The organism is Streptomyces sp. NPDC042100 (assembly GCF_055582325.1).
In genome coordinates this window covers 165,726-216,657 of the sequence record NZ_JBVJDK010000015.1, presented here as the reverse complement: position 1 = coordinate 216,657, position 50,932 = coordinate 165,726, and the positions used below count along the sequence as shown (strand labels likewise).

32 protein-coding genes and 3 pseudogenes are annotated in these 50,932 nt (G+C 72.8%); 15 read left to right on the top strand and 20 right to left on the bottom strand.

The window, feature by feature from the left end:
* Nucleotides 1-5,144: pseudogene (locus ACZ6J5_RS29980) on the top strand (ricin-type beta-trefoil lectin domain protein); the annotation flags it as partial.
* A 271-nt stretch (nt 5,145-5,415) separates the two neighbouring features.
* On the top strand, nt 5,416-5,754 hold the full coding sequence (locus ACZ6J5_RS29975; RefSeq protein WP_469396680.1) for an Imm53 family immunity protein: 339 nt from the start codon (nt 5,416-5,418) through the stop codon (nt 5,752-5,754).
* Between the two features lie 76 nt (nt 5,755-5,830).
* Here ACZ6J5_RS29975 and ACZ6J5_RS29970 read toward each other — a convergent pair whose 3' ends face one another.
* Together ACZ6J5_RS29970 and ACZ6J5_RS29965 are read right to left on the bottom strand one after the other, a co-directional pair.
* A complete protein-coding gene (locus ACZ6J5_RS29970; RefSeq protein WP_469396693.1) occupies nt 5,831-6,265 on the bottom strand; it encodes a discoidin domain-containing protein in 435 nt (144 codons plus the stop codon).
* Nucleotides 6,248-6,985 (bottom strand): annotated as a pseudogene (locus ACZ6J5_RS29965) (Tat pathway signal sequence domain protein); the annotation flags it as partial. The gene ACZ6J5_RS29970 and the pseudogene ACZ6J5_RS29965, both read right to left, overlap by 18 nt.
* 396 nt (nt 6,986-7,381) lie before the next feature.
* Between ACZ6J5_RS29965 and ACZ6J5_RS29960 the strand changes: the two are divergent.
* A complete protein-coding gene (locus ACZ6J5_RS29960; RefSeq protein ID WP_469396678.1) occupies nt 7,382-8,131 on the top strand; it encodes a DUF4232 domain-containing protein in 750 nt (249 codons plus the stop codon).
* Between the two features lie 27 nt (nt 8,132-8,158).
* On the opposite strand, the gene lanL is transcribed toward ACZ6J5_RS29960, so the two are convergent.
* Both lanL and ACZ6J5_RS29950 read right to left on the bottom strand, forming a co-directional pair.
* Entirely contained in the window at nt 8,159-10,699 is a 2,541-nt protein-coding gene (lanL, locus tag ACZ6J5_RS29955) for a class IV lanthionine synthetase LanL (protein WP_469396676.1), read from the bottom strand.
* Between the two features lie 80 nt (nt 10,700-10,779).
* Entirely contained in the window at nt 10,780-10,962 is a 183-nt protein-coding gene (locus ACZ6J5_RS29950) for an SflA family class IV lanthipeptide (protein WP_469396675.1), read from the bottom strand.
* A gap of 504 nt (nt 10,963-11,466) precedes the next feature.
* On the opposite strand from ACZ6J5_RS29950, the gene ACZ6J5_RS29945 reads away from it, so the two are divergent.
* The 3 genes from ACZ6J5_RS29945 to ACZ6J5_RS29935 are packed head-to-tail and all read left to right on the top strand — an operon-like array spanning nt 11,467 to nt 13,704.
* The gene (locus ACZ6J5_RS29945; protein WP_469396674.1) at nt 11,467-11,883 is read left to right on the top strand and encodes a hypothetical protein; all 417 of its coding nucleotides are present in this window, start codon (nt 11,467-11,469) and stop codon (nt 11,881-11,883) included.
* A 25-nt stretch (nt 11,884-11,908) separates the two neighbouring features.
* Entirely contained in the window at nt 11,909-13,219 is a 1,311-nt protein-coding gene (locus tag ACZ6J5_RS29940; protein WP_469396672.1) for a M20 family metallopeptidase, read from the top strand.
* A gap of 41 nt (nt 13,220-13,260) precedes the next feature.
* Nucleotides 13,261-13,704 (top strand): hypothetical protein, encoded by a 444-nt coding sequence (locus tag ACZ6J5_RS29935; RefSeq protein WP_469396670.1) that lies wholly within the window; start codon nt 13,261-13,263, stop codon nt 13,702-13,704.
* Between the two features lie 231 nt (nt 13,705-13,935).
* Here ACZ6J5_RS29935 and ACZ6J5_RS29930 read toward each other — a convergent pair whose 3' ends face one another.
* Together ACZ6J5_RS29930 and ACZ6J5_RS29925 are read right to left on the bottom strand one after the other, a co-directional pair.
* Nucleotides 13,936-15,681, bottom strand: coding sequence for a methyltransferase (locus tag ACZ6J5_RS29930; protein WP_469396668.1), 1,746 nt, complete (start codon nt 15,679-15,681; stop codon nt 13,936-13,938).
* 107 nt (nt 15,682-15,788) lie between these two features.
* The gene (locus ACZ6J5_RS29925; protein ID WP_469396666.1) at nt 15,789-17,000 is read right to left on the bottom strand and encodes a 4-hydroxybenzoate 3-monooxygenase; all 1,212 of its coding nucleotides are present in this window, start codon (nt 16,998-17,000) and stop codon (nt 15,789-15,791) included.
* Nucleotides 17,001-17,064: 64 nt separating this feature from the next.
* Between ACZ6J5_RS29925 and ACZ6J5_RS29920 the strand changes: the two genes are divergently transcribed.
* Both ACZ6J5_RS29920 and ACZ6J5_RS29915 read left to right on the top strand, forming a co-directional pair.
* Nucleotides 17,065-17,196 (top strand): hypothetical protein, encoded by a 132-nt coding sequence (locus tag ACZ6J5_RS29920; protein WP_469396664.1) that lies wholly within the window; start codon nt 17,065-17,067, stop codon nt 17,194-17,196.
* Nucleotides 17,193-17,909 carry a DUF5995 family protein gene (locus ACZ6J5_RS29915; protein WP_469396662.1) on the top strand — a complete coding sequence of 239 codons (717 nt, stop codon included), beginning with the start codon at nt 17,193-17,195 and terminating at the stop codon, nt 17,907-17,909. The genes ACZ6J5_RS29920 and ACZ6J5_RS29915 overlap by 4 nt, the downstream gene beginning before the upstream one ends.
* 165 nt (nt 17,910-18,074) lie before the next feature.
* Here ACZ6J5_RS29915 and ACZ6J5_RS29910 read toward each other — a convergent pair whose 3' ends face one another.
* Nucleotides 18,075-18,845, bottom strand: a complete 771-nt coding sequence (locus tag ACZ6J5_RS29910; RefSeq protein ID WP_469396661.1) for a hypothetical protein — start codon at nt 18,843-18,845, stop codon at nt 18,075-18,077.
* A gap of 3 nt (nt 18,846-18,848) precedes the next feature.
* Nucleotides 18,849-20,600: an eCIS core domain-containing protein gene (locus tag ACZ6J5_RS29905; protein ID WP_469396660.1), complete on the bottom strand. Its 1,752-nt coding sequence runs from the start codon at nt 20,598-20,600 to the stop codon at nt 18,849-18,851.
* 396 nt (nt 20,601-20,996) lie between these two features.
* Here ACZ6J5_RS29905 and ACZ6J5_RS29900 point away from each other — a divergent pair.
* From ACZ6J5_RS29900 to ACZ6J5_RS29880, 5 genes and pseudogenes are all read left to right on the top strand, one after another.
* Nucleotides 20,997-21,160, top strand: a pseudogene (locus ACZ6J5_RS29900) (IS5/IS1182 family transposase); the annotation flags it as partial.
* 107 nt (nt 21,161-21,267) lie between these two features.
* Nucleotides 21,268-22,932, top strand: coding sequence for a helix-turn-helix domain-containing protein (locus tag ACZ6J5_RS29895; protein ID WP_469396659.1), 1,665 nt, complete (start codon nt 21,268-21,270; stop codon nt 22,930-22,932).
* Nucleotides 22,932-23,537, top strand: coding sequence for a hypothetical protein (locus ACZ6J5_RS29890; RefSeq protein ID WP_469396657.1), 606 nt, complete (start codon nt 22,932-22,934; stop codon nt 23,535-23,537). Before ACZ6J5_RS29895 ends, ACZ6J5_RS29890 begins: the two co-directional genes overlap by 1 nt.
* A gap of 280 nt (nt 23,538-23,817) precedes the next feature.
* Entirely contained in the window at nt 23,818-25,335 is a 1,518-nt protein-coding gene (locus tag ACZ6J5_RS29885; protein WP_469396655.1) for a chitinase, read from the top strand.
* 139 nt (nt 25,336-25,474) lie between these two features.
* The gene (locus ACZ6J5_RS29880; RefSeq protein ID WP_469396653.1) at nt 25,475-26,125 is read left to right on the top strand and encodes a hypothetical protein; all 651 of its coding nucleotides are present in this window, start codon (nt 25,475-25,477) and stop codon (nt 26,123-26,125) included.
* A gap of 7 nt (nt 26,126-26,132) precedes the next feature.
* On the opposite strand, the gene ACZ6J5_RS29875 is transcribed toward ACZ6J5_RS29880, so the two are convergent.
* The 8 genes from ACZ6J5_RS29875 to ACZ6J5_RS29840 form a co-directional block, all read right to left on the bottom strand.
* Nucleotides 26,133-27,275 carry a Rieske 2Fe-2S domain-containing protein gene (locus ACZ6J5_RS29875; RefSeq protein ID WP_469396651.1) on the bottom strand — a complete coding sequence of 381 codons (1,143 nt, stop codon included), beginning with the start codon at nt 27,273-27,275 and terminating at the stop codon, nt 26,133-26,135.
* Nucleotides 27,272-28,327 (bottom strand): MDR family NADP-dependent oxidoreductase, encoded by a 1,056-nt coding sequence (locus ACZ6J5_RS29870; RefSeq protein WP_469396650.1) that lies wholly within the window; start codon nt 28,325-28,327, stop codon nt 27,272-27,274. Before ACZ6J5_RS29870 ends, ACZ6J5_RS29875 begins: the two co-directional genes overlap by 4 nt.
* Nucleotides 28,324-29,967 (bottom strand): phytoene desaturase family protein, encoded by a 1,644-nt coding sequence (locus tag ACZ6J5_RS29865; protein WP_469396691.1) that lies wholly within the window; start codon nt 29,965-29,967, stop codon nt 28,324-28,326. Before ACZ6J5_RS29865 ends, ACZ6J5_RS29870 begins: the two co-directional genes overlap by 4 nt.
* Nucleotides 29,968-29,978: 11 nt before the next feature.
* Nucleotides 29,979-31,664 (bottom strand): phytoene desaturase family protein, encoded by a 1,686-nt coding sequence (locus ACZ6J5_RS29860; protein ID WP_469396648.1) that lies wholly within the window; start codon nt 31,662-31,664, stop codon nt 29,979-29,981.
* Nucleotides 31,651-40,974 (bottom strand): amino acid adenylation domain-containing protein, encoded by a 9,324-nt coding sequence (locus ACZ6J5_RS29855; RefSeq protein WP_469396646.1) that lies wholly within the window; start codon nt 40,972-40,974, stop codon nt 31,651-31,653. The genes ACZ6J5_RS29860 and ACZ6J5_RS29855 overlap by 14 nt, the downstream gene beginning before the upstream one ends.
* A gap of 141 nt (nt 40,975-41,115) precedes the next feature.
* Nucleotides 41,116-42,021 (bottom strand): sterol desaturase family protein, encoded by a 906-nt coding sequence (locus ACZ6J5_RS29850; RefSeq protein WP_469396644.1) that lies wholly within the window; start codon nt 42,019-42,021, stop codon nt 41,116-41,118.
* A gap of 317 nt (nt 42,022-42,338) precedes the next feature.
* The gene (locus ACZ6J5_RS29845) at nt 42,339-42,662 is read right to left on the bottom strand and encodes a hypothetical protein (RefSeq protein ID WP_469396643.1); all 324 of its coding nucleotides are present in this window, start codon (nt 42,660-42,662) and stop codon (nt 42,339-42,341) included.
* Entirely contained in the window at nt 42,659-43,219 is a 561-nt protein-coding gene (locus tag ACZ6J5_RS29840; RefSeq protein WP_469396641.1) for an RNA polymerase sigma factor, read from the bottom strand. The genes ACZ6J5_RS29845 and ACZ6J5_RS29840 overlap by 4 nt, the downstream gene beginning before the upstream one ends.
* 387 nt (nt 43,220-43,606) lie before the next feature.
* Between ACZ6J5_RS29840 and ACZ6J5_RS29835 the strand changes: the two genes are divergently transcribed.
* Complete coding sequence (locus ACZ6J5_RS29835; protein ID WP_469396639.1) at nt 43,607-45,229, top strand: FAD-dependent oxidoreductase; 1,623 nt, start codon at nt 43,607-43,609, stop codon at nt 45,227-45,229.
* A 44-nt stretch (nt 45,230-45,273) separates the two neighbouring features.
* On the opposite strand, the gene ACZ6J5_RS29830 is transcribed toward ACZ6J5_RS29835, so the two are convergent.
* A complete protein-coding gene (locus ACZ6J5_RS29830) occupies nt 45,274-46,332 on the bottom strand; it encodes a YncE family protein (protein WP_469396637.1) in 1,059 nt (352 codons plus the stop codon).
* Between the two features lie 211 nt (nt 46,333-46,543).
* Between ACZ6J5_RS29830 and ACZ6J5_RS29825 the strand changes: the two genes are divergently transcribed.
* The gene (locus ACZ6J5_RS29825) at nt 46,544-47,533 is read left to right on the top strand and encodes a LysR family transcriptional regulator (protein ID WP_469396636.1); all 990 of its coding nucleotides are present in this window, start codon (nt 46,544-46,546) and stop codon (nt 47,531-47,533) included.
* Here ACZ6J5_RS29825 and ACZ6J5_RS29820 read toward each other — a convergent pair.
* The 3 genes from ACZ6J5_RS29820 to ACZ6J5_RS29810 all read right to left on the bottom strand — a co-directional run bounded on the left by ACZ6J5_RS29820 (nt 47,506) and on the right by ACZ6J5_RS29810 (nt 50,756).
* Nucleotides 47,506-48,372: a hypothetical protein gene (locus tag ACZ6J5_RS29820; RefSeq protein WP_469396634.1), complete on the bottom strand. Its 867-nt coding sequence runs from the start codon at nt 48,370-48,372 to the stop codon at nt 47,506-47,508. The genes ACZ6J5_RS29825 and ACZ6J5_RS29820 overlap by 28 nt on opposite strands.
* A gap of 84 nt (nt 48,373-48,456) precedes the next feature.
* Nucleotides 48,457-50,352 (bottom strand): GMC family oxidoreductase, encoded by a 1,896-nt coding sequence (locus ACZ6J5_RS29815; RefSeq protein ID WP_469396632.1) that lies wholly within the window; start codon nt 50,350-50,352, stop codon nt 48,457-48,459.
* A complete protein-coding gene (locus tag ACZ6J5_RS29810; protein ID WP_469396630.1) occupies nt 50,349-50,756 on the bottom strand; it encodes a hypothetical protein in 408 nt (135 codons plus the stop codon). The genes ACZ6J5_RS29815 and ACZ6J5_RS29810 overlap by 4 nt, the downstream gene beginning before the upstream one ends.
* Nucleotides 50,757-50,932: the final 176 nt, after the last annotated feature.

Here is a 50,932-nt window from a genome sequence, read left to right as displayed (position 1 = left end):
ACAAGTACGTCGTGGAATCCATCGAGGAGCTCCCGAACGTCCCCGGCGCCTACGCGACGAAGACGGCCTACCAGTACAAGAACCCGGCCTGGAAGCTCGCCGAGTCCGAGTTCACGAAGAAGTCGACGCGGACGTACTCGCAGTTCGCGGGCGCGGAGCAGACGACCGTCATCACGGGCGCCGAGGACCCTGCCATCGGCAGCAAGCAGTCCAAGGCCGTCACGCGCTACTTCCGTGGCATGGGCGACACCGTGCCCATGAAGGACGTCCACGGCAATGTGATCAAGGCCGCGGACGGTTCGACGGTCTACGACCGTGAGGCGTTCGCGGGCCGTGTCTCGGAGGAGCTCAGCTACACCAACCCGACCGACGCGGACACCGACTGGCTGTCCCGCAGCGTCACCATCCCCGAGGCCACCGAGCTGGCCAAGCGGAACCGCGACGACGGCCTCGACCCGCTGAAGGCCTGGCGCGTCACCGAGCCCGAGGAGGTCGTCTTCACCAAGTCGTCCGGCACCGGCGACGACACGCGCACCGTGCGCGAGGTGCGGACGAACACGACGTACGAATCCGCCTACGGTCTTCCCGTCCTGGTGGAGTCGCTCGGCGACACCGGCAAGACCGGCGACGAGTCCTGCACCAAGAACGACTACCTGCACCACACCGGCAAGAACATCATCGGGCTGTCCAAGCAGGTCCTGGTCTCTCCGACCACCTGTGCCGCGGCGAACTGGACCGACCTCGGTTCGCTGAACAGCGCCTACCGCACGGCCTATGACACCGCCGGCTACGGTGCCGCGCTCGCCGACACCACGCGCGGGCTCGCCACGGGCTCGTGGTCGCTGAAGGGTGACGGTTCCGGCTTCCAGAGCAACGGCACGACCGGCTTCGACGCCATCGGGCGTGTCACCAGCGTGACGGACCCGGACGGCAAGGTCAGCACGACCACCTTCGATCCGCCCACCGGTCAGGTCTTCAAGGTCACCGAGACCAACGCGCTCTCCCACAGCCAGACGCAGGAACTGGAGCCGGGCCGCGCGACCACTCTGAAGACCACCGACGCCAACGGTCTCGTGAGCGAGGCCAGGTTCGACCCGCTGGGCAGGCTTTCCGAGGCGTGGGCCCCGGGCCGTACCCCCGGCGCGGGCGCCGTGCCGGACTTCCGGGCCGAGTACACCATCCCGAAGCCGCAGCCCGACCCGGAGGACGCGACTCGCGAGATCCGCAAGCCCCCGTTCGTCACGACGTACGCGCGTGGGTACGAGGACCGGGTCGAGACCTCGGTGACGCTGTACGACGGCCTCGGCCGCGAGCGGCAGTCGCTGGAGGAGGCCGACAACGACGCCGGCTGGCTCGTCACCGACACGCTGTACAACAGCTCCGGCGAGGTCTGGCAGACCAACAACGCCTACCTGACCCGGGACGCCAAGCCCGGCGAGCTCTTCACCCCGCTCGCCGACACCGCCATCCCCAACATCACCCGCTACACGTACGACGGCCTCGGCCGCGTGCTCGCCGAGACCCCGTACATGAAGTACGTGGACCCGGTCACCAAGGAGACCTCCTCCAAGGCCTACCCGGAGCGAGCCACCACGTACGAGTACGGCCAGGACTGGTCGAAGGTGATCCACCCGCAGGGCGACACGTCCTACCGGGTCTACACCGACGCCGTCGGCCGAAGCGTCCGTACGGACACGATCAACCCGGCGGCGCCCGGCGGCTTCACGTCGACGCGCTACGAGTACAACGCCCTGGGCCAGGTGGTGAAGGCGACAGCCTCGGCCGACCCGACGCACCCGTGGTCGTGGACCTACGACCACCGCGGCCTGATCGAGTCCGCGACCGACCCGGACACCGGAACGACGCGGCACGTCTACGACGACCAGGACCGCCTCGTCACCGCCACCACGGCGCGCGGCACCGTCTGGAACAGCTACGACGAGCTGTCCCGGCCGAAGCAGCAGCGTCTGGGCGGCGCGACTGGCACGGTCCTGGCCGACTTCGCGTACGACACCGCTCCCGGCGGCAAGGGAATGCCCGCCTCCGCCACGCGCTACACGGACGGTCTGGCGTACACCGAGAAGGTCAACGGCTACACGAAGGACTACCAGCCGACCTCGACGACCCTCTCGCTGCCGCAGTCGATTGTCGACACGTGGGGCTTCGCCAAGGACTACACGTACGACTACTCCTACGCGGACACCGGAGCCCTGGAGGAGGCGCAGCTTCCGGCCGTCGGCAAGCTGGCGGCCGAGAAGCTGGTCGTCCGCTACAACAAGGACGGCAACCCGCTCTCGATCTCCGGCAAGGACTGGTACGGCTCGGAGACCGTGTACTCCCCGTACGGCCAGGTCCTGCGCTCGACCCTGGGCTCCCAGCCCTACCGGGTGTGGGCGCAGAACTCGTACGACGAGGGCAGCGGTGAGCTGAAGGAGCAGGCGGTCTACCGGGAGCAGAACACCGCTTCCCTGGTCGGCGGCAACCTGGTCTCCAACCGGGCGTACACCTACGACCCGGCCGGCAACGTCACCTCGATCCAGGAGAAGTCCGTCGGGATCGAGGAGCGCCAGTGCTTCTCCTACGACCCGCTGGGCCAGCTGAAGTCCGCCTGGACCGCCAAGGACCAGACGGCGTGCTCTACTCCGAAGAACACCGACGGCACGCTGAACGTCGCCGCCGGGAAGGACAACTCCGGCTACTGGCAGGAGTACGAGTACGACCTCCTCGGCAACCGCACCAAGCTGACCGAGAAGGACCTCACCGGCGACGCCGCGAAGGACGCCACCAGCACGTACGCGTACGGCAAGGGTGCCGCCAAGGACCAGCCGCACACGCTGACCAAGGTGACGAAGCAGTACACCACCCCGGCCGGCGCGCAGGTGACGGCCGAGGCACAGCGTCTGTACGAGCTGACCGGCGAGACCAAGTCGATCACCTCGGTCCAGAACGGTGACAAGCAGGATCTGACCTGGACGTACGACGGTCAGGTGGACCGGATCACCGGTCAGGGCTCCGGTGGCAAGTCCCCGTACGTGGGTCTGGGCCAGAAGTGCCTCGACCTGAAGTCGGGTCTGGCCACGGCGGGCAACGCGCTCCAGCTGTACGCCTGCAACGGCACCGTCGCGCAGAACTGGCACTTCGACCCGGCCCCCGGCCAGGCGGACGCCAACCTCGGCACCCTGGAGGTCTACGACACCTGGTGCGTCCAGCCCGCCGCCAACACCGCGGGTTCGGCCGTCCAGCTCCAGAAGTGCAACGGCACCACCGCGCAGCAGCTCAAGCGCAACGCGACCGGTCAGCTGACCCACGTCGCCTCCGGCCTGTGCCTCGCGGTGCAGGGCGCGGCGAACGTCAACGGCACCGCCGTCGTGCTCGCCACCTGTGACGCGGCCCAGGCCGCCCAGCAGTGGCTGCCGCAGAACGACACCCGCCACATCTACGGCCCCGACGGCGAACGCCTGCTCACCATCCAGGGCAAGCAGGCCACGCTGAACCTCGGCGAGGCGCAGGTCACCGTCCAGCAGGGCGGCATCCTGGTCCGCTCCGAGCGCAACTACTCCGCCCCCGGCGGCGGCGTACTGCGCTACGCCAACGGCACCGGAGGCGACGCTCTGGTCGCCCTCACCGCCGACCACCAGGGCAGCATCTACACCGAGGTCGCCCTGTACAGCGGCATGGCGGTCCGGGTGCGCAAGCAGGACCCGTTCGGCAACCAGCGCGGCGCCGACACGGCCGGCGCCAACCTCCAGACCCACCTGGGATTCCTGGGGAAGACGCGGGACGACGCATCCGGCTTCCAGCCGCTCGGCGCCCGTCTCTACGACCCGGTCGTCGGACGCTTCCTGTCCGCCGACCCGCTGATCGACCTGAACGACCCGCTGCAGGCGAACGGGTACACATACGCGCACAACAACCCGGCGACGTACTCCGACCCGGAGGGCCTGGACATCGTCCTGACCGCTTCCGAGCGGGCCGCTGCCCTCGCGGGTGCGGGTCTGTCGGCGGCGCAGGTCGCCCAGGCCGAGGCGATGCAGGGCAAGTCCCTGAGCTCGGTGATCCTCTCGGCGGCCTGGAGCGCGCTGAAGGACTTCATCGGCATCAGCGACGCCATGGCCTGCTTCGGCGGTGACATGTGGTCCTGCGGCAGCCTGATCATCGGGGCCATCCCGTGGACCAAGCTGGGAAAGATCCCGTCCGTCCTCAAGGCGGTCAACCGCACCATCGAGGCCATCCAGGCATTCAAGAAGGCGAAGGCGGCCGCGGAAGCGGTGATCAAGGCCGCCAAGGCGGCGGAGGCGGCCGCGCTACGGGCCAAGAAGCTGGCCATCGAGAAGGCGAAGAAGGAGGCCGCCCAGAGGGCGAAGAAGAAGGCCGCGGAAGAGGCGAAGCGGAAGGCCGACCTTGCCGCGGCCGCGAAGAAGAAGACCGGTAACCCGGTTCAGAAGAAGGCGCAGGCCAAGGCCGCGCCAAAGGTCTCTTCGCAACCGAAGCCCAAGAGCTCCGGAGGCGGCAGGGGCGGCGGCGGAGGCGGCGGCAAGTCCGGGGACAAGGGCGGTGCCAAGGCGGCGTCCTCCAAGCCCGGCGGCTCTTCCGGCGGCTCCGCCCGCAGCAACGGAGGCAGTAGCGGATCCGGTGGCTCCGGCAAGGCCGAGGGCGGGGGCGGCGGCGGTTCCTGCCCCGTCCCCAACAACGGCAACAGCTTCGTGCCCGGCACGAAGGTGCTGATGGGTGACGGTTCCGTCAAGGCCATCGAGGACGTGAGGACCGGCGAGAAGGTGGTCGCGTCCAACCCGAAGACCGGGGAGACCCGTGTCGAGACGGTGACCGCCGAGATCAAGGGCCGGGGCCTCAAGAGCCTGGTCGGGATCACGATCGACGTCGACGGCGCGAAGGGCTCGAAGACGGCCCAGGTCACGGCGACCGACGGGCACCCCTTCTGGGTCCCCGAGATCGGCGAGTGGGTCGACGCGACTGATCTGGAGCCGGGTGAATGGCTGCAGACCGGTGCCGGCGCCCACGTTCAGGTCACGGCCGTCAAGCGATGGACCGCCCAGGCGGCGACGGTCTACAACCTGACCGTCTCGGATCTGCACACGTACTTCGTGGTGGCAGGGGACAGCAGCGTGCTCGTCCACAACATGGGACGTGGACGCAACCCGGGACAGCGGCCCAATATGGACGCCGACGGCGCGCCGCACACCACGTTCGTGCTCCACGGCACGACGGGCCGCGTCAAGAAGTACGCGGAGTGGGCCCCGCAGTCGAACCCCCGCAACCCGGCTCCGTACGAGCTGGTGAAGCGGTTCGATCTCGAGGGACCCGCGCACACCAACTCGGACGGCACTATTGTGGAAACACCCCACATGAACCTGCCGAACGGAGAGGCCCGTGCGCCGGAAGACTGGGAGAAGCCCCTTGGCTGCCCCTGATCCGGACAGGGGGATGCGCTTCATCCCGTCCTGGTACGCATCCAACTGCGACGGGGAATGGGAACACGAGTTCGGCATCAAGCTCGAGTCGACGGACAATCCCGGATGGCACATCCGGATCGATCTCGCCGAGACGGATCTGGAGGGAGTCCTCGTGCCGCGCGAGAGGCGCGAGCTTCCGGACGGAGGATGGATGATCGCCTGGAGCGACGGAGAGGTCTTCCAGGCGGCCTGCGGTCCGATGTCGCTCCGTGACGTGGACCTGCTGTTCGAGACGCTGGCGGAGAACGCGACCGCCGACGGAACGGACGAGTCCTCCTCGTAGTGCCGAAGCAGCAAAGACGGGCCCTCCCGCGCAGAGCGCGGGAGGGCCCGTCTTTGCGTCCGGGTCCAGCCCCGGTTCAGCCGGCCGGGGTGCCGTACACCTTCATCTCCCACAGGGAGTAGCCGTACGCCGTGGCCCGCTTGGTGCCGTAGGCGCGGACGTAGCGGGCGGTGCCCGAGACCGTCAGGTCGTCAGTGCCGCCGTCGCCGGTCGTGGTCGTGTACAGGTCGGTCCAGGTGGTGCCGTCCAGCGAACCCTGGATCCGGTACGCGCTCGCGTGGGCGGCCTCCCAGTCGAGCCGGACGCGCGAGAGGGCCGCGGGCGCGCCGAGGTCGACGCGGAGCCACTGCGGGTCGGCGCCCTCGGCAGAGGCCCACCGGGTGGTGCCGCTCCCGTCGACGGCCTTGCCCGGTTCGAAGCCGGCCGCCTCGGTCGACGAGGCCGTGGCGGAACGCCCCTGGGAGAGCAGCGTCTCTGTGGGCGCGCCGTCGGTGAGCTGGTAGGCCCGCATGTTCTTCAGGAGCAGATACGTGTCGCGCAGCGAGCCCGAGGTGTCGCCGAGCGAGCGGTAGATGCCCCACTTGGGCCGGACCCGGTCGGCGAGGAAGGTGTCCACGCCCGTCTTGCGGGCGTCCAGGACGGTGGTGGCCCCGTCCTTGAGTACCCAGCGCACGGAACCGGCCGTGCCGTCACCGATCTTGATCTCGTACTCGACGTCGATCCACTTGTTCTGCAGCGGCTCCAGATTGGTCCGCCCGACCAGGATGTCGCCGTCGAAGATCTTGTGCTCGATGGTCTGCACCCCGTTGACCCGGCGCAGCGAGGTGACGGTGATAGGCGAGGTGCCGTTGCCGGGCTGCTTGGTCTGCATGATGTGGGTGAAGGTCGAGGTGGCCATGAGGGAGCTCGGGATGTACATCGAGTACGTCACCCGCCAGGTCTCGCCCGGCCGCCACGACAGATAGCCGGAGGGCGAGGTGCGGTTCCCCGTGACCTCCTGGCGCTGCCGGTCGTCGTACGAGTCCCGGTCCATCATGTGCATGTCGAAGCGGTACGCGTCTCCGGCGACCTTGATGTGGGGCGCGCCGCCGGGGTGGGAGCCCGCCCGGTCGTCCTCGACCGTCTCGAACGCGCCCAGGCCGTCCCGGGCCACGTCCGGCGACCAGCGCAGCGCCCAGCCGGCCGCCGCGCGCGCGGCGGGGGCGGGGGCAGAAGCAGAGGTAGAGGTAATGGGGGGAGTGGGGGAGGGGCTTGCGTTGGCCGTGGGGGAGGCCGGGCCCAGCAGGGTCAGCGCGAGGGCCGCGAGGCTCGTGGCCGCCGCGAGGGGGAGCGCGCGTCGGGACGGGCGCGACGCGCGTGACGCACGGGGTGCGCAGGGCGAGCAGGGCGTCAGGGGTCCGGGGGATGTCATGTACCGCCTCCAGTGGGGGGAGAGGTGGGGCTGATGTCGATGACGCGCGCCATACTGCCCGCACACACAGTCGTTAGTAAAGGTTCCTGACAGTTCTGGCGCGTTGTTACAGCAACAGGACCTGAGCAATGGCGAGTTGTGACCTGTCCCCGATGCACAATCGGACTGTCGGCGCGCCGGCGCCGCCACTCGTACGGCCGATCACAGGGGGACATCATGAAGGCTGCCGCCAGCGGAGACAGCGGGCGCCCGGACCGCTGGAAGACCTACGCCCTGGGGGCGGCGACGGTCGTCGCGCTCCTCACGAGCACGGCCTGCGCGTCCGGTTCGGACCAGGCCGGGGGCGAAAGCAGGACAACGGGCGCGCCCAGCGCCACCGGCGCGTCCGGCACGGCCGCCACGCCCTCCGGTTCCCCGGACCCGTCGGGCACGGCGAGCCCCACGAACTCGTCCACGTCCGGCGGGAAGGCCTCGGCGCGCCCCGGCGGCGGCAAGAGCGGCGCGAACGGCGGCGGCGACGGTTCCGGCACGCCCCTGTGCGGCATGGCCGACCTGTCCTTCTCCGCGACGAACTACGACGCGAAGGGCGAACCGGTACGGCACATCCTCCTCATCGTCACCAACGTCAGCGGCAGGAAGTGCGACATCCAGGGCGCGCCCGACGTCACCCTCGGCAACGCCAAGGGCCCGGCCCCCGTCAAGCGCGGCACCGATCCCGGCGAGCCGATCACCCTCGCCCCGCGCGCCGAGGCGTACGCCGGACTGCTCGCGACCGGCGGCAAGATGGACACGTACGACGTGCGCTCCATGACGCTCGGCCTCGGCAGCCCCGGCGGGGAGACCGAGCCGGAGAAGCCCGTCGCCGTGCCGATGCCCGTGGCGTCCTTCCAGGCGGACGACGGGCAGCGCGTCACCTACTGGGCGGGCACCGAGGGCCTCGCGATGCGGCCCGTGACCTCGTCCTGACGCGGCGGCCGCCGCCGCACCGGGCGGTCAGCCGAGGAGCCCGAGCCGTGGCCCGCCCCCGTCGCGCAGGCGCCGGAAGAAGCCCAGGACCCCCGCCGAACCCCCGGCCCACCCGGCGGCGGGCCGGGCGAGCCCGGGGTCCGGGAACACGGGGCGGGCCCATGTCCCGCCGCTGCGGCCGAGGATGAGCACGGCGACGTCCATGGCCGCCGCCCGGAACTCCTCGGCCCCGGCCCCCGCCCCGGACGCCTCGGCCACGTCCAGCATCAGCTCGCCCGCCCCGGCCAGCCCGCAGCATTGGGTGACCAGCGGCATCCGGGGCGCCAAGGCCGCGCAGGCGCGCGCCGCCCGCTGGGCGAGAGCGAGGTGCGCGGGCTCGTCGAGGACCTGGGCGGCCCGCACGAGCACGCTCCCGATCCCCGCGAGCCCCCGGCACCAGGAGCCGTAGCGACGGGTCGCCCCCGGCGCGGCCGACGCCGCGATGAGCCCGGGTGTCACGGAGGCCAGCCGCGCGGCGGCCCGCTCGGCGCGCAGGACCGCCTCGGGATCCGCGGTCGCGGCACCGTAGGCGAGGAGGAAGGCCACGACCCCCGCCTCCCCGTGCGCCACGCCCTCGCGCAGTGCCGCGCTCCCCGCCGTGTCCGCGCCGGCCGGGGTGAGCCGGGCGGCGCCCGAGGCCAGCAGCCGCGCGCAGGCGGTGGCGACGGCGAGGTGCCGGTCCGCCGCCTCCGGACGGCCGGACCGCAGCGCGTGCCGCAGGAGCAGCAGCCGGCCGAGCCCGGTCCCGGCGGCGCCCGCGATCAGATCCGCCTCGGGGGGCCCGCCGTCGGGGGCGGGACCGGGCAGGAGGCCCGCGTCGCCGCTCGCCGCCGCGTGCCCCTGCTCCTGACTGTGCCCGTGCGCCTCCGTGAGGAAGAGCTCGACTCCGGTGCGACCGGTGTAGAACGCGGGCGTCAGCTTCCGGTCCTGCTCGGCCGTCCAGCGCGCCAGCGCGTCGACGGCGGGGCGGACCCGCGGCCGGTGCGCGTGCCGGAGGAGTTCGAGCCCGAGGCCCGCGCTGCCGCCGTACACGTCGATGGGGGTGGGTACGTGGAGGAGCGCGGCCCGGGCGGGATCCACGATCGCGTGGGCCTCCGCGACGCAGTACGCGGTGGTGTGGTCGATGATCTCCTCGACCAGGTCGCCGTCGAGGCGCGGGAGACCGACACGGGGGAGACCGCTACGCGGAAGGCCGACTGGGGCCGGCCGGGCCCCGCCCCGGTCCCCGGCCCCGTATCCGCCGTCGCTCCCCGCCCGCAGGAGCTCGGCGGCTCCGGCCCGTACGGCGGGATCGAAGCTCAGCAGCCCGGCGACGACGTCTCGGAAGGCCGCGTGCGCGGGCTCGGGCAGGGCCAGGGCGAGGGAGGCGAGGGTCCGGTCCCGGTTGACGCGGTGGGAGGCGTCCACGATGACGGGGTCGAGCCCGGTGGCGGCGAAGAAGAGGGTCGCGCCGAGGGCGTAGTGGTCATCGGCGGGGGCGGCCGGGCCGGTCGCGAGCAGGACCGGTTCGCTGTAGCCGGGGGTCGAGCCGCCGGGTCCCGAGCCGTCGCGTTCGCTGATGCCGAAGTCGATCAGGTGGCAGCGGGCGGCGCCGGAGCCGTCGAGCACGATGTTGTCGGGCTTGAGGTCGCGGACGACGACGCCGCGGGCGTGGACGGCGTCCAGGACGCGCAGGAGCCGGGAGGCGAGGACGGAGAGGGCGCGCCCGGGGCGCGGGCCGTCGTCGCGGTAGGGCCCCTCGCCCAGCACGTCCCGGCGCAGATCGCGGTCGCCGCAGTCGCTCGTCACCAGGTACTCGTCGGGGCCGTGGGCGAAGTAGTCGAGCGCGCGCGGCACGCCGGTGACGCCGTCGAGCGCGGCGAGGACGGCGCGTTCGTTGCGCAGCCGGTGCCGGGTGTCCGTACCGGAGGCGTCCTCGCCCACGTACCCCCGTGCCTGCTTGACGATGACCGGCTGGACGAGGGTGAGGTCGAACGCGCGGTAGACGTTGCCGCGCGGGGAACGCGCGATGCCGCCGGTGACCTTGTAGCGTCCGCCGCCGAACCCGGACGCGGGGGAGCCGGCGCGCCCGGTCGTCGCCGAGAAGGGGTCCTCGGCCCAGGGCGGGCAGCGGTAGCGGCCGACCGCCAGTCCGTCGAAGAGCTGCCCGTCCGGCCCGGTCATGACCGATTCGAGCCGCCCGCTCCGGCCGGTGCGGTAGGAGCCGGTGAAAGGGCCGTAACGGTAGTAGACGGGGGCCCGGGGATCGACGCGCCGGTCGCTGACGACCCTCGGCCCCTCCCGGTCGCGCAGGACGGCGGCGAGCTCGCGGGCGAGCGCGACCACGGTGCCGGGCGCGGGGTAGACGGTGATCGCCTTGCCGACGGTGCCGGGGTTCACGGCACCGGAGTTGAGGTGGCGCAGCGTCTCCGGATCGCGGGCGAACTTGGCGTGGCACACGTGCCGGGCCAGCACCGGGAGGACGAGCGCGACCACGGCGTCGAGGTCGCCGGGGCGCGCGGAGACATGGAGTTTCCAGCCGTGTTCCATCGCCGGCATCCGTGGATCGCTCAGGTACGACCACGTGTCATCGGCCCCACCGATGCGGCCGGAGATGGAACCGGCCACCGTTACGAGTTCAGATCACAGGCGAAGCGGGTGGTGGCGGTCACCCAGGGGTCGGCGAGACACGCGGTGTGCTCGCGGTCGCTGCGGTCGTCGTCCTCGAACGGGATCATCTCGTCGTCGATCTCCAGCGGTCCCGCGTCGCGGAACCCGTCGACTTCGAGAAGCTCCTGCACGGCTACGGGCATGGGACGCCTCCATCGTGATGTCGTGCGCTGACGAACAGGAAACGGCCGGCACGGGACCGGATGGGCCCGTGTGGCCGGGACTCGCTGGACCAAGGTAAGGAGGGGTGAACCCGCTGACAAGGGGGCGGGTGAAGGACCGTTTCACCGGCCCGGACCTGCGAACGAGACCTTCTGCGGCGCCCCCGGAACACCCAGCGAACCCCGCGCCTGCAAACCGGACCCGCTGCTTCATCCGGGCTCGCCGGGGCCGCCGCCCGGCGTGGGGGGAACAGGGTGGGGACCTTTGAACGACACCGGCGATGCCGTACGGACGGTCCGAGAGTTCGGGTCGACACGCCGGCCACATCGCCCTCCTCGCCCCGTACGCGGAGCTTTGCGTCCGCACCGACGCGCACGAACGTCCCGCGCGGCACGCCCGCCATGGCCCCACTTGCTCCAAGTGCTTAGGCAGGCATGAGTCATCGGCCTCTCGCGGGTGTCGGACCGGCACGTCACGCTGGGGACATGAGCGGACAATCACGCAACTTCAGAATTCTCGCGACGCTGGCGCTGGCCGTCCTGGCCGCCGCCCTGTGGGCCGCCTGGCTCGGCTGGGACCAGCAGCGCGACGAGCTGCCCGACGGGTCGACGAGCGGCCCGTACGAGCCCTGGCAGGTGATCGGGCTGGTCCTGACCCTGCTCGTCCCGGTCTGTGCGGCCGCGTCCCGCCGCCTCGTCGTAGAGGCGGCCGTGGGGACGACCGCCGGGCTGACGATCGCCGCCTTCTACGACTGGTCCGACGACGACACCGGCCTCTATATGGTCGGAGTGGTGATGGTGATGCTGGGCAGCCTCGCCGCGACCGGCGGAGTCGCCGCCCTCGTCGCCACGCTGACACGGAGCGGCCGGAGCGGCGGTGGCGCCACGAGGAGCGGGGCGTGACGGAAGCCCGCGGGAAGGGAGCGGAATGAGCGAAGGTGAAGGAGCAGGCGGAGAAGGCGGAGCAGGCGGAGAAGGCGGAGTAGGCGGAGTAGGCGGAAGCGGCCACGAGGAGGGCATCGGCCTCACCACCCCCGACGCGGCGGAGAACGTACGCGCCCCGGTCGGCACCGCCTCCGTCGTCGCCCTGGCGCGGAAGCTGATCAGGTGCGCGAGCCGGGGCGGGATCGACCCGTACGGCCCGGTCCTCGGCGTCCTGGAGGAGTGGCTGACCGCCCGCGCGCTCCCGCACCGGCGCCTGCACGACCCGGCGGGCGGCGTGGTGGGCCTGCTGGTGGAGGTCCGGGGCGGCCGGCCGGGGCCTTGGTGGACGCTGGACGCCTGCGTGGACACCGCCCCGTTCGGCGACGAGGGCGCCTGGTCGTTCGCGCCGACGTCCGGCGAGGTCGTGGACGGCCGGCTGCGCGGCCGGGGCGCCGCGGACTCCAAACTGGCCGCCGCGATGTTCTGCCACATCGCCGCCGAACTGGCACCGCTCGCCGCCGACCTCGCGGGCGGCCTCGCCGTACTCCTGGACGTGGACGAGCACACCGGCGCCTTCGGAGGCGCCCGCGCCTACCTCGCCGATCCGCACGCCGTCCGCCCGGCCGGCGTGATGATCGGCTACCCCGGCCCGGACGAGCTCGTGGTCGGCGGCCGGGGCCTGTGGCGGGCCGTCGTCACCGTCCACGGCGCCGCCGGGCACTCCGGCTCCCGGCGGGCCGTCACCGGAGCCGTGACCCGGGGCGCTCACCTCGTACGCCTGCTGGAATCCGCCGAACTGCCGACGACGGCCACGGCGCCACCGGCCTTCCCGCTGCCGCCGAAACTGTCGGTCACGGCCTTCCACGGCGGCGAGGGCTTCTCCGTCACCCCCGACCGTGTCGACATCAACATCGACGTCCGCACCACCCCGGCCTTCGGCGCGGCCGACGCCGAGTCCCTCGTACGGGAGGCCGTCGCCGTCCTCGACGCCGAGCAGCCCGCCCCGGCGCCCACGGCCGTCACACCGGTCGCGGTCTGGCCCCCGTTCCGCCTCGCCGAGGACGCCCAACCCGCCGCCGCCCTCCTGGAGGCCGCCGCGGCGGAGGGACTGGCACTCCGGGCGAAGACCGCGGGACCGTCGAACATCGGCAATCTCCTCGCCGGCGAGGGCATCCCCGCCACCGCGGGCTTCGGCGTCCCGTACGAAGGACTCCACGGCATCGACGAGAGTGCCGACCTCGCGGAGCTGCCACGGGTCCACGCCGTCTACCGCCGGGCGGTCCGCCGGCTCCTCGGAGCCCCCTGCGTACGATGATCGCCTCCGGCCCGGCGGGCCCACGAGAGGACGAAGGAACGATGAAGCTGAGCGCGGGCGGACGGGTGCGGCTGGCCGCAGACCTGGTCTTCGACGGATCGCTGACCCCGGTGCGGCGACCGGGCGGGGCGGATCGGGCGGATCAGGCGGTCCTGGCCGACGAACCGGCTCCCGGTTGCGCCTCCCTGGCCCTCCCGGCAGGCCTCGAAGGCACCGTCGAGAGCGTGACCGTCCACGAGAAGCGGCCGAGCCACGAGGTGACGGAGTACCTGCGTCTGAAGTCGCTCCTCGACTCCTACGGCGAGCAGATGCCGACGGCCAGCAGAACGCGCCTGGAGGAGCAGACCGCGGAGCTGGAACCGGAGTGGGCCGCGTACGAGCGCCGTACCCTCCGCGTCACGGTCCGCGTCCGCCTCGACAACGGCTTCGTCGTGGACGACGCGCCCGAGGACTACTTCGTCTCCCAGCAGGTCGCGCGCGCTTGAGACCGTCGCCGGGCTTCTGCGGCAGGCGTGGCCCCTGTGCGCCGAACACGGCCTGGGCATGCACGCGCGTGAGAGAGAAGGGCCGCTCTCCTGGTGGTGCTCCGGGGGCGGTCAGAGGGTGGGCCGGGCCACGTCCGCGCGGCTGTCGGCGCGCTCGACAGCGTCTGAGGGCCGTGACGTGCCGGGGGCCGGGTGCGTCGCGATCCGCCCGAACGTGGGCCCGGCCCTGCCTCAGGCCTTGCGCGCGTGGAGGGTGTGCGCGCCGAGCGCGAGCGGCGTGTGGCCCACGAGGGTGAGGCCGCACTCCGCGAAGAGGCGCCCGTAGTGCTCGGCCGTCCGTTCGCGTCCGCCCGTGTTGCACATCATGTGGAGGTCCCACGCCGTGGCGAGCGAGGGGCTGCCGTCGCCCGGCAGCAGGCGCTCGACGACGAGGAGGTCGGCGTCGTCGGGCATCGCCGCGGCACAGGAGCGCAGGATGCTCCGGCAGCGGTCGTCGTCCCAGTCGTGCAGGACGCGTGAGAGCACGTACACGTCACCGCCGGCCGGGACGTCCGCGAAGTCGCCCGCGTGGTACGCGCAGCGCGCCCCCGCCTCGGTGCCGGACAGATGGGCGCGGGCCGCCGCGAGGACCTGGGGCCGTTCGAGGAGGGCGCCGCGCAGCGCGGGGTGAGCGGTGAGGATCCGGCCCAGGAGCTCGCCCGTACCGCCCGCGATGTCGACGACGGTACGGGCGCCCTCGGCGGAGGCGGCACCGAGCACCGGATGGGAGGGGAGCGCGTCGAAGATCGGGGCGCTCGACACCATCGACTGGTCGAAGAGCGCGGCCAGTTCGGGATCGGCGGAGAAGTGGTCGAAGTGGTTCTCGCCGAAGAAGTGGTCGAACGCGGGCAGCCCGCTGCGCACGGTGTGCGTGAGGTGGGCGAACGACTGGTAGAACGGCCCGCCGTACATCAGGGCCAGCGGCCGCATCGAGCCCGGGGCCTCCGCCGAGAGCAGGGAGCCGACCGAGGTGAGACGGAAGCCGTCCGGGCCCTCGGTGACCACGCCCAGCATCGCGAGATACCGCAGCAGCGTGGCCAGGCTCTCCGGATGCGCGTCGACGGCACGGGCCAGCTCCCGGACGCCGGCCCCGGTGTCCCGGCTCATGGCCTCCGGCAGCCGCAGCCGGGCGCAGGCCGCGAGGGCCTGCGTCGTCCAGGCGCCGGTCAGCAGCCGCAGCAGCGATTCCGCCGCCTGCGGATCGCCGTAGCGGCGCCCGGACGGCCCCGTGCGGGGCGCGCCGAGATGCTCGGCGAGTACGTCGCGGTGGTCGCCCCGCGCGTACAACTCGACGCGCCCGTAGGGTGACTTGGTGTCGACGGGTGCGGTGAAGTAGAAGACGGTGCCGTCCTCGTGCGGGTTGTAGCCGCCGCCGTCGGCGCCCGCGCCGTGCCGCTCGAACCCCGACAGCAGCCCGCGGAGCACCAGCGGATCGGGGTCCGTGACGTCGAAGGCGAGGTGCGCCTCGCGGTCCAGGCGCCGCTCGTCGTCGGCGATCGCCCGCAGCCCTGACCCGGGCGGCACGGTCAGCGCGAACACCTCGACCGCCCGCCGCTGCCCCGAAGGCCCGAGGACCGTCGGCCGGAGAATGCGTACGTCGAGGGCGGCGGCGTCGCGGTGGTGGCGTGCGGCGAGACGCTCACGGACGACGACGCTGGGCCGCGCGGGCACCTCGGAGGACAGCCCGCACGCGGTCAACTGGGCGCGGAGCTCTTCGGCATGAGCCGGGAAGACGAGCACGGCGGCGTGCGCGAAGCGGCAGCGGTCCGTGAACGCCCGGAGCTCGGGCCCGTCGAGCCCGGGGAGCACGCGCGAGAGCAGGGCGGAGGTGTCCTGCTCGCGTACGAACTCGGCGGTGGTGCGCAGCCGTTCGGTGTCGGAGCCGAGGCTGCGGGTCAACGTGGACGCGGGCATGGTGAGGGGATGGTCGGAGTGCATCGCCTGTCCGTGGAGGAGGGGAGAGGATGAAGGAGAGAGGGCGGAGAACGACGAGAACGGAGAGAGAGGGGAGAAACGGAGTCGAGAGGTCGCCGGCGGCTGGGCGCTCAGACGCCCACGTAGTTCTCGGCGAACCAGTCCTGCGTCGTCGGCGAATCGCGCAGCGCCGCCAGCCGGGAGCCCCGCATCCGCTCCTCGAAGGGCGAGGCGCCCTCGGCGCCCGGTACCGCGTGCAGGAGGCCGATCATCCAGTGCGAGAACTCCTGCGCGCGCCAGATGTGGGTGAGGCACTGGTCCGAGTAGTGGTCGAGGGGTGCGGTGTCCCCGTGGGCGAGGGCGGCGGTCAGGGCGTGGGCCAGGAGCTCGGCCTCCAGGACGGCGAGGTTGGCGCCCTTGGCGGCGGACGGGCTGATCAGCGCCGCCGCGTCGCCCGCGAGCAACAGCCTGCCGTGGCGCAGCGGTTCGAGGACGTCGGACCGGAGACCGACGACGGTGCGCTGGACGATCGGGCCGCGGGCCAAGGGGCCGTAGTCGACGGCCCGCATCCGGGTGTCGAGCTCGTCCCAGACGCGGGTGTCGCTCCAGGCCTCGGGCTGGGTGCCGGGCGCGCACTGCAGGTAGTAGCGGGTGATCTCGGCGGAGCGGGCCATGTGCCCGGCGAAGCCGTGCGGGTGTACGGCGTAGCCCACGGCGTCCAGGCTCGGCGGCGCCTCGGCGAGCAGACCGAGCCACGAGACGCCGTGGTCGCGGCGGTGGTGGCGGACGGCTCCGGGCCGGAGCGAGCGCCGTCCCGCGCCGTGCTGCCCGTCGCAGGCGGCGACGTACCGGGCCTGCCAGCGTCCAGGGCGCCCGTCGGGGTCCCGTACGGTCACCGAGGGGGCCGGGCCGTCGGCGTCGTGCACGGCGAGCGCCTCGGTGTCGAAGCGGATCCGGCCACCGGCGACGAGGAAGTGGCCGAGGAGGTCGGCGACGAGCTCGTGCTGGGGGTAGACGGTGTGCGGCTCCTTGGCCCCGAGCCGGCCGTAGTCGAGGCGGAACCGCCCGTCCGGGGTGCGGAACTCGCAGACGCTGTGCTCCTGTCCGTGCCGCCGCAGCCCTTCGTCCAGCCCGTTGCGGGCGAGGACCCGCACGGTGTGCGCGGCGAGGAAGCCCGCTCGCTGCCGGTGGCGGATGTCGTCGCGGCCGGAGCGTTCGAGGATGGCGCAGTCGATGCCCGCGCGGAGCAGGAGATTACCCAGGACGAGTCCGGCGGGCCCGGCTCCGAGAATCACCACATCGGCCGATTCGGCGGCGGGCGTGGCGTATTGACTGTCTGTCACAGCGACGGATCTTAGGCACGCGGACGTATCAAGATCGTCTTGATTCACCTGAATGTACCAATGAATGAGAAAAGGATTCCTCCGGGAATCGTTCCGGTCGAACACGATCGAAACTCAATGCGATGCCGATGCCGATGCCGATGCCGATGTCGATGCCGACGCCGACGCCGACGCTGACGAAGGGAAGACCGCATGACCGCGACCACCAGCGAACCGCCCGCGACGATCGAGGAGGTCATCGCCAGGATGCGGGAGATAGACGCCGAGCTCGACCCCGCCGACGGCGTCCGCTGCTTCAACCACGTGTATCTGAAGGTCACCGAGCTGGTGTCGAAGAACATCACCGAGGGCACCTTCGTCGACGGCCCGTTCCTGGAGCGCCTGGACGTCGTCTTCGCCGGGCTCTACCTCCGCAACGTCGACGCGGCCCGGGAGAGGCGGCGCGTCGACCGGGCTTGGGCCCCGCTCTTCGAGGCGCGCCGCAGCCGCTCGATCTGGCCCGTCCAGTTCGCCTTGGCCGGCATGAACGCGCACATCAACCACGACTTGGCCGTCGCCGTCGTCGAAACCTGCGCCGAGCGCCGCACCACTCCCGAGACGCCACCGGTCCACGAGGACTACGAGAAGGTGAACGACCTGCTCGCCTCCGTCGAGGCGGAGGTGCGCGCCGACTTCGAGACCGAGATCGTGAGGATCGCCACCCGTGACGCCGAACTCCTCAAGCACGCCGTCAGCAGCTTCTCCATCGAGGCCGCCCGCGAAGCCGCCTGGGACACGGCACGCTCCCTGTGGAACGACCGGAGGTTCAGCCCCGAGCTCTACCGGGCCCACGCGTCGGTGATCGGCGGCATCGTCGGCGCGTTCGGCAGAGGCATCCTGCTCCCGGTCATCCCGCCACCGGGCGCCTGAACCCCGGCTCCCTCCCTCGGTCTGCCCAGCACCCCGGCCTCCCCAGGAGCTGGGGCGGGGGGCGAGGGGGCGGGATGACCCATCACGACGATCACGACCGGGGAGCGTGTGGAGACAGGGGCGGGGCGACGGCTTCTCGACCACGCCCCGCCCCCTCTGCGCGCCTCAGCCGGACTGAGGGGCAGGCCACTCTCGGCAGCCCTGTCCGGCGTCGATCCGGAGGATGTGCGCGAGACCAGCCGGTGCTCCGTCACGCTGTATGGTCTGCCGGATTCCGGTCCGGATTCGCAGTTCGGGTGCGGACAGGAATATGCCGAACAGCCCGGGCGAGAACGCTCCGGTGATGTCGCGCAGGTCTTGCTCAGGAGCAGACGGGCCGGGGTGGGCCGTGTCCTTCTGCTCTCCAGGGGGTTCTGTGCCGAGTCGGCTCAGCAGCGTGGGCGCCGTCTCCGTGAGCAACGAGAGGAGATCATCGGCCGGACGGTCTCCCGGAAAGCCCTCCAAGGGCCGCTGGAACGAAACGCAGTGCAGGTATCCCGGTTCGCCGCACCCTTGGACCCGCCACTTGTCAAGCTGGGCCGCCAGCCAGTAGAAGCCCTGCCGCGGGCGGTCCCAGGTCAGGCTGACGCCGGGCGCTCGGTACTGGTCCCGGGTCGCGGCCGAGACCAGGGCGTCGTACAGGATCAGCGGGAGGTCCGAGCCGCGGCGGAACGCCCCGCCGAGCAGGTCGCACAGCTCTGCGGCTGCCTGGTCCAGGGCGGCCGGGGCGTGGACCGGGTCGCCCTGCGGGGGCGGTACTGCCAGCGCGGCTCCACCGAGCAGAGCCCGGCGGGAGGGAAGAGGAACAGCTGAGGGGGGCATAAGGCCCGCCAGGGAGTAGCTGCCGGGAGGGTGGTCGCTCGACGTCACGTCGGAGGGATCCAGGGGCTGGAGCATCGATCAGACCACCACTATCTGGAAATTCGTGATCGGGGGGGTGCCGTTGGGCGCCACGGCTACGTCGTAGGTACCTGGGGCGGTGGGAGTTCCGCTGATGAGACCATCGGGGTCGAGGGTGAGCCCGGGTGGCAGGTTGATTCCTAGCAGAACGGGATCGAAGTAGGTGCCGGCTGTCCCCGGAGGGACAGTGAGGACTGCACCATTGAAATCCAGGTTGGTGATCATGTCGCCGTAATCCTGCACGGTGACGTGAACGGTTTCTTCGGTGCGCGGCACTACTTGCATGAAGGGAATCCCGGCCATGGCCAGGAGTTGGCCGGGGTTGATCACATCTCGGTATTGAACCCGGAGCCCCTCGTGGCAGGCTTGGGCGTCGATTCCCTGTCTGTCGAGCGCGGCATCGTGGAGAGTTCCTCCGATTCTTGCGATGGCGTGATAGGTGAAATCCCATCCCTGCGCGCCCTGGTTCGGATGGTACTGGGGGTCAGTCGCCCGCACGTTGGTCAGTGTCGTCTGACCGGGGTTGTCAGTAACCCAGACCGACTGGCCGTTGTACTGGAACCCGCCATAGAACATGGCAGCGTTGGCATTCAGGCCGATGTGCTGAGCCAGGAGTACAAGGAGGTTACCGAAGTCGGTGCAGATCCCTATCCCGTCGTTGAGAACGGTCAGTGGATCGGCGTTGATTCCATCGGCGGGATCGTAATTCACGCGCGCCCTGATTCCCTGGCGGAGTGCGACCGCCGCACCATCCGCACCGGTCTCACCGTGGGCCATGGTCGCGGCTTCTTGGACTGCCAGAGCCCGCGCTTGAGTGGCCGTCGGAGCGCCGAGCAGCCGGTAGATTCCATGGTTCGTGGTACCCAGTTGGTTTGCATCAGCCCACCAGCTGATCTGCTGATGTGTCGCACCCACAGAGCCGAAGCCCGGCAGATTCTGAAGCCCGTCAAGAGAGAAGGAATGGGATTCCTGGGTCGCTGAAGCAGCTATCGACCATTGGCCCAGTACCGTCGCAGTCGTAGAGTCAAAGGCGGCCAGATTGAGGGTACTGCCCGGCACGAGGCCGGATAGGCGCACCTCGGCGGTGGGCACATCGTTCATTCGGTACGCATGGCTGTCTGGAGGGGCGGTCGCGAGCCCCGGTCCGGTGACGGGAATGTCTCCGCTCAAGCGGACCTGGATCTGGGGGGACTGTGTTGCGGGGGCGGGGGCAGTTGCCATCCCTCCCATGGAAGTGGAAGCGGTAGACCGCTGTACGGCAGGCTCGCCGGGGCTGCCGGTGCCGCGTTGGAGAGCGGACGGCCCGTAGGGCGGCGTGTCGACCGACAATGCCCTGGTGGCGTTGGCTTCTGCCTCGCGTTCGTAGCGGTCCGAGGGGTCGGAGATGGAGAGTCCCGCGCCGTTGTCGGTTCCCGCGACGGGGCCTTGGCGTTGCTGGATGACGTGGGTGAGTTCGTGGGCGAGGGTGTGCTTGTCGCGTCCGCCGTCGCCGATGACGACATTGTTGCCGGATGTGTAGGCGCGGGCGCCAATCTCGGCGGCGGAGGCTTGGGCGACGCTGTCGTCGTGGATGCGGACCTCGGAGAAGTCGGCACCAAGCCGGGATTCCATCTCCTCGCGCAACGGTGTGTCGAGGGGGCGCCCGGTTCCGGCGAGGACGTCATGGACGGCGGAACGCTGCACCGCGGGCTGCTGGTGGCCGAAGCCGGCACCGTGAACGTGCTGCTCCTGCGCCTGACCGCTGCGCTGCACAGGAGGCAGAGCATAGGGATGCCCGGCTTGCCGGAGCATGTGCAGGACTGCGGCGTTCCCGGCGGTGCGCTGGAGCGCGAGGAGACCGGCAGCGTTCTGAGGCGCGGACTTGCGGGTCTGGGTGGCCGGGACCGTAGTGGATTGGTCTTTTCGGTGTTCGTGAAGCGCCAACGGAGAACCTTTCAGGAAATGATGCCATGTACACGAGATCGGCTCGCTTTCCTTCTTCGCCAGACACCATCGGGCAGGCCTAAGGGCACAGGTGTTTGCCTGAAGGGCCGAGGAGGCCGCCGCCACAATCTGGGCGTGACGTGATAGCCGGCAGGTGGTCAAGGGGGTGCTGTGGCGGCTGCGGACTGAGGCTCCGGGGGCGCCTGGCGGGCCAGGGTGCCCGCATTCGACAGGATGGTCTACCGCGACCGCAACGTGGTCGGACGACGCTTCGCACGCCTCAAGGAGTTCCGTGCGATCGCGACCAGGTTCGACAAGCTCGCCGACCGCTACCAGCCGGAGTCGTCCTGGCCTCGCTGATCCGCTGGTCGCGCGAAGCAGTCAGGTGATCATTTGTCGGGCACGGTCTAGTTCCAGCCTGCGGCATGAATGCGGGTTCGGGATGTTGAATGCGGAAGGCGCATAGGGATTTTGCTAGGGTCGCGCCATGATGGGTATGGAGGACATCCTCAGGCTCACCGTCTCCGCGCTGATGACGCGGACCGGCGAACGACAGGGCGACCTGGCCGCGGGCCTCGGGCAGTCGCAAGCGCAGGTCTCCCGCAAGCAGGCCGGCAAGTCGCACTGGTCGCTGGAGGATGTGGACCTGCTCGCCGCGCACTACGGCCTGAACCCGCTCGACCTGCTGGCCGGACCCACGCACGCGGTGGGCGTGCTGCACGGCGCGGCGCTCAGCCTGCAGGGCGGCGTGCAGTCGCTCGCCGTCTCGACCCCGCTCGCGGCCCGCCGGCCTTCCGCACCGCCCGCCGCCGAAGCCCCCGCCCTCGCCCCCGCCCCCGCGCCCGAGCAGGAGACGGCGCCGGGCCGTCCGTGCGTGCTCTGTGGCCGACCGGCCACCCTGGAACTGGACGGCTTTCCCCAGCACCTGACCGTGGAAGAGTGCGCGGCGGCCATGGCCGAGACCGCGCCCGCCCGCTCGGCCGAGACGACGATTCCGACCCCCGAGCCCGAGCCCGAGCCCGGGCCGGAGCCGGAGCCGGAGCCGGAGCCGGAGCCGGAGCCGGAGTCGAAGCCGAAGCCGAAGCCGGAAGTCCCGGAGCAAGCCCAGCCCCAGCCCGAAGCTGAGCCCCAGCCCCAACCCGGACCCCAAGCCCAGCCCCAGCCCCAAGCGGAGCCCAAGCCCCGCCCCACCCGCAACGTGCCCGGATACGCCTCCAGCACGCTCGTCGAGCGGATCGCCGACCGGGTCCAGGACGTGCTGGCCGCCTGTTCGGGCGAGGTGGAGGCGGCGCAGGTGGAGCTGATCAAGATGGCGATCCCGGACGTGATGGCGCTGATGAAGGCCTCGCGGGTGGGGGGCAGGTACGAGCATTCGGAATTTCCGCCGACCGCGGAGATTCTCCGGAAGAAGTCCCAGAAAGGCGCGGACGACATCTGGGAGGGCCGCCCGAAATGGCGCAACCCGGTGCTTTTCGCGGAGGCGAAGAAGGGCGCGGAGATCGAGGTGACCGCGCTCGACATGAACGCGGCCTATCTGTCGGCGATGAAGGCGTGGCTTCCCATCGGGCAACTCCGCGAGGAGACCGGGGGAACGTACGACCCGAAGAAGGCGGGCGTCCATCTCGTCACCCCGGCCGAATGGCTCCACGACGATCTGCCGAATCCGCTCGGCGCGCGCATGGAGCCGGGGGAGCTGTGGGTCAGTGAGTCGACGCTCCGCCTGCTCCTGGACTGCGCCCGCCAGGGCCTGGCCGACGGCCCGGTGGTTCACCGCTCTCTCGTCTCCGGGGCGTCCGAGGCGCTGCTGGAGAAGCTGCGCCGAGCCCTGGCGGAAACGCGGAAAACGGCTCTGGAGGCGGGTGACGAGTTGACCGTCGCCTATGTGAAGGCGATGTACTCTAAGTTCGTGTCGACGATCGGCGAGTCCAGTGCCAACCGTGAAATCCGGCGCCCGGACTGGATGCACATCATCCGCTCGAAGGCTTTCGCGAATCTGTGGATGAAGGCGCACAAGGCGCACAAGGCCGGACTCCAGGTCGTGGAGATCTCCGGGACGGACGAACTCCACGTCGTGGGCGACTGGCGCACGGTCTTTCCGGAGGGCCGGGAGCTGAACCAGGTCAAGGTGAAGCAGACGTACGTGCTCGGGGGTAGGCGCTGATGGCCGGTTCACCGGATCTGTGGTCCCGCTGGGGCGAGTTCCGCAGGTACGACGCGCGGGGCATGAAGGGCGGCGAGGCCCTGATCCTGGAGCTGAACAGGATCGTCTACTCCTCCGGCATCGCGTCGCCGATCACCACGAAGCGCGGGCTCACCGCCCGGCTGCGCTATCTCGACAGCGCGGCCGGCCGTGCCGCGCTGCGGGAGCAGGGCGTGTCGCCCCGGACGATCCGCTCGTGGATGCGGACGAAGGGGAAGGTGACCCCGACGGCGGCGAACCGCGAGCGCGTCGACGCCGCGTACTGGTACCGCCGGCGGGAGAACCTGATCCGCTCGGGCTGGCTCAAGCGCCACCTCGACGACGAGGGCCGAGGGCGCCGGATGGAGATCTACCCCGTCGACCAGTCCCACGTCCCCGCCGAGCGCCAGCGCCTCGGGCTCTCCCAGCGCTCGATCACCGTGCGGTACGTGTGGGGCGACCTGGTCGACGCCTGGGCGAGGCAGGATGCGGCGACCGTGGACGAGATCTGGGACGACGTCATCAGCGACCTCGACTCGGACTACAACGCGTACAGCTACGTCTCCTCGGTGGGCATCGGCGCCTGACCGTGCCCACGTCGGCCGGTCGCCGCCCGGGTGCCCGGGTGCCCGGGCGGCTGGCTCGGCAGGACCAATCGCCCCGCCCGCCCGCATCGGGCCAGGAAGCGCCCCCAGCGCCTGGCCGTACCACGCGGCGACGGGCGAAATTGGTCTAGTCCAAGTTTGGGTCAAGTCATTGACGTGCCCATGGCTGTGGGCTCGCTCGGTGCGTAACAGTCGTCCGCGACAGCCGTGCGCGACAAGGACGTTGACGCACTCCGCACCCCCCCACAGCCATTGGATCGCCATGAGAAGACGTTCGATCCGCGCGGCCCTCACCGCCGCCGTGACCGCCGTGGCCGCCCTCGGCCTCGCCTCCGTCGCCGCCGCCCCCGCCCAGGCGGCCACCCCGCTCCCCGCCAGGGTCTTCGCCCCCTACTTCGAGTCCTGGACCGGGGAGAGCCCCGCCGCCCTGAGCGCGCAGTCCGGCGCCAAGCACCTGACGATGGCGTTCCTCCAGACCGCGACCAAGGGATCCTGCACCGCCTACTGGAACGGCGACACCGGGCTCCCCATCGCCCCGTCCTCCTTCGGCACCGACATCAAGACCATGCAGTCCCGAGGCGGCGACGTCATCCCCTCCTTCGGCGGCTACACGGCCGACACCACCGGCACCGAGATCGCCGACAGCTGCACCGACGTCAACCAGATCGCCGCCGTGTACGAGAAGGTCATCACGACCTACGACATCACCCGGCTCGACATGGACATCGAGGTCGACTCCCTCGACAACACCGCCGGCATCGACCGCCGCAACAAGGCGATCAAGCTCGTCCAGGACTGGGCCGCCACCAACGGGCGCCAGATCCAGATCTCGTACACCCTGCCCACGACCACCCGCGGTCTCGCCGCGAGCGGTCTGGCGGTGCTCAAGAACGCCGTCACCAACGGCGCCCGCGTCGACGTCGTCAACCTGATGACCTTCGACTACTACGACAACGCCGCCCACGACATGGCCGCCGACACCAAGACGGCCGCCCAGGGACTCTACGACCAGCTCGCCAAGCTCTACCCCACGAAGACGGCGACCCAGCTCTGGGGCATGGTCGGCATCATCGAGATGATCGGCGTCGACGACTTCGGCCCGGCCGAGACGTTCACGCTCGCCAACGCCCGTACGGTCTACGACTGGGCGGTCGCCAAGGGCATCAACACCCTCTCCTTCTGGGCGCTCCAGCGCGACAACGGCAGCTGCCCCGGCGGTGCCGCCGCCGACGGGTGTTCCGGCATCCAGCAGAACACCTGGGACTTCTCGCACATCTTCGCGCCCTTCACCAGCGGGACGACCACCCCGACCGACGACTTCTCGGTGACCACGACCCCGGCCTCGGCCACCGTCGCCGCCGGCTCGGCCACCTCCGCCACGGTCAAGACGGCCGTCACCGCCGGTACGGCCCAGACGGTGAACCTCACGGTCAGCGGCCTGCCCGCGGGTGTCACCGCCACCCTCAGCCCCGCTTCCGTGACGGCTGGAGGGTCCTCCACCCTCACCCTGAACACCACCGCGGCCACGGTCTCGGGGACGTACCAGATCGCGGTCAACGGGGCGAGCGCCTCGGCGGGTCACGCGGCGGTCTTCTCCCTGACCGTCACCGGCGGCGCCACCCAGTGCACGGCGGCCCCGTGGGCGTCCGCCACCATCTACACCGGCGGCCAGCAGGTCTCGCACAAGGGCCACACCTGGAAGGCCAAGTGGTGGACGACCGGCGAGGAGCCGGGCACCACGGGTGAGTGGGGCGTCTGGCAGGACCTCGGCGCCTGCTGACACCCGCCACGACCGCACGACCGCACGAAGCACGACGTGCGACCGGGTCGGGGCCCGCCCGCAGGCGGGCCCCGACCCGGCGTCTAAGCTCACGTGACACGTGAACCCGTGTCCAGCACCCAGCGCCGCCGGAGACCTCGTGAAGCTGCCCGTAGTCGTCCACCGGGCCCGCCTGGGAACCGCCGAGTTCCGCGTCATCAGGCCCGCCCGGCCGCTGCCGCACGCGCTGCTCACCGACCAGGACCGGTATCTGGACCTCCGCGTCGACGAGGCCGCCGCCCGGACCGTCGCCGGACTGTGGCTGCTCGCCGCCCGTTCGCCGCGCTCGCTCGTCCACCTCCCGCTGCGCACGGCCCGGCCCGCACCCCAGGCGCCGGACGCGGAGCCCGGACTGGACCTCGTCCTCCTCCACCACTCGCTCCAGTTCGCCCCCGCCCGGTGGAAGCGCCTCCGCGCCGGCCTCGGCCCGGGCAGGCCCCAGACCGCCGACCTGCCCGAGGCCCACCGGGACGCCGACACCAAGCCGATCGACCACGCGGCCCGCCACCACCGCGAGAACCGGGACGTGTTCCAGGAGCACCTGCACGCGGAGACGCTGTTCATGACCGGCAGCGCGAAGCTCTTCCGCGAGACCGCCCGCCTCTTCCTCGACGTCGCCCACGAGGGCCCGGCGCACCCGGCCGGCCCCGCCGACCGCCACTACTGCGCCCGCCTCCACTCGGACGACGGCACGCTCGGCAACGCCCGCGAGCTGCACGTCGCATACCAGGCGCACCACGAGGCCGCCTGATCCGGCGCTACGTCACCCTGCCCTCCACCTCCGCCCCGGCCCCACCCCGCACCACGGACGAAGGCACCGGAGGAGGCACCGAAGAAGACACCGAAGCCGACACCGAAGGCACCTGCGCCCGCAGCCTGTCCGCAGGGTAGAACTGCCGGGCCCAGTGGCGGAACGGGCCGATCGGCCCGTCGCCGCGGGCCAGCCGGGGAGGCGACACGTACCGCTTCGTCGCCCACACCGGGAAGTCCTGGGACACGAACGCGCAGTTGCCCCGGAACATCACCCCCGCCAGCAGCCGGTGCGCCGCGCCGCTCACCAGGCGGGCCAGCGGCGCCGGGAGGGCGGCCGGCTCGGCCACCTCGAAGCGGCTGGTCTGCCGGAGCTGGAAGGCGGCGGGCGCGATCATCGTGGTCGTGTACACAGCGCAGGTGCGCACTCCGAAGCGGGGGAGGGCGGTGCACACGTGCACCCGGCTGATGCCGTTCCCCTCCAGCGTCACCTCCAGCGGACTCGCGCCCAGCAGCGGCACCCGCTCCTCGGAGCGCACCGAGATCCGGAAGGACCGCCCGTCGAAGACCGCGGGCTCGGCGACCTCGGACTCGCCCCAGCCGTGCAGGGGAGTGAAGTGGCCGATGTCCACGGTGTTCTCGACCACGTCCTGGCTGTGCCCCGCCATCTCCCACGCGGCGAGCCGGGGCGCCCGCGTCCCGAGCGTGTGCCAGGGCGTCAGCTCCCAGTCCGGCGCCCGCCCGTCGTGGTGCCGCCACACGAACACGGCGCCGTCGACCTCGCGCACCGGCAGCAGGGTCAGGTCCGAGGACGGCGGCGGGGGCGTCCCGTACCCCGTCCGCGTACACGCGCCGTCCGGGCCGAAGGCGAAGCGGTGGAAGGGGCACAGCAGCTCGTCGCCCTCCAGCGCGCCGAGCCCCAGATGGGCGCCCAGGTGCGGGCAGTACGGGCGGACCGCCCGCACCTCGCCGTCGCGGAGCCGGTAAAGGACCACGTCCTCGCCCTGGAGCGGCCGGGTCAGCAGGGCCCCCGGCACCACCTCCGCGGAGAAGGCCACCGAGAACCAGCCGTCGGGGTACGGCAGCACCGGCCCGTGCGCGTCGGCCGGGCTCGGGCCCTCCGTGAGCGCCCGGGTGTGGCCGCGCCTCACAGCTCGACCAGCACCTTGCCGAAGGACGCCGCGCGGTCGGTGTACAGGCTGCGGTAGGCGGCGGGGATGGAGTCGAAGCCGCGGTGCACGGTCTGCTGGTAGCGGATCTCGCCCGCGCGGACCAGCGGCCCGAGCTCGGCGTGCAGCGCCGCCCAGTTGTCGTCGGTGAACCACTCCAGTGCGAAGATCCCGCGGATCGTCGTGCGCGGGAACATGATGTACGGCAGCAGCCGAGGCCCGCTCCACTCGCCGCCGACCTGGCTGGACCACTGCCAGCACACGGCCACCTGGCTGTCCACGGCCAGCATGGAGAAGACGGTGTCGGTCATGACCCCGCCCAGGTTGTCGAAGTAGCGGTCGACGCCGTTCGGAGCGGCCTTGGCCAGGTCCTCGCGCAGCTCCGCCGCGTCCCCGCCGTGCCGGAAGACGACGACGTCGTCGAAGCCGAGCGCCGTCAGCCGCGCCGCCTTCTCGGGCGAGCCGGTCGTGCCGACCACCCGCGCGCCCGCCCGCTTCGCGAGCTGCCCGACCAGGGTGCCGATCGCTCCGGACGCGCCGCTGATCAGCACCGTGTCACCGGGCCGGACGGTCAGGAAGGTGTTGAGGGTGCCCCACGCGGTCATGCCGGCGCCGCCGAGGATGCCGAGCGCCGTGCTCAGCGGCAGCGCCTCGTCGTAGTGGGCCGGGTCCAGCTTCCGGTACGCCGGGAAGACCATGGGGAACGTGCCGGTCTGCCACAGCGCCTCGGCGCCGTTGCTGACCAGATGGGTGCGCCAGCCGCCGAAGCCCTGGACGAGGTCGCCGACGCCGAACATCGCGCGCGGCCCGGCCGCCAGCACCTCCATGATCGAGTCGGCGCCCATGTGGTCGCCCACCGGGGTGTCCAGGGCGATGCCCTGGAGGTACGGGTCGACGGAGACGTACCGCGTGCGCAGCAGCATCTCGTCGTCGGCCAGCTCGGTGTCGAGCTCCTCCACCACCTTGACGTACATCCGGTCCACGTCCGGCACGCCGTCGTTGTGCTCGCTGACGATCCACTTCTCGGTCTTCACGGGGTCGCTCCTGCGGGTTCGATGATCTGGACGGGGAGAGGGGCGCCGGGGTCGACGGACGCGGTGAACGGCCGCCCGTCGTCGCGGCAGACGAAGTGCATGACGTGGCGTCCCGAGGCAGCGGCCCGGATCAGGCCGCCGGTGGTGGCCCAGACGCCGGACAGGTAGAAGTCGGCGAGCCCGGGCAGCCCCGGGCCGTGCCGCTTGACCTCCTGCTCCACGGTCTCGCCGCCGGCCACGAACGGCTGCCAGCCGAGCACCGTGCCGTCGTAGTTGCCGGTGTAGCGGACCTGGGTGAGCGGGGTCGACACGTCCCGGACCACGATCGCGTCCCGCAGCCCGGGATGCCGCTCGTCGAGGAAGTCGACGAGCGTGTCCCGCACCCGCCGCTTGGCCCGCTGGTACTCCCGCCCGCGCCCGACCGGCAGCGTGTGCAGCTCCTCGCCCCGGCGCGACCGGGTGGACTGCTCGGGGCCCGTGCTCAGCTCCCGCCAGGGCGCGATGTCGCAGAAGTAGGTGGCGTACACGACGGAGGTGCCGGCCGGCGACAGCTCGGGGTAGTGGCGGCTGCGGAACTGCACGTTGACGCTGGGGTGCCGGATCCCGGTGAGCCGCTCCGCGACCTCGTCCTCCAGGAGGTACGTGGTGCAGGGCTCGCCGTCCGGGAAGGGGCGGCGCAGGCCCAGGAAGACCGTGAGGTAGCCGGGGAAGACCATGCCGGGCTCCGCGATGGTCCGGGTGTACAGCTCCCGGTACGTGTCGGTGAGGTAGCGGCCCTTCAGCAGTTCCAGGAGGGTGGTCCGCCCGTCGCAGGCGGAGACCACGATGTCGGCCCGCAGCTCCGTCCCGTCGCTGAGCAGGACCCCGGCCGCCCGGTCGCCCTCCACCAGGATCTCCACGACCCTGGCGTTGTACGTGACCTCGCCGCCGAGCCCCCGGTAGCGCTCCTCGACCGAGCGGGCCAGGCCCAGCGAGCCGCCCTCGGGCACCCCCGCCGAGGCGTCGGCGTGCGCGGCGAGCTGGAAGTAGAACGGCAGCACGGGGAAGTTGGGATGCTTCTCGTACAGGATGAAGTTGAACGCCTCGCGCAGCAGCGGGTCCCGGAAGCGCTGCGAGTAGTCCCGCATCAGCGTCCCGATGGAGCGCCGGATCACGTTGAAGTACGGGACGAAGGAGGCCAGCATCCGCCAGCGCTCCCTCCGGCCCATGAGCCCGACCGGGGTGAGGAACGGATAGCGGGCCAGCGCCTTGCGGAAGGTGCGCAGCCCGGCGCAGAAGTCGCGGATCACCCGGGCGTCGCCGGGGGAGAGGCTCAGCAGGTGCGCTTCGAGACGGTCCGGGTCGGAGTAGAAGTGCACCGCCCGCCCGTCCCGGCCGCGCACGGTGTTGAACACGTCGAAGTTGCGCATCCGCTTGCCCTGGAGGGCGCCGAGCTCCAGCCAGATCTGGTGCATCTCGTTGCCCGGCCCGCTGCCGAGCAGCCAGCTCACGCAGCAGTCGAGGGTGAAGTCGCCCCGGTCCCAGGCGGTGCAGGAGCCGCCCGGGATCTCGTGCATCTCCAGCACCCGGCTGCGGTAGCCGTTCATCTGCGCGTAGCAGCCGGTGGAGAGCCCGCCGAGCCCTCCGCCGATGATCAGCATGGTCCTTCTGGTCATTCGGCCACCGCCGCCTTCCGGGCGTCGCCCCGCTGTTCGAGTTGCGGCAGCCGGCCCAGCTTCCCGGGGTGCCAGGGCCCGGCACCCTCGCTCGGCCAGGCCCGGAACTCCAGGCCCAGCTCGTCGCAGAGGAACTGGACCGCGTACCGGCCGCTGGTCGCGGCCCGGATCAGGCCGCCCATGCCGGTCCACTGCCCGGCCATCGAGAAGCCGCCCAGCCCCGGCAGCCGCATCCGGTCCCGGTCGACCAGCGCGGTCGACACGTCGTCGGCCTCGGAGAACGCCTTCCAGGCCAGGATGCTGCCGTAGGTGTTGCCGGTGTACCGCTCCGTCGTCGCCGGTGTCGCCACGTTCACCAGCTCGATCCGCTCCTCGATGCCCGGATGGCGCTCGGCCAGGAACGCGCGCAGGAAGTCGGCGACCGCCGCCTTGCGCTCCCGGTACGCCTTCCGGTCCGTCTTCCGCAGCTCCTGCCAGGACCGGTGGTCGGTGAAGTACGTGCAGTGCAGCACCGACTTCCCCGCCGGGGCGAAGCCGTCCGCGTAGTCGGAGCGCCGCTGCACCACCAGGCTGTGCTGGAGGCTGCCCGGCAGCGCCGCGCCCCGCTCGGGCCCCAGGAGGTACGTGGTGCTGTGCGGCTCGCCGTCGGGCAGCGGGCCGTCCAGGCCGACGAAGGCCGAGACCACCGCCGGGTACAGGTTGTCCGGGCGGTCCAGCAGCTCCTTGTACAGGCGCTCGGTGCGCGGGCTGGTCCACCGCCCCTCCAGCAGCCGGTCCAGGACCGTCGGCCCGTCGCAGGCGGCGATCACGTGGTCGGCGAAGTGCTCCTGCCCGTCCTTCAGCCGTACGCCCACGGCCCGCCCGTCCTCGACGAGGATCCGCTCCACCCGGGCGCGGTAGCCGATGTGCCCGCCGAGCCCCGTGTACCGCTCCTCGACCGACCGGGCGAGGCCCAGCGAACCGCCTTCCGGGAAGCCCGCGTTGCCGTTGTGCGCGCAGGACATCGTGAACAGGAACGGCAGCAGCGGAAAGCCGGTCAGCTCCTGGAGGAACACGTTCGGGAACGCCTGGCGCAGCAGCGGGTCCTCGAAGCGGTCCGCGAACCGGCGCATCGGCGTGGCCGCGGTGCGCCAGTACAGCCGGAACGCGGGCAGGATCCCGAGCACCGTCCGCGCCTTCTCCGACAGCGACTTCAGCGGCGGCGGCTTCAGCTCCCACCGCAGCTCAAGACCCGCGAAGCGCTTGAGGTCCCGGCAGAACGCCCGGATCAGGCGCGCGTCGCCGGGCGCCAGCTCCAGCAGGTGCTCCCGCAGCCGGTCCGGGTCGTTGTAGAAGGTCACCGACCGGCCGTCCTCGGCCACCACCCGGTTGAACTGGTCGAACAGGGTGATCCGCTTGCCGTCCAGCGCCCCGAGCTCGCGCCACACCTCGTTCGCCCCGGTGCCGGGGCCCGTCCCGATCAGCCAGTCGATGCAGTAGTCGAAGAGGTAGCCCTGCCGGGCCCAGGCGGTGCAGCAGCCGCCCGGCAGCACGTGCTTCTCGAAGATCCGGCTCTCCAGCCCGCTCATCTGCGCGTAGCAGCCGGCCGCGAGGCCCGACATGCCCGCGCCGATGATGATCACCCGGGGCCGCCCGCCGGGAGGCCGCGCCTCCCAGCGGGGCCCGCCGTCACGCACCGCCATCGGTGCCGCCTCCCGCGAGGAGCGCCCGCACCAGCTCCGCGTTCCCGTCCAGGAACGCGCCGTCCAGCATCTCCGCGTGCCGCCCGTGCCCCTCGCGCACGGCGCACCCGGCGGCGGTGGCCTCGTGCCAGCCGCCGGGCTCACCCGCCGCGAAGCGGCTCAGCTTCTCCTGGTCGGAGATCACCGCGATCGGCGCCCGCAGCACCCCGAGCGAGGGGTGCGCGCCGCAGTGCGCCAGATACTCCCGGGCCTGCTCCACGGTCTCCCGGGCGACGATCTCGGAGCCGGTGTGCCGGCGCAGGTGCTCCGCCAGCTCCAGCTCGAACTCGGCCAGCTGCTCCGCGCCCAGCTCCACGGCTTCGGCGATCCGGTACGAGTCCATGATCAGCACGCGGTCCACCGTGTGCCCCCGCCGCTCCAGCTCCCCGGCGATCTCGAAGGCCAGGTTGCCGCCGAGGGAGTAGCCGAACAGCGTGTACGGTCCGCCCGGGTGCAGCTCCTCGGCCAGATCCGCGTACCGGGCCGCCTTGTCCGGACCGGACAGGTAGTTGAAGGCGGCGAAGCGGTACGCGGGCAGCAGCGCCGCGAGCTGCCGGTAGACCAGCCCGTGCCCGCCCGCCGGAGGCAGGCAGAACACCGTCGCAGCCGGGTCCGCGCCCTGGTTGAACCACAGGTACGGCTCGGATCCGGGCAGCCGCCCGGTGACGACGTCCTCCAGGGTCCGGGCCATGCCGTGCAGGGTGCTCGTCTGGAACAGCCGCCCGACCGGCACGGACGCGTTGAACTCGGTCCGCAGGTGGTGGATCAGCTCGATCAGCCTGATCGAGCTGCCGCCCGCCTCGAAGAAGTCGTCCCGCAGTCCCGGCCGCTCCAGCCCCAGCAGCGACCGCCAGTGCGCGGCCATCCGCGTCTCGTACAGCGTCACCGGCGGCTCGTACCGCTCCGGCCCCGCCTCCGCGCGCGGCTCCGGCAGCGCGGCCGGATCGACCTTGCCGTTCGCCGTCAGCGGCAGCTCCGGCAGCTCGGTGAAGTGCGCCGGGATCAGATAGGTCGGCACCTGCTCGGCGAGGTGCCGCCGCAGCTCCCGGACGTCGGGCGCCGCGCCCGGCAGGGGCACGTAGTAGGCGCACAGCACGTTCTCGCCCGTCTCGTCCCGCCGCACCGTCACGCACACCTGCGCCAGCTCCGGCCGCGCGGTCAGCCGCGCCTCGATCTCCCCGGTCTCCACCCGGTGGCCGCGCACCTTCACCTGCCCGTCGGCCCGCCCGAGGAGGTGCAGCACGCCGTCCGCGTCCCAGTGCCCGAGGTCCCCCGTCCGGTACAGCCGTACGGGCTCGCCGCCCGGCGCGAGGGTCACGAACCGCTCGGCCGTCCGCTCCGGATCGCCCAGGTAGCCCTCGGCCACCCCGGCGCCGCCGATCCACAGCTCACCGGCCACCCCCGGAGGCACCGGCTCGCCGTGCCGGTCGAGGACGTACAGCTCGCAGTTGGGCAGCGGCCGGCCCACCGGCACCATCCGCCCCGGCTCCAGCCCCTCGGCGGGACCCTCGTAGTAGGCGCTGTCGATGGTGGCCTCGGTCAGCCCGTACGAGTTGACCACCCGGGTGCCCGGCCCGCACAGCGCGACGAGCCGCCGGTGCTCGCCCGCCCGCCAGGCGTCCGAGCCGACGATCACCAGGCGCATGAACTCAAGCCCCAGCCCCTCGCGTTCGCAGTGCGCCAGCAGCCCGCGCGCCACCGACGGCACGAACTCGGCGCAGTCCACGCCCTCCGCGCGCATGGTCCGGTACAGCCGCGCCGTGTCGAAGAGGAGGTCCCGGTCGACGAGGACCAGGGTCCCGCCCGAGCACAGCGCCCGGACCAGGTCCCCGGTGAACACGTCGAAGGAGACGCCCGCCATCTGCAGGTGCACCCGGGCGTCGGTGTCCAGCCGGTACTCCTGCTGCCAGGCGACGAACACCGAGGCCAGGTTGCGGTGGCTGACCCGCACCGCCTTGGGGCGCCCGGTGGAACCCGAGGTGTGGATCACGTACGCGGTCTGGTCGAGGCCCACGGGCGGCTCCGGCCGCTCCTCCGCCCCGGGCCGGTCCAGCTCGTCCAGGGTGACCGGCCGCCCCGGCAGCCGGGCCGCCTCGCCGGGCCGCCCGTCGGTCACGACCAGCGTGGCCCCGGCGTTCTCCATCAGCTCGGCCAGCCGCTCGGCCGGGTGGTCCGGATCCAGCGGCAGATACGCGCCCCCGGCCCGCAGCACCGCGAGCAGCGCGATCACCAGCTCCGCCGACTTCGGCAGCCGCACCGCCACCACCGCACCGGCCCCGACGCCGAGTTCGCGCAGGGAGGCCGCCATACGCCGGGAGCGCTGGTCCAGCTCCCGGTACCCGAGCCGCCGCCCGCCCGGCACGGAGACCGCGACCGCCTCCGGGAACTGCGCGGCGATCTTGCCGATCAGCTCGTGCACCGGCACGTCGTGGTCGATCCGCCGGTCACCGCCGCCGAACCCGGTCAGGATCCGCTCCCGCTCCCCGTCCCCCAGCATCGGCAGCCGCGCGGCCGGACGCTCGCCCGCCGCGCGGGTCAGCCCGTCGAGGAGGGTGCGGTAGTGCGCGGCCATCCGCCGCACCGTCGCGGCGTCGAACAGGTCGGTGTTGTACTTGAGCACACAGTGGAAACGCCCGTCGTTCCGGTCCTCGTACGCCGACAGCGTGACGTCGAACTGCCCCTCCTCCTCCGGGAGTTCGATGTACTCCAGCGGATACCCGAAGCGCTCCACGGCCACCTTGTGGGTGAGCAGGATGAACATCGCCTGGAAGACCGCCGACCGGCTCGGGTCGTGCTGGAGCCCCAGCTGCTCCACGAGCAGCACGAACGGGTACTCCTGGTTGTCCAGACCGCCGAGCACGGTGTCCCGCACCCGGCCCAGCAGCTCGGCCACCGACGGCTCCCCGGCCAGGCTCACATGGAGCGGCAGCGGATTGACGAAGTAGCCGTAGACGGAGGCGAAGTCCTCCTCGGTGCGCCCGGTCACCGGGCTGCCGACCACGATCTCGTCCTGCCCCGACCAGCGGTGCAGCAGCAGGTAGTACGCGGTCAGCAGCACCGTGTACACGGTGACGTTGTGCTCCCGCGCCAGCGTCTGCACCCGGGCGCTGAGCTCGTCGTCGAGCTGGAAGAACTCGGAGGCGCCGTTGTCCGTCTGCACCGGCGGCCGAGGCCGGTCCGTGGGCAGGTCGAGCGCCGGGACCTCCCGGGGCAGGTGCTCCCGCCAGTACTCCAGCATCCGCCGCGCCTCGGGCCCGGCCAGGAAGCGGTTCTGCCGGTTGAGGAAGTCCAGATAGCGGGCCGGGACCGGGGCCAGCTCCACGGGCCGGCCGGTGCGCAGCCCGTGGTAGACCTCGAACAGCTCCTCGATGAAGGTGAACGTGGAGATCGCGTCCGAGACGATGTGGTGGACGGCCTTCATCAGCACCCAGCGATCCGGGGCCCGCCGGAACAGCCGCAGCCGCACCAGCGGGTCCCGCTCCAGGTCGTACGGCCTGCGGTACTCCGCCACCAGCCGCGCGCGGACCTCCTCCCACGGCAGCCCCGCCACGTCGAACACCCCGGTGTCGGCGACGGCCTCGGGCCGCACCCGCTGGACCGGCCGCCCGTCCTCGGTGGTGATGTTCGCCCGCAGGCTCGGATGCCGGGCAACCAGCGTCCGGAACGCCTCGAACAGCAGCTCCGGATCGAGCTCGGCGCGCACTTCCACCGCGCCGCCGATGTTGTACGCGAAGCCGTCCGGATTGAGCTGCCGCAGGAACCACAGGGCCTGCTGGTTGTGGGTGAGCGGATGGCACGCCTCGTCGGTGAACGGCTCCACCGCCGTCTCCGCCGCCGGACCGCCCGCCGCCGCGAGCTCGGTCAGCCCCGCGTACAGCCGCTCGGTCAGCTCGCTCACCGGCCCGTTGCTGAGCAGCGCCACCACCGGCAGCGAGACCCCCAGCTCGGTGTGGGTACGGGCCCGCAGCTCCATCGCGAGCAGCGAGTCCAGGCCGAGCGAGCCGAGCCGGCTGTCCGCGTCCACCAGCTCCGGCCGCACCCGCAGCACACCCGCCGCCAGCTCCGCGAACCGCTCGGCCACCAGCGCCGTACGGGCCGCCTCGTCCGCGCTCCGGAACGCGTCGAGCAGACTGCCGCCCTGCCCCGCCGGGGCCTCCCGGGCCGCCGCGGCGGCCAGCGCCGACACCAGCGGCGGCGGCGTGGGATACCAGGACAGGAACACCGGCCAGTCCACCACCGTGGCCACCAGCAGCTGGGCCCGGTCCTGCCCGATCACCCGTTCCAGGACCGCCATGCCCGCCTCCGGCGCGAGCGAGCTCATCCCGCGCGCGTCCCGGTAGTGGGCGACGAGCCCGAGCTCCTCGATCATGCCGGTGGCCCACGGACCCCAGTCGAGGCTCAGCGCGGGCAGGCCCCGCGCCCGGCGGTGGTGGGCGAGCCCGTCTAGGAACGCGTTCCCCGCCGCGTAGTTCACCTGCCCGGCCGTGGTCAGCAGCGAGGCCACCGACGCGAACAGCACGAAGTGCTCGACCGGCTCCTCGCGCAGCAGCCGGTGCAGCAGATACCCGCCGTACACCTTCGGCCCGTAGCCCGCGTCGAAGGCCGCGCGGTCCAGCGACGGCAGCAGCACGTCCCGCACCTGCCCCGCGAGGTGGAACACGCCCCGCACCGGCGGCAGCCCGGCGGCCCGCCGCCCGGCCAGCCAGCCCTCCATCGCCGCCGCGTCGGTCACGTCGACCGCCGCGACCAGCACCTCCGCGCCCAGCGCCTCCAGCTCGCGCAGGAACGCGACCCGGCCGCCCTCGGGGCCGTCCGGATCGAGCCCGTGCCACGCGCTCCGCTCCGGCACCCCGGTGCGCCCGAGCAGCACCAGCCGCCGGGCCCCGCGCCGCACCAGCGTGCGGCAGAGCAGCCGCCCGAGCGCCCCGAACGCGCCCGTGACCAGATAGGCGCCGTCTGCGCGCAGCCGCAGCGGCAGCGGACGGGTCAGACCCGCCGGCGGGCGCAGTCGGCTGATGTGCCGCCGGCCGGACCGCAGCGCGACCTCGCCCTCGCCGTCGTCGGACGTGACCTCGCGCAGCAGCGCCTCGGCCTCGCCGGGACCCGCCACCGGGTCGAGGTCGATCAGCTTGCCGCCGTGACCGGTGAGCTCCTGCTGCCACAGCACCCGGCCGATGCCCCAGGCGGGCGCGCCGAACGGCTCCACCGGCTCGCCCGGCACCACCGCCTGGGCGCCCCGGGTGACGATGTGCAGACGCCCGCGCGGGCACGCCCCCGGCAGCACCTGCGCGAGCGGGACGAGCGAGTAGCCGCCGACCGTGCCGATGCCGGCGAGGTCCTCGGCCCCCACCGCGTCCAGCGACGGCAGGTCGAGGTTCCACAGATGGACCACGGTCCCGAACCCGGGCCCCAGCTCCTCGAACAGCCGCCGCAGATCGTCCGCCGAGTCGGGCCGCACGGTCATGTGCGGCGCCCCGCCCCGGTAGCGGCCCCCCGGCCGGACCAGCCGGCACCGCCCGCCGCGCGCCTCGACCGCCTCGGCCAGCCGCGCGCCGAGCCCGCCGGCGTCGGCGAACACCACCAGACCGGGCGCGGCGGAGCCGTCCGAACGCCCCTCCGGCTCCTTGGCCCCCTCGGCCGCCGCCTCCTCCCAGACGACCTCGGCCAGCCAGCCGTCGATGGTGCCCAGCTTCACCGAGGCGGCCACCCGGTCCACCGCCGCCGCGCGGAAGCCGTGGATCCGGCCGAGCGGCGCCCCGTCCTCGGCGTACAGGGCGAGGTCCCCGACCAGTTCCCCGTCGTTCTGCGCGGTCACGGTGGCGTGCGCCCACAGCGCACGGTCGCCGACCGCGTCCAGCCGCAGCTCCGCGATCCCGACGGGCAGCCGGATCCCGGCGGACCTGCCGCCCTCGCCGTCCGGCGCCAGCGCGGTGAGCATGGTCTGGAAGCAGGCGTCCAGGAGCACCGGATGCACATGGCACTCCGCCGCCCCGGCGCCCATCCCCGCTGTGGGCCGGATCAGCGCCAGCGCCTCGCCGGGCGCGGTCCACACCTCGTCGATGGCCTGGAACGCCGGACCGTAGTGGTAGCCGAGCGCCGCCAGTTCGCCGTAGCACTCCGCCCCGCCGAGCCGCCGCCCCGCCCGGGCCCGTACGGCCTCGGCGTCCAGCGGGCCCGTGACCCGGAGCGGCTGCCCGGTGCGGACGACCCCGCTCGCGTGCACCGTGCGGTCCGGCGTCCCCGTCGCGGCACCGGCGAGCGAGGCGATCGTGAATCCGGCCTCCTCCGGCGCGAAGGACAGCTGCACGGTCGCCGCCTCGCCGTCGGGCAGGAACAGGGCGCGCGAGAACTCGACGTCGGCCAGGGTCGCGGTGTCCCCGCCGGTCATCGCCCGGACGGCCTGCGCGGCCATCTCCAGATACCCGGCGGCCGGGAAGACCGTGCTGCCCTCGATCCGGTGGTCGGCCAGATACGCCAGCCGCTCGGTGTCCAGGCGGCTCTCCCAGGTCGGCTGCGCCGCGGAGGTGCGGCGCCCGAGCAGCGGGTGGTCGAGCCGGCCGAGCCGGATCTGCTCCACCGGCGCGGGCTCCACCCAGTACCGCTCGCGCTGCCACGGATACCCCGGCAGCGGCACCGGCCGCCCCTCGGGCTGGAGCACCGACCAGTCGACGTCGACGCCCAGCGTGTACAGCTCGGCGAGCGAACGGGCGAAGCGCTCGGGCTCGTCCTCCCGGCGCCGGATCGACGGCAGGGTCAGCCCCGCCACGGCCCGGCCCTCCAGGCACTCCCGGATCGAGTGGCCGAGCACCGGGTGCGGGCCGACCTCCAGGAACAGGCTGTACCCGTCGTCGACGAGCCGGTCCACGGCCGCGCGGAAGCGGACGGGCCGCCGGACGTTCTCCCACCAGTACGCCGCGTCCAGCTCCGGCCCCCGCGCCCGGCCCTCCCGGGCCGTCAGATACAGCGGGAGCCCGGCGGTACGCGGCTCGATCCCGGCCAGCGCCTCGTGCAGCTCCTCCCGGATCGGGTCCATCCGCACGCTGTGGTAAGGCACTTGGACATCGAGGAACCGGGCGAAGACCTGCTCCCGCTCCAGCCGCCCGGCCAGCTCGCGCAGGGTCTCCTCGTCGCCGGAGAGCGTCACCGACGCCGGGCTGTTCACGGCGGCGACCGACACCCGGTCCCGGTAGGGGCGGACCAGCCGCTCGGCCTCCTCCTCGGGCAGGTTCGCCGCCAGCATCACGCCCGTCCCGGCGAGCCGGTGCTGGAGGGTGCTGCGCCCCAGCGCCACCCGGACGGCGTCCTCCAGGCCGTACACCCCGGCCTGGTGGAAGGCCGCGATCTCGCCGGTGCTGTGGCCGACGACGGCGTCCGGCCGCACCCCGTAGTGCTCCCAGAGCGCGGCCAGTCCCGCCTGGACGGCGAAGTTGGCCGGCTGGGCGAGCCAGGTCTCGGCCATCCGGGACTCGGCCTCGGGCCGGGTCAGCTCGTCCAGCAGCGACCAGCCCGCCTGGCGGCGGACCTCGCGGTCGCAGCGCTCGACCACGTCCCGGAAGACGGGCTCGGTCTCCAGGAGCCCGCGCCCCATGCCCCACCACTGGGGCCCCATGCCGGTGAACACCCACACGAGCCGCCGCGCCCCGGCCTCCCGCAGGCGCCCCCGGACGGCCCGGGGGTGCGGCTCCCCGCGCTCGCAGGCGGCCAGCACCTCGTCGAGCGAGTCCGGCGAGCCGGGGGAGCCGGGCGGGGCGTGGACGATGGCCAGGCGCTCCTCGAAGTGCTGGCGGCGGTGGGCGAGCGTGTGCCCGATGTCGGCGAGCGGCACTCCGGCGGCGAGCTCGCGCCGGACCCCGGCGGCCAGTCCGGCCGGTCCCGAGGCGTGCCGGGCGCTCAGCGGGAGCACCGAGCGGGCGGGCGCCGGGCGGGTCGTGCGGGGCTCCCGTGGCGGGCGGGCCGGGGCCTCCTCCAGGAGGACGTGGGCGTTGGTGCCGCCGAAGCCGAAGGAGTTGACGCCGGCGCGGGCGGGTCCCTCGTGCTCCGGCCAGTCGACCGGGGCGGTCGGGATCTCGAAGGGCAGCGCGGCGAAGTCGACTGCGGGGTTCGGCTGTTCGAGGTGGAGGTGCGGCGGGATGCGGCGGTGCCGGAGGGCCAGCGCCGTCTTGATCAGGCCCGCGACTCCGGCGGCGGCCTCGGTGTGCCCGATGTTGGTCTTGACCGAGCCGACGTAGCAGCGGGCGCCCGGTGCCCGGCCCTGCGCGAGCACCCGGCCGAGCGCGCGGGCCTCGATCGGGTCGCCGACGGGTGTGGAGGTGCCGTGCGCCTCGACGTACTGGAGGCTGCCCGGCGTCACCCCCGCCTCGGCGCAGACCCGCTCGATCAGCGTGGCCTGGGCGTCGGCGCTGGGCACGGTGATGCCGTTGGTCCGCCCGTCCTGGTTCACTCCGCTGCCGATGACCACCGCGTGGACGGGGTCGCCGTCACGCAGCGCGTCCGAGAGGCGCTTGAGCGCCACGACGCCGACGCCTTCGGCCCGTACGTAGCCGTCGGCGGAGGCGTCGAAGGCGCGGGAGCGCCCGTCGGGGGAGAGGAAGCCGCCCTTGGTCTCGGCGATGGTGTACTGCGGGGCGAGGTGGAGCAGGGTGCCGCCGGCCAGGGCCAGTTCGCTCTCGCCGCGCAGCAGGCTCTGGCAGGCCAGGTGGACCGCGACGAGGGAGGAGCTGCACGCCGTGTCGATCGAGACGCTGGGGCCGCGGAAGTCGAGGCAGTGCGAGATGCGGTTCGACACCATCGTCATCATCGTGCCGGTCGCGGTGTGCGCGGCCAGCGTCTCGAAGCTCAGGTCGGCGAACTGGAGGATCTTGTAGTCCAGGGTGAAGGCGCCGATGAACACGCCGACGTCCCGCCCGGCGAGTTCGGCGGGCCGCTGCCCGCCGTCCTCCAGCGCCTCCCAGGACACCTCCAGGAGCTTGCGCTGCTGCGGGTCCATGTGTTCGGCCTCGCGCGGGCTGATGCCGAAGAAGTGGGGGTCGAACTCGTCGAAGCCGTCGATGTAGCCGCCCCGGCCGCCGGTGAGCCGGCCCGGCTTGGCCCGGTCGCGGCTGCCGAGCGTCGTGGTGTCGTACCGGTCGGCCGGGGTGGGGACGATGCAGTCCCGGCCCTCGATCAGATTGCGCCAGAAGGACCGGTGGTCACCCGCGTGTCCGGGGAGCCGGCAGCCGATGCCGATGATGGCGACCTTGTCACGGTGGGCGGCGTTGGGTGAGTCCGTCATGGTCCAATCCGGAAGGGACGACGCCTCGGTACGGGCCGGGCGGGGGGCGTGACGCGGACACGACGCCGAGGGGGCGCGGGACTCGCGCGGTACGGAGCGGAGGTACGCGGTGGGGAGCGGGCTGCGCGGTACGGGGCGGGGCTACGCGGTACGGGGCGGACGGCGCACGGGGTGGAGCAGGCTGGCGAGGATCGCGCCGGTCTCCGGGAACGTGGCCGGGTCCTTGACGCCGACGACGGCCGGGCGGCGGTCCGGGCGCCAGGTGAAGCTGCCGAAGAGGCGGTCCCACACCGACAGATCGACACCGAAGTGACCGGCCTCGGACAGGTCGGCGCTGTGGTGCAGCCGGTGCTGCTCGGGGCTGGCCAGGACGTGGTGGAGCGGTCCGAGACGGACGTCCACGTTCGCGTGCACGAAATAGCCCTGGACGATGGTGAAGAGCGCGACCGCGAAAAGGCAGTCGGCGGAGAATCCGAGAAATCCGAGAGTTAATTGCACGGCACCCTGTTTGAAGGCGACATCCAGAAGGTGATTGACGCCGTTGTTCGCGACGTTCACCTTTCCCGGGACGTGGTGGATTCCGTGTACTTTCCACAGCCACCGATTGGAATGCGCCCAGCGGTGCGCCGCGTAGCCGGCCAGCGAGGAGGCGAGCAGCGCGAGGGGCACCTCGGCCCAGAGGGCCAGTCCCGGTCCCGCGACGGGTGTCGCGGCCAGGACGGCCGCGACGATCGACTGGCCGAGCACGGCGCCGGCCATGGTGAACCCGAAATAGACCGCGTACCAGCAGAGTTCTCTGCCGCTCGGATGCCAGTCGGCCCGGTGCGGGATGAGCCGCTCCAGCATCGCGAGATAGACGATGGTGCCGGCCAGGAAGTACTGGACGGCCCCGCCGCGGGACCAGCCGAGGCGCAGGACCTCGGTGAAGAGCCAGCCGGCGGACAGTGCGAGGACCGGGTACGCGGCATAACGGAGACACTCGCGGGCGGACGCGCCGATGGTCCACGCATTCGCCGGGAGCGACCCCGTATCGGGTCGATCTTCCATGCGGAGAATCTCCATCACATCCGAATAGGGAGCTCGCAGAGTAGCAGCGGATGCAAGGGGCCGTGAATTACTGGCCGTCGTTTTTTGGCCAGCGCGGGAAGGGGGCGCGCGAGGGTGGTTAATAGGAATAAGTTCTTTTCATTCTCCGGTGTCGGTGGGGCGGGGAGGAGGAGGCGGGGCGCCGGTGCTCGGAAGCAACGATTCCGCAATGTCACAGGCGCCGCCGGGTGCGCCGGGCGCCGCCCCCGTAGAGAGCGGTTACCGCCGGACGGGTGCCCGGTGGATATGCCCGAAACCATCGCTCCGGCGCCGCCCGGTCATCCGTTGATGCGTTCATCCTTCCGCGCCGGGGCGGCCCGCGGACCCGCCGGGACGAGGGCGCAGGCGCCGTCGTCGCAGCGGCGCTCCAGGCGCCCCCGCGACAGGGCCTGGACGAGACCGACCGCCCAGCAGGTGGGGCAGCCGCGAAAGGCGACGAGCGCCAGCGGGGCGGCCAGCAGCGCGAGGGGGCCCACGGAGGGCACGGCGGCGACGGAGGTGACGAGCAGCCCGAAGCCGACGGCGCCGCGCGCCAGATGGCGGGGCAGCGAGACCGGGGCGGAGGGGCCGGGCCCAGGGCGGGGGCCGGCGCCGCGCTTCACGGGGCGTTCCGCTCGACGGAGGCTTGGACAGGTGCGTCCAGCGAGGCCCGCAGGGCCGAACGCGCGCGATGCAGCCGCGACTTCATCGCCGCCGTGCTCAGCCCCAGGGACTCCGCCACGGCCTTGCCCGGCATCCCCCGCAAGTCCCGCAGGACCAGGACCTGCCGCTGGTCGTGGGGGAGCGCCCCCACAGCCGCCGCGATCCGCTCCGCCTCCAGCCCGCGCAGCGCCGCGTCCTCGGCGGACGGCACCGCGTCCGCCTCCGGCTCCTGGCGCGAGGCCAGGAGCCGCACCTGCCGGAGGCACTCGTTGCGCACGATCCGGAACAGCCAGGACGCGAGGGCCCCGGTCGCCCGCAGGGTGCCGATCCTCCGGTACAGGATCAGCAGCGCCTCCTGTGCCGCGTCCTCGGCGTCCTGAGGCGAGGCGCACAGCGACAGCGCGAACCTGCGCACATGCGGCTGCGAGCAGGTGACGACGGCGGTCAGCGAGGCGGCGTCGCCGTCCTGGGCGGCTCTCACGAGCCGGTCGTCCGGCCAGTCGAGGCGTCGGTTCATCGAGCGTTTCCCACTTCCGCTTCCCATTCCGTTGTGGCTCCTGCTTCCGCGTGCGGGTCCGATGGCGGCGGCGGTCAGCGCCGGCTCGCTCGCCGCCGCAGCAGATGCCGGACGCAGGCGCCCACGAGCAGCGCCGCGACCAAGGTGATGAGGGTGATCGTCATGAGTGTGCCTCCCGGTTCGGCCGGCCCGTCCGGCCGGTGTGCGTACGAGAGGCGAAAGGGCGGGGAAAGGATTCACCTTTCTCCGCCGCATGTGCCCCACCTCGTGGCCCGGCGCCGCCGAGGGCCTTCGGCTCCCCGGATCGGGCCCTTCGTCCCCCGGGCGACCCGCTGCCCCATGCATACCCTCGGGGGTATTAATGGTCCTGCTGTGGAGGAGGAAACGGTGAAGGTCGTCATCGTCGGCGGAGTCGCGGGCGGAATGTCGGCGGCGGCGCGCTTGCGGCGTCTGGACGAGTGGGCCGAGATCGTGGTCCTGGAGAAGGGCCCCCACGTCTCGTACGCGAACTGCGGACTGCCCTACCACCTCGGCGGCGTGATCGAGGACCGGGACGCGCTGCTCCTGCAGACCCCCGAGTCGCTGGAGGCCCGGTTCGCCCTGGATGTGCGGACCGGCCACGAGGTCCTCTCCCTCGACCCGGACGCACGGACCGTCACCGTACGGGACCTCGCCGGCGGCACCACGTACACCGAGCACTACGACCATCTCGTCCTCAGCCCCGGAGCCCGGCCCGTCGTCCCGGACGTGCCCGGCGTCGAGCGGGCGATGACCCTGCGCGACGTCACCGACACCGACCGGATCGCCGCCGCCGCGGCCGGGGCCCGCACCGCCGTGGTCGTCGGCGGCGGGTTCATCGGCGTCGAGGTCGCCGAGAACCTGCGCCTGCGCGGCCTCGACGTCGCCCTGGTCGAGCTCGGCCGGCAGGTCCTGCCGCCGCTCGACCCGGAGATGGCCGCCCCGCTCGCCGACGAACTCACCGCCCACGGCATCGACCTGCGCCTGGGCACCCAGGTGAGCGAGGTCCTGCCGCGCGAGGTCCAACTCTCCGACGGCACCACCCTGCCCGCCGACCTCGTCGTCCTCGCCATCGGCGTCCGCCCCGACACCGCGCTCGCCCGCGCCGCCGGCCTGGCCGTCGGCCCGCGCGGCGGCATCGCCGTCGACAGCAGCCAGCGCACCAGCGACCCGCACGTCCACGCCGTCGGCGACGCCGCCGAGAAGCCCGACCACCTCACGGGCGACCCCGCCCTCGTCCCGCTCGCCAACCTCGCCAACCGGCACGGCCGGCTCGTCGCCGACGCCCTCACCGGACGCCCGGTGAGCAGCGCCCCGGCGATCGGCACCGCCGTCGCCAAGGTCTTCGGCCTGACCGCCGCCGCCACCGGCTGGAACGAGAAGCGCCTCGCCTCGGCCGGACGTCCCCACCAGGTCCTGCACGTCCACCCCGCCGCCCACGCGGGCTACTACCCGGGTGCCCGCCCCCTCGCCCTCAAGCTGCTCGTCGAGCCCGGCACCCAGCGGATCCTCGGCGCCCAGGCGGTCGGCGCGGACGGCGCGGACAAGCGCGTCGACGTGCTGGCGACCGCCATCCGAGGCGGACTCACCGCCCCGGAACTCGCCGACCTGGAGCTGGCCTACGCGCCCCCCTACGGCTCCGCCAAGGACCCCGTCAACATGCTCGGCCACGTCGCCGACAACCTGGCCACCGGCACCACCGCCACCGTCCAGTGGCACGAGCTCGACGCGGCCCTCGCCGACGGCGCCGTCCTCGTCGACGTCCGCACCGCCGCCGAGCACGCCGCCGGCGCCGTCCCCGGCGCCCTCGGCATCCCCGTGGACGAACTCCGCACCCGCGCCCACGAACTGCCCGCCGGCCGGCCCGTGATCGTCTACTGCCAGGTGGGCGTCCGAGGCCACATAGCCACCCGCCTCCTGGCCCAGTACGGCCACGAGGTGCGCAACCTGGACGGCGGCTACCTCACCTGGCGGGCGGGCAGCCGCGCCTGAGACGCCCGGGGCGGCCCACGGACGCGTGCGCGTCCCGCCCGGACTCAGGCCGGACGGGGGACGTACGCCAGCCCGTGGGCGCCGGGCTCCCCGGCCCGGGCGACGTCCAGGCGGGTCAGGGTCCGCGGCTCCTCCAGATCGACCACGTCGACGGTGGAGGAGGCCACGCAGGCCACGTACCCGAGGCGGCCGTCCGGGGAGGACGTGATCGTCAGCGGGAAGCGGCCCACCTCGATCCGGCCCAGCCGTTCGCGGGTGGCGGCGGAGAACACCGCGAGACGGCCCGGCAGATGGGCGGCCATCGAGGTGACGGGGCCGGGCGCCGTCCGCAGCTCGCCCGCGAGCAGCAGCCCCGTCGAGGTCAGATGGACCGGGAGGACCAGGCCCTCCGTCGGCAGCAGGCCCACCACGGACGCCGAGCCCGCGTCCACGACCCGGATCCCGTACTCCGGGCGCGCTCGCCCTTCCGGCCCGGCGGCGGTGCCCGCGTAGGGCCCCGCGACGAACGCGCGCGTCCCGTCCGGGGAGACCGCGAGCCCTTCGCTGCCGGGCACCTCGACCCGCGCGGTCAGCGCACCCGACGCCAGGTCCACCACCGACACGAACGGCGCCTCCTTGTTGGCGGCGTAACCCGTCCGCCCCGCCGCGTCGATCGCGAACCAGTGCGGACCCGGCGCGCCCGTGTCGATCCGCCCGAGGGGCCGCCGGGTCTCCGCGTCGACCACCACCACACCGCCCGGCCGCCCGGCCGAACCCTCCACGCTGACGTACAGGAGCCCCCGCGCCGCGTCCAGCGCCAGCCCGTGCGGCGCGTGCTCCGGGGCCAGGTCCACGACCTCGACCACGCGCCGCGCGTCGGGATCGATCACGGTCAGCTCGGTACGGCGGCCGCTGTGGGCGCCGTAGTAGCCCGAGCGGTACGCCGTGGTGCACCACAGCAGGCGCCGCGCCGGGTCGAAGCACAGCTCGTGCGGCTCGGCGGGGACGTCCACGGAGCCGAGGAGGCGGTCGGTGGAGACATCGAAGAAGGACACGGTCGGACCGCTCTGACTGACCACGGCGAGGACATCGCCCCGGCGCCCGGCGCGGGCAGAGTGCTGCACGGAGAACTCCTGGAGTGAGGGAACTGAGGGAAGCGAGAGATGCGAGGGATGTGACGGTGGTGAGTGATGTGAGGGGATCGAGATGCCGTCCGCGCCTCAGCGGCGGACCCCTTCACCTTCGGCCGCCGAACACCCCGGCGGCAATGCGAAGATGGGCAACCACTCTTTGCCGCAGCAGGCAAAGACCCAGTTCAGGAGCGTGCCCCCGCCCATGGACCTCAATCTCTTACGGGCGCTGGACGCCCTGCTCCAGGAGAACAGCGTGACCCGCGCCGCCGAACGCCTGGGCACGTCCCCCGCCGCCGTCAGCCGCACCCTGGCCCGGCTCCGGCGCACGGTCGGCGACCCGCTGCTGGTCCGGGCCGGCCAGCGCATGGTCCCCACCCCGCGCGCCCTCGAACTCCGCGAGGAGGTCGCCGGGCTGCTGCGCGGCTGCGAGAACGTCCTGCGGCCCGGCGCCGGCTTCGACCCGGCGCTCCTGCGGCGCACCTTCACCGTCCAGGCCGCCGACGTGCTCCTCGCCGGGCTCGCCGGAAGCCTCGGCGACCGCCTGCGGGCGGAGGCCCCGGACGTCGACGTGGTGTTCCTCCCCGAAGCCCTGGAGGGCGGGCCCGCGCTGCGCAGCGGCGAGATCGACCTGGAACTCGGCGTCCTCGACCACCTGGACCCCGAGGTCAGGACCCGCTCCCTCGTCCGGGTGCCCCTCGTCGGCGTGGCCCGCGAGGGCCACCCCCTCTTCGCCCAGCGGGTCGACGCCCGCCGCTTCGCCTCGGCCGCCCACATCGGCGTCTCCCGCCTCGGCAGACGCCACGGCCCCATCGACACCGCCTTGGCCGAGCTCGGGCTCCGCCGCCGGGTGGCCGTCGTCGTCCCCAGCCACCTCGGCGCGATGACCCTCGCCCGGGACACCGACCTCGTCGGCCTCACCCTCGCCGACTGGCTCCCCGGCACCCTCGGCGCCCTCGGCCTGCGCACCTTCCCGATCCCGCTGGACCTGCCCCCGCTCGCCCTCGCGACGGCCTGGCACCCGCGCAACGCGGCCGACCCGGCCCACCGCTGGTTCCGCGCCCACGTCGAGGCGGCCGTCCTCGCCCCGTACGGCGGACGGGACGGGGCGGGGTACGAGAACGGGGGCGGGGACGGTGACGGTGACGGGGACGGGACCGAGCGGGCTCAGCCGCGCGGCCCCGTCGGCAGGTAGTACGGGCGGTTGTGCGCCGCCACCGGAGCCGACTGGTACGTCCAGGCACCGGCCGCCGGGGCATCGGCCGGGAGCAGGAACCGCAGGTCACGGCCCAGCTCCCCGTGCGGGTCGTGGAGGGTGAGCTGGGTGCGCCCGGCGAGCTCGGGGGCGGACAGGTCGTACCAGTCGTACGGCTGGTAGACGTTCATGGGTCCCGCGAGGAGCCGCCCCTCCGGATCGGTGCCGTAGCCGGTCACCGGGGCGGAGTTGGCGGGCGCGGACTCCAGCCCGTCCAGCTTGGCCGTCAGGTCCAGCAACGGCGCCGGGAGTTGCCGCAGGCTGTCGTCCGCCGCCACCTCGCCCGCCTTGCACCGGACGGTCCAGGTCCGCCCCGCGGGCCCGTTCAGCGAGGGCAGCAGCACCTCGAACCAGCCCGGGAACTTGGGCTCCGCGTACAGCTCCCGGCCGGCCCGGATCGCGAACGGGTTGTCGCACACGACGTGCAGCCGGGCGATGCCGAGCAGTTTGGTCTGGTCCCAGCCCTGCGCGTACTGCGCGTAGCCAAGCCTCGGCAGCCGGCCGGCCTCGGTCGTCGGGAAGGCGATGACGTTGAGCTCGATCTCCTGGGTGACGCCGCCGCCGAACGGATACTGCGCGAAGTACAGCTGGTAGTTGAACGAGACCAGCGCGCGCCCGTCGTCGAAGACCGCCGCGGACAGCTCCGGGTGCCGCTTGGCCAGCAGCTCGCGCACCGGCCCCGGGTCGACCAGCCAGTCGACGCCTATCTGGTGCAGGGCACCGTAGTGGAACGGCAGCCGGAAGGGATCGGCCACGGGCGGCAGGGGCAGCGCGGTCATACGGGGTCTCCGGAGTGGGGCGAAGGGACGCGGGCGGACGTCTGGACGGACGGGGTGGGGGTGTACGGAGAGAGCCGGGCCGGGTCACGGGGACGGCGACGCGGGCGCGGTGATCGGGTGGGGGCGGTCGCGGGCGGCCAGGTCCGCCTCGACGCGTTCCGCGCTGCGCAGCGCGAGGGCGGCCATCGTCAGCGTCGGGTTGGAGGTGGCCACCGACGGCATGCTGCCGCAGCCGACCGCGTAGAGACCGGGGTGGTCCCAGCAGCGCTGCCACGGGTCCACCACCGAGTCGGCGGGGGAGTCGCCCATGATGTGCGTGCCCGCGGCGTGCCCCGCACCCCGGTAGCCGTAGGTCCGCCCCTGGTGCTCGAAGCGTCCGGGCCAGGCGGCCGCGGGTGCGTAGTCCGTGTGGTCCTCCGCGCCCAGCAGCGCGAAGATCTGGTCCGAGACGGCCCGCGCGGCGGCCATGCCCTCCTTCACGTGCTCGTCGAGGTCGTAGCTGACCAGGGGGAGCGGCAGCCCGAGGGCGTCCCGCTCGGTCGGGTGGAGGGTCACCCGGTTCGCCGGATCGGCGCCCTGCTCCATCTCGAACTGGAGGGTGAACTGGCGTCGCAGCCGGTCCCCGAGCGCCTCCCGCAACTCCCGCCCCGAAAGGCCGCGTTCGGCGAGCAGGTGCCACACGTCCGTGTGCACCGGGCCCTTCGACCAGATCCAGCCCCAAGTGCCGAACTCGATCCGGAACGGCGCCCGCAGCCGGCGGGCCGGACCGGTCCTGAAGCCCTCGAAGCCGGAGACCGAGCCGGGCCCCCGGTACGGGCCCGCGTCCTCGCCCTCGGGAAGCAGGCCCCAGGTCAGCAGCACCGGATGGTCCATCAGGTTCCGGCCGAGCTGCCCGCTGCGACCGGCCAGCCCGGAGAGGAGCAGCAGCCGCGCGTTCTCGATCGCGTGCGCCGCGAGCACGACGACGTCGGCGTGCGCGACGGACACCGTGCCGTCGTAAGCGCGGTACTCCACGCCCCTCGCCCGCCCGTTCCCGTCGACCAGCACCCGGCTCGCCACGGACCGGGTCCGCAGGGTGACCGAGGGGCCCCACCGGCCCTGCGTCTTCAGCGGCGTGTACTTCGCGTGCGACGGGCAGTACGGGATGCAGCTCGCGTTGCCCACGCACCGGCTGTGCGGATCGGGCCGCCCGTCCCGCCCGCGCGGCACGTAACCCCGTCCGCCGTCGTAGCGGGGATCGGGAACGCCGTTGCGCGCGTGCGGGGTGCGGACCACCCTCAGCTCCACGTCGCCGAGCCCTATGGGGTCCTTGACGCGCCGCCCGTCGAGGCGGTCCGCGAACACCTGGTCGAGCCGCGCGGCGGGCAGCGGGCGCATCGGGAAGACGTGCCCGTCCGGGAACCGCAGCCCCAGCGCCTCCCGCTGCTCGTCGGCGTCGGCGGCCACCCCCAGGTGCTCCTCGGCCGCCCGGTAGTGGGGTTCCAGCGCGTCGTACGTGAGCGGCCAGCGCCGCCCGTACCCGAACGGCTCGGTGTCGAAGTCCTCCGGCAGCATGCGGGGCGCCAGCCCGGTCCAGACGGTGCCGGTGCCGCCGTTGGTGCGCACGTATCCGCTGGCGTACGGGAGAGGTCCGTCCTGCCGCAGATGGCCGGCGGAACGGTAGCCGGCGGTGCCGGGCGTGCCCGCCGTGCCCGCCGCGCGCTCTGCGGCCGCTGTGCCCTCTGTGCCGGAGAGGTCCGTCATGACGGGCCAGGAGGCCGCCGGGTGGGGCGTCCTGGCGACGGCGCGGAGGTAGGAGGCGAGGGGGTCGTCGGACGGGGCTCGGGGAGCGGAGCGGCCGGGAGCGGTGGTGCCCCGCCGGTCCGCGTCCGCCTCGCCCGCCTCCAGGACCAGGACCCGGCGGCCGCGCTCGCCGAGGTGGTGGGCCACGAGCGAGCCGGCGACACCACCGCCGACGACGATCACGTCGTACCGCGTCACCGGAGGCCTCCTTCGGCCCCGGCCCAGCTTCCGTAGCCGCCGGGGTGCGTGGCCGGGGCGTTGAGCCCGGCGGCCTTCCACGCCAGGGCCTCGGCGTAGGCGCGGGGGGAGACCGGGGCCGGGGGGCGTCCGGGCCAACTGCCCGTGTACCAGAGGTACGTGACGGCGCGGGCGGCGTCACACAGCCGCTCGTCCCGGTCGGGGCCGCCGCCGTCCAGCAGGCGGGCGAGCAGGGGCGCGCCGAGCTCCTCGGCGGCCAGGTCCAGATACGTCCCGACGAGACCGGTGGCCGCCAGGTCCACCCCGTCGAAGCCCGTCAGGCGTGCCGACAGCGCGGTGAACGGCGCGGTGCGGTCGGTCGGTTCAGGGGCGTCGGTGGCATCGGTGGTGTCGGTATGAGGCACGCGGGCATCGGTGCCCGGCGCCGGGCCGCGTCATGCCGCGCGCTCCCGGAACGGCGTGATCATGACGCCGGGCGCTCCCTCGGACGGCTGGTTCCGCTCGGTCGGGTGTTCGGCTCGCGTTCACCGGGAGGGGCGGAGCGGACGGGCGAGCGGTCCGATGAGCGCGGCGAGGCCGC

Excerpts from the sequence above, each read along its gene's own strand:
- ACZ6J5_RS29885 (WP_469396655.1), top strand. The coding sequence starts at position 23,818 with ATGAGAAGACGTTCGATCCGCGCGGCCCTCACCGCCGCCGTGACCGCC.
- ACZ6J5_RS29895 (WP_469396659.1), top strand. The coding sequence starts at position 21,268 with ATGGAGGACATCCTCAGGCTCACCGTCTCCGCGCTGATGACGCGGACC.
- ACZ6J5_RS29840 (WP_469396641.1), bottom strand. The coding sequence starts at position 43,219 with ATGAACCGACGCCTCGACTGGCCGGACGACCGGCTCGTGAGAGCCGCC.
- ACZ6J5_RS29940 (WP_469396672.1), top strand. The coding sequence starts at position 11,909 with ATGAGCGAAGGTGAAGGAGCAGGCGGAGAAGGCGGAGCAGGCGGAGAA.
- ACZ6J5_RS29960 (WP_469396678.1), top strand. The coding sequence starts at position 7,382 with ATGAAGGCTGCCGCCAGCGGAGACAGCGGGCGCCCGGACCGCTGGAAG.
- ACZ6J5_RS29855 (WP_469396646.1), bottom strand. The coding sequence starts at position 40,974 with ATGACGGACTCACCCAACGCCGCCCACCGTGACAAGGTCGCCATCATC.
- ACZ6J5_RS29915 (WP_469396662.1), top strand. The coding sequence starts at position 17,193 with ATGACCGCGACCACCAGCGAACCGCCCGCGACGATCGAGGAGGTCATC.
- ACZ6J5_RS29825 (WP_469396636.1), top strand. The coding sequence starts at position 46,544 with ATGGACCTCAATCTCTTACGGGCGCTGGACGCCCTGCTCCAGGAGAAC.
- ACZ6J5_RS29945 (WP_469396674.1), top strand. The coding sequence starts at position 11,467 with ATGAGCGGACAATCACGCAACTTCAGAATTCTCGCGACGCTGGCGCTG.
- ACZ6J5_RS29820 (WP_469396634.1), bottom strand. The coding sequence starts at position 48,372 with ATGACCGCGCTGCCCCTGCCGCCCGTGGCCGATCCCTTCCGGCTGCCG.
- ACZ6J5_RS29970 (WP_469396693.1), bottom strand. The coding sequence starts at position 6,265 with ATGCGGGCCTACCAGCTCACCGACGGCGCGCCCACAGAGACGCTGCTC.
- ACZ6J5_RS29850 (WP_469396644.1), bottom strand. The coding sequence starts at position 42,021 with ATGGAAGATCGACCCGATACGGGGTCGCTCCCGGCGAATGCGTGGACC.
- ACZ6J5_RS29930 (WP_469396668.1), bottom strand. The coding sequence starts at position 15,681 with ATGCACTCCGACCATCCCCTCACCATGCCCGCGTCCACGTTGACCCGC.
- ACZ6J5_RS29865 (WP_469396691.1), bottom strand. The coding sequence starts at position 29,967 with ATGCTGATCATCGGCGGAGGGCTCGGCGGGCTCTCCACCGGCTGCTAC.
- ACZ6J5_RS29910 (WP_469396661.1), bottom strand. The coding sequence starts at position 18,845 with ATGCTCCAGCCCCTGGATCCCTCCGACGTGACGTCGAGCGACCACCCT.
- ACZ6J5_RS29920 (WP_469396664.1), top strand. The coding sequence starts at position 17,065 with ATGAGAAAAGGATTCCTCCGGGAATCGTTCCGGTCGAACACGATCGAA.
- lanL (WP_469396676.1), bottom strand. The coding sequence starts at position 10,699 with ATGGAACACGGCTGGAAACTCCATGTCTCCGCGCGCCCCGGCGACCTC.
- ACZ6J5_RS29890 (WP_469396657.1), top strand. The coding sequence starts at position 22,932 with ATGGCCGGTTCACCGGATCTGTGGTCCCGCTGGGGCGAGTTCCGCAGG.
- ACZ6J5_RS29935 (WP_469396670.1), top strand. The coding sequence starts at position 13,261 with ATGAAGCTGAGCGCGGGCGGACGGGTGCGGCTGGCCGCAGACCTGGTC.
- ACZ6J5_RS29860 (WP_469396648.1), bottom strand. The coding sequence starts at position 31,664 with ATGGCGGTGCGTGACGGCGGGCCCCGCTGGGAGGCGCGGCCTCCCGGC.
- ACZ6J5_RS29950 (WP_469396675.1), bottom strand. The coding sequence starts at position 10,962 with ATGCCCGTAGCCGTGCAGGAGCTTCTCGAAGTCGACGGGTTCCGCGAC.